Here is a 51947-nt window from a genome sequence, read left to right on the forward strand (position 1 = left end):
TGTCGAAGGGGAGCTCCACGCCCAGCTGGGTGAAGAGGATGTCGTCGTAGGTGAAAAAGGCGTCGCGCAGCGCCAGTTCGGCGGCTTCGAGCGCGGCATCGTCGGCCTCGTCTCCATCGCGTGCGATGTCGAAGTGGTTCTCGAATGCGTTCAGCAGGCGCGTCAGCGCGCGGCGGGCATCTCCAGTCATGACCACCAGTCTACCGTGAGACCGCACACTCTTTCAGGGCAGGTTGAGCTGTGAACGAATAACGGACACCATGAGGTCCGTGCCCTTGATTTCCGCCGTCTGCTCGGCACCCAGGATGCGTGTCTGCCCATCGCTGTCCAGTAGCTGCGAGGCACCCATATTCGGTCCGAGGGGAAGGATGACCCATTCTTTCGTGGGCACGTAATGTGCATCGGGGGTCTCCCCCTCGATCTGTGCGGTGATGTTCGCGATGACGACGCGGGCCTGCTGGCGGGCAGCATCCGCACGCTTGGATTCGCGCACGTCGGTCAGGTCACCGACGGCGTAAACGGTGGAGTGCCCCGCTACCTGCATGGTGGGTTCAACGCGAATCGTCCCATCGGGGTGCAGGAGGGATTCGTACTCGCTGCCGATCAGGAACCCGGTGTTGGCGCGCGCTCCGTAGCACTGGAACCAGAGGTCAGCCTCGATGACATCGCCGTTCTTGGTCTCAACCATGAAGTGTGCGAGATCGCCAACGTTCTGCGGCGGCAGGTATGCCAGCTCCGAGCCGGTCACGACGCGGACGCCGAGGGTGGCTAGCTGCTCGCTGATTTCACTGCGCAGCGCGTCGGTGTAGCCGGGCGTACCCAGGATCTGATTGGTGGCCTCGACGATCGTGATGTCCAGACCCGGAAAGGCGTTGGCTAACTCGCCGGTTAGCTCGATGCCGACGGTGCCGCCGCCGACGATCATGACGGACCTGGCGCACGAAAGATTCTCGTGTAGCTGCTCGAGACGAGCCTTGGCCACGGAGGAACGGTAAGAGGAGTACTTGGCCGGGAAGGGGTAAGTCGACCCCGTGGCGAAGACAACATAGTCTGCTTCGATGGGATCGTGACCAAAGACATGGACCGTGGTGCCATTCACGGCGGAAACGGTTCCGCGCACGACCTCGCCGCGGTTCAGGAGGTTCGTGTAGGGCATGAAGATCGCATGTTCCCACACGGTATCCACAGCGGCGCGCAGGGCAGCCGCGTGATGGACGAACTGGTCCTTTTGTTCAATGAGGACAACGTCTGCGAGGGGGTCGAGTCCCTTGGCGACCGTGACACCCCCATATCCTCCGCCGATGACTGCGACGCGTGCCATGACATTCCTCCTTTTGAACGGACGGCGTCTATTGTGTCACCTCACGCCTACAAATGCGCGCGATAGGGACTTTAGTCCGCTTCGAGTGAATTCTTGTCTGTCGTCAGGCCTAGTCCGCGCGCAATGTTGGGCTGGAAAAAGTTGGGCCCCTTGAGAACCTTGCCATCCTCGCGCAGCTTGACAGATCCGTCAGGCATGAGCTTGGACAGGTTCGATGCCTGCACCTCAGCCAAGACTGAGTCCAGGTCTATGCCAGACTCGATGGCCATGCCGTAGATAACGTAGACCAAGTCAGCAAGGGCGTCCGCCGACTCGATGAGATCACGTTCGCCGTCATCAGCCGCCAGCGCCTGCCTCGTCGCAGTTTCGATAATTTTGCGGGCGCGCGGGCCGTAAACAGCCCCCATGAGTTCGGCGAACTCCTCTGCAATCAGGCTCATACGCATCGTCATGCGTTCATAGTCCAGTGTTGGGTCTGTAACAGGACGGATGGGCACGGAGTAGGTGTGGTGGAACTGCATGACTAGTTCCATTGGGCTGGGTGCAGCCGTAGGGGCCGAGGCTTGGGTGTCTTTATCGCTCATGAGCGGTCCTTTCTCGCGTTATCCCAGGCAGTGGCCAGGATGTTGGAAAATGCTGTGACGGTCTGGTGGCCATCAACGAGGAACTGAGAGTTCAGCACGTAGGTGGGGACGGCTGTTACCCCCATGTGCAGCGCCATCTGATAGTCGGAATAGACCTTCGAAGCCCATTCCTCTTCACCCAGCGCCAGGGCCGCCAAGTGAGCGGACATGCCGATGTCCTGAGCGCAGCCGATGAGCACCTCGGGGTTGGACACGTCCAGACCCATCTCGAAGTGAGCGCGCATGATGGCCTCGGCAACTTTGAGATGGAGCGAATTCGGCCCGGCGACCGTGTACGCGTCAATATCGCCGTCGTGGGCGGCGGCGATCACGCGGTGCGCACGCGACGTGGGCGCGATTATCAAGGAGTCGAAGTTGAAACGAATGCCTTCGCGGGCACCGAGCGCGCACATGCGCTCGTCAGCCTCGCGGATCTCGTCCAGGCTTGCTGCGCCGGATTCGACGAGGGCAACGATGCGCGGCGTTTCAGCGGCGACCTCCAGGTCAGGGTCGAGCAGGTAGGCGTGCAGATAGACCTCGATGTTATCGCCGTGATCACAACTGGCTATGGCCGCGCGCAGGTGTCGCAGTCCCAGGTAACTCCACGGGTCGCACGTGTCGAGCCACATATCAATACGCACGGTTTCTCCTGTTCGGCGATATGGAAAACCCCGGAGCCTTTCGGCCCCGGGGTATGTCGTGCGCGGAGGGGGACTTGAACCCCCACCCTCGTTAAATGAGGACTAGCACCTCAAGCTAGCGCGTCTGCCTATTCCGCCACCCGCGCAGGTGAGCGATGCGAACCGCTGCGATCCGCAAGCGAGTAGAAGCTTAACACACCGCGGGCGGCGTGCGCCAATTGAAACTAGGACTCGACTTTTTCACCCTTCAGACGGGAGTCCAAGGTTGAGAAAACCCTTGCAATTGCGTCAATGTCGCTGTCCGTCATCCCGTCCAGTAGGTACTCGCTGACCGTCTGTTGATGCAACTCTGTGGCAGCAAGCACAGTTTGGATTCCTTGCGTGGTCAGGCATGCATCATAGCCACGTCGATCAACCTTGGACGCAATGCGTTCGACCCAGCCATCGCGAGAAAGGTTGGAGACCAGGTAGGTGACGCGCGACGGGGAGTAGACGACGCGGTCGGCCAGTTCACCCATGCGCAGGCGGTGGGCGGGTGCTTCCCATAGGGCAAGGAGAATATTGTAGTCGGGCATGGAAACGCCGTAGGTGCGCTTTAAGCGCGTTTCAAGGATCCCCTGAAGACGACCTGACGCTTCGAAGAAAACTCGCCACGCGGCAGCACGCGCACTATTGGCTTGAACGATCGGCGTGAGCCGTGCTCGTGATTCCACGTCTGTCTCTCTCATAGTTGTGTCGGATGCTTCTCTCGGGATAATAGGGCATAGTGACTAAGAAAGCACCAACAACGCGGGGGATTCAGTGTCTTTACATATTTCAGCTGTTCTTTTCGATGTTGACGGGACAATTGTCGATTCTGCTCCCGTCGTACTGTGCGCGTTTCGAAGGACGCTGGCAGATTTCGGACTGCCGATCCCTGAGGATCAGCGGCTTCGTACGTATGTGGGTCCTCCCCTGTGGTACGCATTTGGTGACCTGGGATACTCGGGGAAGCTGCGTGCGCAGCTGGTGACACGGTACCGTGAACGCTACATGGATCACTACTTAGATCCGGAGCCATTTGACGGGGTACCCGAGCTGCTGTGGGACCTCCATCGCGCTGGAATCCCGATGGCGACGGCCACGTCGAAACAGGCGCCCATGGCGATCGCGCAGATGGAGCACTTGGGTCTATCGGAGGCCTTTGACGTCATTGCGGGGGCAACGCCGGACCCGGGGTCCACGAAGACGACGGTCATTCACGAGGCCGTGGCTCGGCTGGGCGCCAAGGGTGCCGACGTGTCGTATCCCGTCATCGTCGGCGACTCGATATGGGATGTGCGCGGCGGTCATGAGGCAGGGATTCCGGTGGTCGGGGTCGGGTGGGGTTACGCGACGGAAGACGGACTGGACGATGCCGACGCTGTGTGTGACTCTGTCAATGACCTGCGTGCGCTGCTCGTGCCAGCTGCTCGCTGAGGTACTAGCGGAAGTCACGCGATCGCACCTTGATGGGCAGATGAATGGGTGTGAGGCGAAACGCTCGCACATTGATCGCGCCATCACCCCACTCAAGAGTGCCCCGCACGAGCAGGGCGTCAGACTCCAGGCCAACGCGCCGAAACTTATTCCAGGTGCCTTTACTCACTGAAACATTGACATACCCGCTATCGTCTTCGAGGGACAAGAAGACGGTACCCCTTCCCGTGTGAGGTCGCTGGCGGTGCGTGAGCAGACCGGCAACGTCGACGATTCTCCCGTCGAGGTGGGATCCCAGGTCGGTAGCACGCAGGACGCCCTGCGGCAGACCCGCCCTCAGATAGGAGAAGGGGTGATGCCCGGGGGTCAGCCCCGTGGCCGCAATGTCGGCGCGCATCTGCTCGACGTGGGTCAGGGGTGCCAGTGCGGGGACGCGGGTACCGACCTCGGTGCCAGGCAAGAAAGGCTGCCACTGCCCCTCTCGCGTCGATGGCGCGGCCAGAGCGCCGGCAGACCAGGCTCCCCCACGCCTGCTCACCCCCAGGCACTCGAGAGCACCTGCCATGGCCAGGCGCTCCATGTCCAAGGCAGACAAGTGAGCGCGCTCGGCCAGGTCTGCCTGACTCGTAAAAGGCCCCGCTCCCCTGGCTGCCACGACGCGCTCGGCAGCCCGGCCCAGGCCTCGTACCGACGACAGGCCGATGCGCACCGCCAGCTCCCGGTCAACATCCAAGGGTATGTTCTGCCGGGATGGAAGCGGATCGGAATGCCCCTCCCGGTACTCCTCCGTACCGACCGGCGTGCGTTGCACGCCCGCGTCCACGAACGACTCGTTGACCGAGGGACCCAAGACCGCAACCCCGTGTCTGCGCGCGTCCTGTACCAGCGTCGCCGGCGTATAGAAGCCCATCGGCTGTGCGGCCAGGATCGCGGCGTAAAAGTGTTCGGGCGCGTGGACTTTCAGCCACGCGGACGCGTACACGATGTGCGCGAAGGAGAAGGAGTGCGACTCTGGGAACCCAAAATCCGCGAATCCTTTGAGCTGCTCAAAAATACGTTCACGTGTGGAAGCGTCGATCCCGCGTTCCTCCATCCCAGCCATCAGATCCCCCTTGAGGGCCTCCATACGTTCAGGGCTGCGTTTGGCTCCCATCGCACGCCGCAGCTGATCGGCACGGGAGCCCGACAAGCCCGCAGCATCCGTGGCAATGCGCATGAGTTGTTCCTGAAAAAGAGGCACACCTAGAGTCTGACGCAGAGCAGGTTCGAGCAGTGGATGCAGGTAAGTGACCGGCTCGCGGCTCGCACGCCGACGCAGAAAGGGGTTGACTGCACGGCCCTGGATGGGGCCCGGGCGCACGAGAGCAACCTCGATGACGATGTCGTAGAAGCAGCGAGGTTTCAAACGCGGCAGAGTGTTCATCTGTGCGCGCGACTCCACCTGAAATACACCCACGGTATCTGCCGCACATAGCAAATCGTAGACGCGCGGATCGTCTGGAGGAAGCGTGTGCAAGCCAAGCGGTCGATCTGCGTCCCCTACCAACATGCGCGAGGCCCATCCACGCAAGGGCGGGAGTTCCGCGCTGCGCTCCCCGCCCCTGAGCTCATCGAAAGCGATGCGCAATGCCGTGAGCATCCCAAGAGAGAGCAGGTCGAACTTCACCAGGCCCGCGTCCGCGCAGTCTTCCTTATCCCACTGCAACACGGTACGTCCCTGCATGGCTGCCCAACCCACCGGACAGATACGCGAGACCGGCTGGTCGGTGAGCACCATGCCACCCGAATGGATGCCCATGTGTCGAGGAAGGCGCGACAGTGCCCGTGCTGCTTCGGCAACCAGAGGCGGAACCTCACCCTTACCCCGCGCCCAGGCCTGCGCGCTGCCCGCCGGATAACCCAGAGCCCGCGCCGCATCGCGCATGGCTGATCGCGGCCGATACGTGATGACGTTGGCCACCTGGGCCGCACGATCACGCCCGTAGCGGTCGTAGACATGCTGGATAACCTCCTCGCGTCGGCCCGCCTCAATATCGACATCAATATCGGGTGGCCCTGAGCGCGCCTCCGAGAGAAAACGGTCGAAGAGCAAGTTGTGACGCACCGCGTCTACAGCCGTGATCCCCAAGCAAAAGCACACGGCCGAATTCGCAGCGCTACCTCGTCCCTGACACAGGATGCCGCGCTGGGAGCAAAAGTCGACGATCTCTTTAACGATCAGGAAATAACCCGCAAATTCGAGACGCTCAATGATTCCCAGCTCGCGTTCAATCGTCTCCCACGCCCGCGGATATTGGTCGCGCGTGCCGTAACGCTCGCGGGCACCTCGCCAGGCTAGGTGTGCCAGCCACGTCTGAGGCGTGTACCCCTGCGGCACGCTCGTCCGCGGCAGTCTGGGAGCAACCATCCTCAGGTCGAAGGACACCTGCGCGGCGACCTCGCACGAATGGAGAAGAGCCTCGGGGTGGTCGGCGTGCAGGCGAGCCATCTCACGCGGCGATCGCAGGAAAGAACGATGCGCACCCAGGTGCGCCACAACCTCGTCTAGGCAGGAACGCAAACGGGTCGCTGTCAGGATGTCACCAAGCGCTTGCTTGGAGGGCGAGGACATGCGCGCCCCCGTGGTGGCGAGGAGTCTAGCCCCGACACATCGTGCGAGTTCAGCCAGCGTGTCCCCTCTTTCCGGCGCGTCTCCCGAGGCCGCCTGCCACTCCACGAGGACGTGCTCCATCCCACCAGCAGCTTCCGCGAGAGCGCTTGTGACCCGTCGCGCCCACGCAGGCCCGCCTGCTCGCAGGGCTCGCATGAGGGGGCCTCGCCTTCCACCAGTCAAAATAATCAGGTCACCCCCTGCCTCACTCACATCCTCGAGGGTGATGCGCGGCGCACGCTCCCCCTCCTGCGCGAGGGCCCGCTCGCTCATCATGCCGACGAGGTTCTCATATCCAAGCGGACTCGCAGCCACGATCGGGACTCTGACCCCCGGTTCTTCCGCGCCTGACGCGAGTCCCCATCCGGGGACATGAGCGCCGGGGACAACAGATCGCAGCGCGTAAGGATCGAGAGTGACCTCGGCCCCATAGACGATCGGCAGCCCGCAACGTCGCGCCGCCATCGTCGTCTGAACACTCGAATATACGCCATCAACATCGAGGACGGCGAGGGCATCAAGACCCAGGCGCGATGCTTCGTCCACCATGTCGGCGGGTTCGTCGGTGCCCTCCAGGAAAGTGAAAGCGCTGTGTGCATGCAGCTCCGCGTATCGAGGTTCATCACTCACCCACACATTATATCGAACATATGTTCGAAGGTGGTGGAGGGTACCAACATGATCCGAGTACCCGAACACGCCCTGCCTCGCATCACCCCACCGAACGCGACATCAATTCGGCCCTCCTGGCGCTAGCCAAGGAGACCACGCACATCAGCAACGCTCAGAGGAGCGCTTCCCGTTCCGTTCATAACAGAGGAAATGAGGCGGCGTTTGCGATCCTGCAGCTCCACCACTTTCGCCTCGATCGTATCAGCGGCAACCAGTCGATAGACGTTGACCTTCTTCGTCTGTCCGATACGGTGGGCACGGTCAATTGCCTGTTCCTCAGCCGCAGGATTCCACCACGGGTCCATGATGTACACGTAGTCAGCTTCCGTCAGTGTCAGACCGGAACCCCCCGCCTTCAATGAAATGAGGAAGACCTGGGACACACCAGAGCGGAAACGCTCAACAACCTCCTCACGGTTGCGCGTCGATCCGTCCAACTGCACGACGGACACACCGCGCCGCTCCAAGACGTGTCGGATGCGCGCCAAGAACGACGTGAACTGGCTGAAGATCAGAGCTCGATGCCCCAGCGGCACAATCTCATCAAGACGATCGGCCACGTACTCGACCTTCGCTGATCCCACGTGTGCGTAGGAATCCTCAACCAAAGCCGGGTCGAGTGCCAGCTGACGCAGCCGCGTGATCGAGGCCAACACGCTCATGCGATTCGCGTCCGGTTCAGCCAATAGGTCAAGGATACGAACCCGCTCACGAGCCAGGTACTGGTCATAGATGCGGCGGTGTTCCTTCCCCAGTTCAACGCGCACAACATCGACGATTTTGTCAGGTAAATCAGTGGCTACCTGCTCCTTCGTTCGGCGTAAAATAAAGGGAGCGACGTAGGAAGTCAAGCGCTCGAGCATATCGACATCGCCGCTCTCGATCGGGCGGCGCACCTTCTGGGTGAAGGTATCCCACGCAGGCAAGAGTCCAGGACAGGTCAGAGACAGAATCGACCACAGATCACCCAGAGAATTTTCGATCGGCGTGCCACTGACCGCCAGGCACCAGGGTGTATCCATGCTGCGCAGCGCGCGATAGGTGGCCGTTCGCGGGTTCTTGACCGCCTGGGCTTCATCGATGACGACGCCACAGAGACGCACCTCGCGCCACTGATCGGCCTCCAGGCGCGCCAGCGTATAGGAAGTGACGACAATGTCCGAGGCCTGAGCCTCCTGCACGATCGTCGTCCCCCTGCGCGCGGCTGTCTCACCAACACAACGCACACGCAGGCCGGGCGTAAACTTCGTGGCCTGCTCCGCCCACACGCCTACAACCGAGGTCGGGGCAACCACCAACACCGGACCCTTCTGACCACCCGCAGCGCGCAGCGAAGCGATCGCCGACAAGATCTGCACGGTCTTACCCAGACCCATATCATCGGCAAGAACACCACCCAATCCCGCAGACAAGCGGGACGTTAGCCAGGCGTGCCCCTGGCGCTGATAGGGACGCAACACCTTGGCCAAAGCCGACACGGGTGCGAGACTCCCTTGACGTCCCTCCCCCCGCAACGACGCAACACGCTCCCTCCACGCCTTCGAGAGAGAAACAGAATCCACCTGATTCTCGAATAGGTCAACAATGCCAGCCGCCGCAACCGACAGGCGTAGCCCCTCCCCCTCCCAGCCAGTCAACGCCCGAGCCTCGTCCAACAGTGCATGCAAGGCGCGGATACGAGGACCATCCAGGCGCACCCACACGCCCTCCACCTCGACATACTCATTCCCACGCCCAATGGCCTCCAACGCTTCGCGCACACTCAGATAGTGATCCCCAACGCGCAGGCGTACATTCAAGTCAAACCAATCCGACGTGGCACCGTCCACAGCCAGCTCCACGCCCATCCCATCCTGCGAGACTTCGATCGCCCGCACGTCCGGCGCAACATCCCAAACGAGTCCATCCACGGTCTCACCCTCCACACAGGCCGAGAGGAACTCTGGCACACGCCACGGATCAAGGCGCCCCACAGTCGGCAACGTCGGCCACAGGTCGCTTCCCAGCGCGGCGCCCCATCCGTTGATACGACCCACGAGACCAGCCACCGCCTCGTCTCCCAAGGCCTGCGCAAGAGGAGCGCGCGAGCGAGACTCCCCCTCGTCGTACTCCACCCACCACCGCACGACGACGCCGCCGCCGTCACGCCGCACCGTGCCCACGACCCTCATCTGTGGCCTCGCGTCAGGATCGAAACTCCCATCCGATGAACTCATGACGAAACGCCTACGCAACGATGGTAGCCACGACGCACGAAACTCCGCCACATCCGACGCAGGCACAACGAGAGGCCTATCCAGTGGAAAACCCTCCAGCGCATCCACCCCCTCAATGCGCGCCGCACGCGTCCCCCCATCCAGGAGAAGCAACCCAGCCTCACGATCAATACGCGGGGATGCCAATACCTGATCCCCGTTGCGCGCCACGACGCGAACCTCCAAACCCGCCTCCGAAGCCACCACATCAATATCGGCATCCCACGTCGCATGCGACAGCACGAAGGACTCACGCCCATCCTCCGAAACAAAAAGTTCCACCCCTGCGCGCACAAGGCGCTCCAGCCACGCATACGCATGCTCCTCCAACGAACTAAGCGTCACCTCCGTCCGCGAATGCCACGACCGAGACTCACGCGAAAGCCGATACCCCTCACGCAACAACGACACATGAGTCGGATCAAGCCCATCCGTCACTGACGCCCACTGCGTCGCCGTCAGATCAAGCCACGATGCGCGCTTCGTCGTCCACGCGAACGACGATCCCCGGCGCAACGGAATCAACGCGGCCTCCACCGCCGGATCATGTGCATCGATGACAAGGGCAAGTGGTTCCCCGCTGCGCTCGCGGATACCGCCCAACACCTGTTTCAGGACACGACTCCACTCAGGCACAGACTCCTGGCGCTTGAGAGCCTCAGCGCGCCCGGCAATCAACGCAGCCGCGGCATGCGGACAATCCGTGCGCAGAGCGCACGCGCACTTGAGTGAGGGGCGGATAGCTCCCTGGGAAATCCACGCACGATAGGTCAGCCCTGCCTCCTTCACACGTGCCTCAAGGAGGTTGCCGTCCTGGTTCCAGGACAACTCGCGCACCGCGCCCGCGTGCTCGAGGCGCAACCCGTTTGCCCAGGTCGCAGGACCGACAAGAGCCATGATGTCATCATCGGACATCGACGCAAGGGTCTCGCTCAAGGAGAGAGTTACCATCCTTTCAGTCTACGGCACACTCTCGCACGCGTCGCCGTCAGCTATCCATTCCCTCTACCATCCACTGCCCCTTGCTCCACACCAGCAAGACAACCTGACCGTCTTCGAGTGTGACACGCATGTAGGCACGGGCATGCTCCCCCGCCCACCAGCGTCCGCTCACGGGCCACGGACCAGCAACGGTACGAATCTTCGCGCGCTGGCCGATTCCCGGTAGCCCATCACGTTGAGAATGATCGAAGAGGCGGTCCTGAGTACAGGACACCAGTAGATACGCAGGACACGCCGTCAGCGTCCCTCGATGATCGACGCGCACGTCGCCACCCGCTCCGCGCTCTGGAGCAAGAGAAACTGGCACAGGCTCATCGAAAAGGGTGGCCGGCGAACCAGACACGGCTCCCTCCCACTCCCCCTCTTGAGAGCGACACGACTCCTGATCACCCCAGCGCGCCATGACGATGCGGCTGCGCGGATCATAGCCGCCCTGCACTCGAGGAACCAGAAGCGAGTCCGGCCCCGCCAGCCCCTGAATACGCACGGCGCTACGTAATACATCCCCCTCTCGATGTCCACGCCCCCACAGGGACGATGAAGAGTCCCCAAAACGTGGGTCGCAGGCCGTCAGACAGAACGAGCACACCCGACCGGAGGGTTCCTGGCCACCTGCCAGCCACCCAGCCAGGGTCCATCGGACACGCAACGCGATGTCGGCGGGATTCGATAGGTCGCACCCGCTCCAAGTCCGACTGCGCCCATCTCCTCCCTCGTCCTGCACGTCGATACGCAGCGTGTACGAGACGAGTCCCTCCTGAAAGAGATGATGCGCAAGCTCCGCGGCTGCCTGAGTCACGGGGACCATCATCATATCGATGCTTTCACCCCCGCTCTCAATGTCGCGGCCAACCGATATGTCAGACAGGACTCGCTTTGCGGACGCGACAGACACGTCCTCTCCCGAAGCAAGTACCCACAGGCGCTCGCCGATGTCGCCGAAGCGCTCACACACGGGACCCCGGCCAAGCGCGATCAGATCCGCACAACTCACGATGCCCAACCCAGCCATGAGTTCCACAGCACCGGATGCGCGTTCCCGCATCGACGGCGGCACACAGGCCAACGCACGCGTCACACCGATGCTCGACAGGAAGGAACGCGTGTCGTCGCTGAGCACAATGCGCCCTGCTCTGGCAGCCTCGACGGACGCCAGGGGTCCGTCAGCGACCCCAACGAAGCACTCAACGCCCACTTTCTCTTCAATCGCCTCGACGAGTAGGGAGGCCGCCTGCTCCTCACCCCCCGCCCAGCGTGCTGGACCACGCGCCCGGCACCGGGCCAATCCCGGGCGCAGGCACTCGACCCCCGCAGCGACCGAGTCGAAAGCATCAATAACCGCACTGAAGGCACGAGCCTCCCGGTCGGGGTCACGCGGCAGACACACCAGTTCCGGGCACAGGTAGGTTGCCTCACGCACACTCATTCCCGCACGCACCCCGCAGCGCCGTGCGGCAGCGCTGGCAACATCGACACGATCAGCGTGAACGACAGCCCCACTCCCGCCCGGTGGCAGGTCAACCACCAAACAGTTCACGGGCCAATCGGGCACCCACACCACCATGTAGCGCATCTAAACCACCAGACGCATATGCTCTGCGTCTCTCATGCTGCGCGAGAGACCCGGCCATGCGCGCAGCGTCACGAGGGTACGCCCCAGGGACCGGGCGCGTGCCGTCAGGCCACGTTGCTCGAAGCGGGTCAATCCTGCGACGTCGAGACACACGACGTCGCACGCATCGAGCAGGAGTGCACACAGCTCGCCCATGTTCGCTCCCTGGTCGGGATTTAGAACGAGCACCCGCTCCAAGTCCATCCCCTGACGCGCGGCCCATTCCCACCCGACATGACGCACACCACACAATCCGATCCACCCGTCTGGCGGGCACGCGTCGATGAGGATCCGTATCAGCCGTCCCCTTTCCTGTGGGCCCAGGAGTACCGGTGCGGACACACCCGATGCACGAGGCACCTCGATGTCGACCCGACCACGCAGACCAACAGAATCTTCGGCGCGACTCAGGGCCTCTCGTGCTTTCAGCAAACGCACGCGAGCATCGGACATCTCTCCCCCTGCCACATAGATAGAACATCTGTTCGATAGGGGAAGTCTAGAAGCACGGTCGCACATCTGCGTTCCGAGCGCACGTTGCCCGCCTCATACGCAACAATACGCAACAATAGAGAGGAGAGAAAAGGAGCACTCATGACCATCGATACTCGCCCCCTGGCCCCCACTCCCTTCGAGGGCATCGATCTGCCCAGCTTCACCCTGACCTCGTCCACACTCACCGACGACGCACCCATGCCGGAGTCAGCGACCGCGCGCGCAGGCTCACTCTCCCCCGACCTGACATGGGAAGGCTTCCCCGAGCGGACAGCCAGCTTCATGCTGACCTGCTTCGACCCAGACGCCCCCATCCCCTCGGGCTGGTGGCACTGGACGATCCTGGACATCCCCGCCTCGATGACACACCTGGACGAAGGCGCGGGCGCATCCGATCTCACCCTCGATGGCCCCGCGTTCCACCTGCGCGGCGACGCAGGCGAGGCCTCCTACTTCGGAGCCGCCCCGCCGGTCGGCGACCGCCCTCACCGCTACATCTTCACGGTGCATGCACTCGACGTGGACACCCTGGGACTGGATGACGACGCAACCCCCGCCATGGCCTCGTTCGCCGCGCTCGAGCACACGATCGCACGCGCCACCCTGACCGTCACCCACCAGGCTTGAGAACATGCTGCACATCATCTTCTGGGAGCCCGAAATCCCCGGTAACACGGGGGCCGCGATCCGACTGTCGGCCTGCACCGGGTCCATGCTGCACCTCGTGGAACCCCTGGGCTTCGACATGGATGACGCCAAGCTGCGCCGGGCGGGCCTCGACTATCACGACCTCGCGCACGTCATGGTCCACAAGAACCTCGACGACGCGCTCGCGCAGGTTCCGGGACGCGTGTGGGCACTGACGGGACACACACACTCCATGTATTCAGATGTCGCCTACCAGGACGGCGACGGCCTGCTGTTCGGGCGCGAATCGGTAGGTCTGTCCGAGGAAGCCATGAATCATCCGCGCGTGAACAAGCGCATCCGTATTCACATGCGCGAGGGCATACGCTCTCTCAACCTGGCCAATTCCGCTTCGATCGTCCTGTACGAAGCCTGGCGTCAGCTGGGATTCCCGGGCGGAGTCTAACCTAGTTCCCCAACGCTTTCGGAGACTTGAAAGGAACGAGGCCCGGGTAGAATCGCTCCGCCGGGCCTCGCTCTGTCTCACCATCGCTGAGCCGATGCCCAGGTCAATGAGTCTTCCACGGCGGACTTGGGCGTTCGACCTGCTCGGCGAGCGAGACGATTCTGCGCGGATTCGAGCGCCACATCCACACAATGCCGACAAGAGAGACGACGAGGGGAATGTAGTAGAAATCCACCCCCATGCCGGTCCACGCAGAGCGTGCAGAGTTCAGCTCGTCGAGGCCAAGGGAAGCGACCCACAGAACGATCGGAACGGCGATCGACAACGCGATACTCACCCAGCCAACCATGCGCATACGCCTGCCGTTATGCGTCAAAGCCGTGGCGGCGACAAGGTAGTCAACGCCTGCGAGGAGCGCAACAAGCTGGGGACCCCACGGCTTATCCTGCCCATGAAAAAGATCAATGACTGCCGTCACGAAAATCCAGACGCCAAGCACCCAAAACAGGGCAATGATGATACGTCCCAGACCAAGGGAAGGCGGGCGTTGATCGCGCGCACTGTCACCGCCATTAGTCGCGTCTTGTTCATACACGATTCGATCCTACCGATCACATCATCGCGTCGCACCGCATTCCAGGGAGCAAGCCACACCCACCGAGGCGTGTGGCCCGATACACCAAGTCGAGACAGCGACCTGTGGGACATCACCGCACAAACGTGGGACAATAGGCCTATATGGACCGTGAGGCCCGTCATGAAATCTACAATTCTGAGCGTTAAGCTCGTCAACGAGGAGTTGTCAACCTTGAGCGAATCGATCTACGACATCGTCATTCTGGGTGCGGGTTCCGGCGGTTACGCGACCGCCCTGCGTGCAGCGCAGCTGGGCATGAAGGTCGCCCTCATCGACGGCGATAAGGTCGGCGGCACATGTCTACACCGCGGCTGCATCCCCACGAAGGCGTACTTGCACGCCGCCGAGACTGCCGAGGCCGTACGCGAATCCGCGAAGTTCGGCGTCAACTCCACCTTCAATGGCATCGACATGGCGCAGGTTGGCGCATATCGCGACTCCGTCATCTCGGGCCTCTACAAGGGCTTGCGGGGCCTGCTCAAATCGCGAAAGGTTGAGCTCATCTCCGGTTGGGGGCACCTGGCCGACGCCAACACCATCGAGGTAGGCGGCCAGAGAATCACCGGTCGCAACATCGTGTTAGCCACCGGTTCCTATTCGCGCTCGATTCCTGGCCTCGACATCGGCGGACGCATCATCTCCTCCGACCAGGCACTGCAGATGAACTGGGTTCCCTCCTCCGTCGTCATTCTCGGCGGCGGTGTCATCGGCCTCGAGTTTGCCTCTGTCTGGCGCAGCTTCGGCGCCGAGGTCACCATCATTGAGGCGCTGCCCCACCTGGCCAACAACGAAGACGAAGCCATCTCCAAGCAGCTTGAGCGCGCCTACCGCAAGCGCGGCATCAAGTTCCACACGAACACCCGCTTCGCTTCGGCCACGCAGTCCGTGCAGGGCGTGCACATAACAACCGAAGATGGGAAAGCGTTCGACGCCGACGTCCTGCTGGTCGCTGTCGGCCGTGGCCCCGTCACTGAAGGCCTGGGCTACGAACAGGTCGGAATCACACTGGAGCGCGGTTTCGTCATCACCAACGAGCGCCTACACACCGGTGTTGGCAACATCTATGCGGTCGGCGACATTGTTCCCGGCCTGCAACTCGCCCACCGCGGCTTCATGCAAGGCATCTTCGTCGCCGAAGAGATCGCCGGTCTGAACCCGAGCATGCAGGCTGACATCAACATCCCGCGCGTGACCTTCTGCGAACCCGAGATCGCCTCGGTCGGTATGACAGAGAAACAGGCTCGCGAAAAGTACGGCGATCGGGTGCGCACAGTCGAGTACAACCTCGCCGGCAACGGAAAGTCGTCTATCCTGGCAACGTCGGGTCTCATCAAACTGGTCTCGGTCAAGGATGGTCCGATCGTGGGCTTCCATGGCATCGGGGCACGCATCGGAGAGCAGATTGGTGAAGGCGAGCTCATGGTGAACTGGGAGGCGTACCCCTCGGATGTCGCCTCGCTGATCCACGCGCACCCGAGTCAGAACGAGTCGCTCGGCGAGGCAGCTATGGCGCTGGCTGGCAAGCCCCTTCACGTCCACAACTGATACAGCTTTTATTAGGAGAACACACATGGCAACGTCAGTGACCATGCCCGCTCTGGGTGAATCCGTGACCGAGGGCACCGTGACGACGTGGCTCAAGCAGGTCGGCGATACTGTCGAGCTTGACGAGCCCATCGTTGAGGTGTCCACCGACAAGGTCGACTCCGAGGTCCCCTCCCCCGTCGCGGGCGTCCTCCTCGAAATTCTGGTTCCCGAGGATGAAACCGTCGAGGTCGGCACCGCGATCGCACGCATCGGCGACGCCTCCGAGGCCTCGACCCCCGCAGCCGCTCCGGCTGCCGTTGCGCCGGTCGCCCCCGCGGCCCCCGCTTCCGCCGCACCGGCTACGGGCACCGAGGTCCGCATGCCCGCGCTGGGCGAGTCCGTCACCGAGGGCACCGTGACCACGTGGCTGAAGGCCGTGGGCGACGCCGTCGAGGCCGACGAGCCGCTGCTCGAGGTGTCCACCGACAAGGTCGACTCCGAGGTCCCCTCACCCGTCGCGGGCTTCCTCGCCGAGATTCGCGTGCCCGAGGATGAGACCGTTGAGGTCGGCACGGTCGTCGCGGTCATCTCCGCGTTCGCCCCGGCGGTTGCTCAGGCGGCCCCCGCTGCCCCCGTTGCGCCCGCGGCTCCGGTCGCCCCCGTGGCTCCCGCTGCGCCCGTGGCTCCCGCCGCTCCTGCTGCTCCCGCTGTGCCCGTGGCTCCCGCTGCGCCCGTCGATCCTTTCCCGAACGCCTCCACACTTGCGGCGGCTGCTTCGAGTGCGCCCGTCGTCGCAACCCCCGCGGCCGCGACTGGCAGCGCCTACGTGACCCCGATCGTGCGCAAACTTGCCCGTGACCTCGGCGTTGACCTGGCGACAGTGTCGGGAACCGGTGTCGGCGGACGCGTACGCCGCGAGGACGTCGAGGCAGCCGCCGCAGCTGCTCGTGCCGCGGCTGCTACACCCGCCCCGACCGCGCCTACAACTGCTGCCCCGAGAGTTCAGACAGTCCGTGAACCCTCGCCGCTGCGTGGCACGACCGAAAAGATGTCGCGTCTGCGTCAGACGATCGCCCGCCGCATGGTGGAATCGTTGCAGACGGCCGCCCAACTGACCACCATCATCGAGGTTGACGTCACTAAGGTTGTCGCACTTCGAGCCCGCTCGAAAGACGCGTTCCTGACCACGCACGGCACGAAGCTGACGTTCCTGCCCTTCTTCGTGAAGGCAGCAACGGAAGCTCTGGCCTACCACCCAAAGATCAACGCGACCATCAACGACAAGGAAGTTACGTACTTCGATCACGAGCACGTCGGCATCGCTGTTGACACGCCGCGCGGCCTACTCGTGCCCGTCATAAAGAATGCGGGCGAGAAGGACATCCCGGGTATCGCCACGTCCATCAATGACCTGGCCGCACGCACGCGCGACGCCAAGATCGGTCCCGACGAACTGTCCGGCTCGACCTTTACGGTGACGAACACCGGTTCCGGTGGCGCACTCTTCGACACGCCCGTCCTGAACATGCCGGAAACCGCGATTATGGGCGTCGGCACGATCGTCAAGCGTCCCGTTGTCATGAAGGGTGACGACGGCGCTGATGTCATCGCGATTCGTTCAATGGTCTACCTGTCACTGTCCTATGACCATCGCCTGGTCGACGGCGCGGACGCCTCCCGTTTCCTCATGGATGTCAAGAAGCGTCTCGAGGCTGGCGCGTTCGAGGCCGATCTGGCTCTCTGATTGACTCACACGCATTGTGATGGGGTGGGTCCAGTTGACCCACCCCATCAGTGCATCCAGTGGGTGCAGAAGGGTAACCAATCGTCGCGTGCTCGACAGTCCACCTCTTCGGCGGCTTGCGCGCCTCGCTGCGTCTAGCTCTCCTGGCCCGATTCGGATTCTCCCTGCGCCGAAGGCGTCGCGAGCGAGGCTGCAACGACCTTGCCGGACACGGGATCAACCCTCAAGACAAGCTCACTCGACGTGGGCGCACCGTGGTCGTCGCACACGTCCGCCTTGCAGGTCTGGGAGGTGGAGACCACGAGTGTAGCGTTTACGTCCACGCTGCCAGCTTCGCAGGACACGACCCGCACGTCTTCGACAGCGGAAGACAGGGCGAGAACCTGCACGTCCTCGGCTTGCATCGCTTCGATACGCTTCGTGTCTTGTTCGAGGAGCTCGCCGCCCAGAACGGCTTCGAGTGCTGATGCATCCCCGGTAATGACGGCCTGGTCACGCGTCGCGATGGCATGATTCAGCAGATCTTCCACGTGGGTCGCATTGCATAGATCGACCGTCGGCTCGGGGATTATGTGACTACTCTGCGCACTGGGAGGCACCGCCGGTGCCCGCATGCTTGACCACCTCCAGTAGCCGAGGGTAGATGCGAGGAGGACAAGAACGGCGATGCCCGCCAGGAGTGCTCGGGAGCGCCACGCGCGACGGGGTAACTCCTCGCATGGTCCGTCAGCCGAACACCCATGGAGAGGTCGCTCCGATCCCGATTCGTCGTCATTGATCGTGTCCTCACGCAAAGCAGCCGCGCGCAGATCGGCGATGACCTGTTGCGGATCGGCAGGTTCGCGAGAGATGACATGTTCATTAGGATCGTCAACCGTTGGTGTGCGCGAACCCGTTGGCACCGAGGCCTCGTCGAGCCCCAGCTCAGCCAGGGCTTCGTCCATCTGGAGAAGCGAGGCTATTCGACGCAAGCACTGCAGGTCCCCCGTCATTCCAGTGGTGTCGAGGCTCCACCCGGGAGTTCCTTGCCCCTCTTCGATCTCATCAATGAGATCGATGATGACCGCCCTGCCTTGCGGAGTGATCATGATATTGGCGGGTGTCAGGTCCCCGTGAACAATACCGACGCGGTGTAGTGCGCTCAGGCCCGCTGATATGCCTTCGATGATCTGGCGGCGGGTAGCTTTGGGGCGCAGGTCGGCCGATCCTATTTCAACATCGAGGGGACGCCCGTAGACGAAGTCCTGGACGATTCCCCAACGACCGTCGTCGGAGCGCACGACATCACGTAAGGCAACCACGTGGCGTGAGGTGAGCGATGCCCACGCCTTCCAGCGCTCTAAGGAACGCTCACCATCGCTTGATGATCGCAGTGCAAAAAGTGCTTCCCCGGCGCTCGATTGAGTCCTCCACAGGGGACCTCGCGCACCGATGTGGAACACCTGACCGAGCTGGTATCCGCCGATATTCATGGTCATATTGTCCAAACTCATACAATGTGATGCAACTCATTTCACATAGTGCCCAGTCGGATGCATGGACGTTCTCTGGGTGTATACACGTAGAATAGTGACGCTATGAGTGAAAAGAATCCCCCCGCCAAGAGACGCTTCTATCAGAACGTCCTTGACGCGTATCGACTGACCGCACGCACGTATCCGGCACTGCCCTGGATCCTCCTAGGCACAGCCGCGCTCGTCATCGCCCTGTTTGTCCTGGTGGCATTCCTGACGAACACCTCCTGGATTGGCTGGCTCATCATCGGCATCCTGGGGTCCATCACCGCAGCACTCGCCATCCTGAGTTTCCTGGCTCGCCGTGCACTCTTTGCCCAGGTCGAGGAGACGGCGGGCGCCGTCAAAGTGGCACTCTCACAGATCCAGCGTGGTTGGATTATCCCCGAACAGCCCGTTGCAGTTACGCGCGAACACGACCTCGTGTGGCGCATCGTCGGTCGTCCCGGCATCGTTCTTATCTCTGAGGGTTCGGCTTCCCACGTGCGTCCACTCCTGTCCACTGAGGCTAAGCGCGTCACTAAAATCATGCGTAACGTTCCCGTCCACCAGATTCAGGTGGGTCGCGAGGAGGGGCAGGTTGCTCTGAAGGATCTGCGAAGTGAACTGCGTAAGTTGAAGAATGTTCTCACTGCCGAGGAGGTTCCCCAGGTATCTGCGCGCATCAACGCACTGCGTTCGAACGAGCCACCTATTCCAAAGGGAATCGATCCGCTTCGCGCGCGAGCCTCGAGGAGAGCATTGCGCGGGCACTGAGTCACATAGTCAAGTGGGCGAGCACGATGTGCTCGCCCACTTGTGCATCCAGGATATGAGACCCCCTCGACATGCATAGTATGCATCTGTTTGCATATTCATTATCGACAAGGACCCGCAATACAGATACCGAGGAACATAACCATGCACACGACGAAGATTTTCGCAGCCTTGACAGCCGCTACCGCAGCGATCACGCTGACCGCTTGTACCGACCCAGCGACAAACACGACGAACAGCGCACAGAGTCATTCCACCGATTCGACCTCCACATCCTCCTACGATATTTCTTCGATCCCCACGGTCGACGAAATCGCCGCAATGGTTCCCGAGGACATTAAGAAGCGGGACACATTGCGCAACGGTGCCTCAACAGGATATGCACCGGCCGAATACATGGCCTCCGACGGACAGACTCCAATCGGCTACGACGTGGACATCAACAAAGCGCTCGCCAAGGTCATGGGTCTGAAGGAGGGAACAACGAAGCACTCCGAGTTCCCGACGATCATCCCCGCACTGGGCACCAAGTTTGATGTCGGCATCTCCTCCTTCACCATCACCCCCGAACGCGAGCAGCAAGTCAACATGGTCTCCTACCTCAATGTCGGATCGGCATGGGGTGTTGCACAAGGAAACCCCAAGAATTTCGACACGTCAAATCCCTGCGGCACGACGATCGCCGTCCAGACTGGCACCGCGCAGGAAACATACGCTGAGGAATTGTCGACCCAGTGCGTCGCCGACGGCAAGGAGAAGATCAGCGTCATGCCGCACGAGCTGCAGACAGATATTGCTACGAAGATCATCAGTGGACAGTATGACGCGACCTTGGCCGATTCCACCGTCATCGGCTATACGAGCGCCCAGTCGGAGGGCAAGATCGTCCAACTCGGAGAGACTTTCGAATCTGCGCCCCAGGGTGTCGCGATCAACAAGGACGACGAGGAACTCACCCAGGCAATCCAGGCTGCCATGCAATACCTCATGGATAACGGCTACCTGGCGGACATCTTGGCGTCCTACGGCGCACAGGATGCCGCACTGACCACGGCTGAACTCAACCCAACGGTTAACTAATCACGTGACACTCAACGCATAATATGCACTCATGTGCATATCAGCGCATAATGGAAGCAATGCAGGGGCACAACGTCCCACCCCATCGGAAGGCACATCATGACCATCACGAAGGCACACGTCCTCATCGCTCTCGCAACCGCAGCCGCACTCCCCCTGGCAGCGTGCGCGGACCCGAACACGTCGTCCAACGGATCGACCACCGGGGCCAACGCGACTGACGCAAGCGCGGCCACGACCTCGTACGACGTCTCGTCGATCCCAACGGTCGACGAGATCGCTGCCCTGGTGCCCGATGAGGTCAAGACGCGAGGCACCCTGCGCAACGGAGCCTCGGCGGACTACGCGCCCGCAGAATTCCTCGGAGATGACTCCCAGACTCCCCAGGGCTACGACGTGGACATTAACCGCGCTCTCGCCAAAGTCATGGGCCTGAAGGAGGGGACCACCAGCCACGCTGAATTCCCGACGATCATCCCGGCCTTGGGCACCAAGTTTGACGTGGGCATCTCCTCCTTCACGATCACCTCCGAGCGCGAGGAGCAGGCCAACCTGATCTCCTACGTCGAGGTCGGCTCTGCCTACGGCGTCGCCAAGGGAAACCCCAAGAACTTTGACCCCGCCAACCCATGCGGCACGACCATCGGCGTCCAGACCGGCACCGCGCAGGAAGACTACGCAACCGAATTGTCCGAAAAGTGCGTGGCCAGCGGTTTGGACAAAATCACGATCATGCCGCACGACCTGCAAACAGACATCACCACCAAGGTGATCGGCGGCCAGTACGACGCGACCTTCGCCGACTCCACCGTCATCGGGTACACGGCGACACTATCGAATGGCCAGATCGAGCAGGTCGGCGACGTCGTCGAGTCCGCGCCCCAGGGCGTGGCCGTCAACAAGAACGACGCGCAGCTGAGCGAAGCCGTCCAGAAAGCCATGCAGTACCTAATGGACAATGGCTACCTGGCCGACATCCTCGACACCTACGGCGCGAAGGAAGCCGCCCTGACGACGGCGGAACTCAATCCCGCAACCACCGACTGAGGCACTCATGGCACACATCAAAGACGGCGTCGAACTACTCGACGCTAAACCCGTCCCCCGGCCGGGGAGGTGGGTGAGCGCATTCGTTGTCGCGGTCTTCGCGGCAATGGCCATCCATGCACTGATGACGAATCCCAACTTCCAATGGAACGTTGTCTTCCAGTGGCTATTCTCCGTCTCGATCATGCAGGGCGTCGCCTTCACGATCATCCTGACGGTCCTCGCGATGACGGTCGGCACAGTCCTGGCGATCACGATGGCGATCATGCGCCAGTCGGTTAACCCGGTCCTGCGCTGGGTGGCCATGGCTTACATTTGGTTCTTCCGTGGGACGCCTATCTACACGCAGCTCATTTTCTGGTCGCTGCTGCCCACGCTCTACCCGTCACTGTCCGTTGGGGTGCCGTTCCTCGGCTCGCTGCTGGGTTGGGAGGTCAGCTTCGACACGGCAACCTACTTTACGCCCTTCTGGATGGCCTTCCTAGGTCTGGGACTCAACGAGGGCGCATACCTGGCCGAGATTATGCGAGCGGGTCTGCTGAGCGTTTCGAAGGGACAGTGGGAGGCCGCGACGGCCTTGGGTATGCCGAGGGCGACGATCTTCCGCAGAATCATCCTGCCGCAGGCGATGCGCGTCATCGTCCCACCGATCGGCAACGAGACCATCTCGATGCTCAAGACCACCTCGCTGGTGTCGGCGATTCCCTTCACGCTTGAACTCACCTTCATCGCGCGTCAACGCGGCCAGGCGACTTTTGCGCCGGTCCCGCTCCTCATTGCGGCTGCGATTTGGTATCTGGTCATCACGAGCCTGCTGATGGTGATCCAGTCAATGATCGAGAAGCACTTCGGCAAGGGCTTCGAGCGCCGCGACAACGCCGGCGCGCAGGCGTCCACCGGCGAGGAAAGCTCGGATGAGGACGACAAGAAGACGAGCACGCACAAATTTTTGGATGTGACACCATGACGGACAAGGCTGTGGAGACGACGACCGATGCGACACCGATGGTGTCCGTGCGCGGCGTTCATAAGTTCTTCGGCGACCTGCACGTGCTGCGGGGCATCGACCTGGACATCGCGCCGGGCGAGGTCTGTGTCATTTTGGGTCCCTCGGGGTCGGGTAAATCGACCCTGTTGCGGTGCCTAAATATGCTGGAGGGTATCAGCGCGGGACGCGTATACATCGATGGCGAACTGTTGGGCTATCGAGAGTATGCGAACGGCGTGCTCTTTGAACGCCACGACAAGGAGATCGCCGCGCAGCGTTCCCGCATCGGCATGGTGTTCCAGCGCTTCAACCTGTTCCCGCACATGACAGCTCTGGAGAACGTGATGGAAGCTCCTGTCCAGGTGCTGAAGCGTTCGAAGAAGGAAGCTCGCGTTCAGGCCCTGGAGCTCCTTGATCGAGTGGGGCTGGCGGATCGCGCGGATCACTATCCTGCAGAACTCTCGGGCGGGCAGCAGCAGCGTGTGGCGATTGCCCGCGCGCTGGCGATGGAGCCGGAAATCATGCTCTTTGATGAGCCGACCTCCGCGCTTGACCCAGAGCTGGTGGGCGAGGTCCTGCAGGTCATGCAGGACTTGGCGGCGTCGGGCATGACCATGGCCGTCGTCACACACGAGATCGGTTTTGCCCGCGAGGTTGCCGATCAGGTTCTCTTTATGGACGGCGGAGTGATCGTTGAGGCGGGTTCCCCCGCTGACGTGATTGACAATCCGCAGGAGGATCGTACCAAGGAGTTTTTCTCTAAGGTTCTCTGATTCATCTGACGAACAAGGCCGGGGCTGGTGTTCTCCAGTCCCGGCCTCGTTGTGTGTGTCTTCGGGCAGCGTGGGCGCGACCGTCTCGTGCGGAGCGCACGGGCGGGTGGCTCGCCCGGTCAGGTGAGGGTAACGAGGTCGAGGTAGCTGTCGTCCCAGAGGTCTTCGTCGGCGTCGGGCAGGAGGAGGACGCGCTGCGGGTTGAGCGCGGTGACGGCGCCGGGGTCGTGGGTGACGAGGATGACGGCGCCTTCGTAGTCGCGCAGAGCGGCGAGGATTTCTTCTCGTGAGGCGGGGTCGAGGTTGTTGGTGGGTTCGTCGAGCAACAGGACGTTGGCGCCGGAAACAACGAGGGTGGCCAGGGCGAGGCGCGTCTTTTCGCCGCCGGAGAGGACACAGACGGGCTTGTCGACGTCGTCTCCCTGGAAGAGAAATTGTCCGAGGATGTTGCGCACGTGCGTGTCGTCGAGCGTGGGGGCGGCGTCGGCCATGTTTTCGCGGATGGTTCGCGTGTCGTCGAGTGTTTCATGTTCCTGCGCGTAGTAGCCGATCTTGAGGCCGTGACCGGGGACGACCCGGCCGGAGTCGGGTTTTTCGATGCCGGACAGGAGGCGCAGCAGAGTGGTCTTTCCGGCGCCGTTGAGGCCGAGGACGACGACTTTGGATCCGCGGTCGATAGCCAGGTCGACGCCGGTGAAGACTTCGAGGGAGCCGTAGGACTTGGACAGGCCTTCGGCGGTGAGGGGAACGCGACCGGAGGGAGCGGGGTCGGGGAAGCGCAGGCGCGCGACCTTTTCCTGCTCGATCTCCCCTCCCGCCTGGGCGAAGAGTTCTTCAGCGCGGCGCAGCATCTGCTGGGCGGCGACGGCCTTGGTGGCCTTGGCCCTCATCTTTTCGCCCTGGGCCTTGAGGTGCTCGGCCTTCTTCAGGGCGTTGGCACGTTCCTTGCGGCGGCGGCGCTCGTCTTCCTCGCGCTGCTTGAGGTAGGCGGCCCAGCCGAGATGGTAGATGTCGACGTGGGCGCGGTTGGCGTCCAGGTAAAACACCTGATTGACGGTGTCGCCCAGCAGCTTGACGTCGTGGGAGATGATCATGACGCCGCCGGGGAAGGTCTTGATCCAGTCGCGCAGCCACACGATGGAGTCGTGGTCGAGGTGGTTGGTGGGCTCGTCGAGGAGGAGGACGTCGGCGTTGGAGAAGAGCACGCGGGCGAGTTCGACGCGGCGACGCTGTCCACCCGAGAGAGTGTCCAGGGTCTGGTCGAGCACGCGATCTTCGAGGCCGAGGGAGTGAGCGATTTGGGCTGCCTCAGCGTTGGCGGCCCACCCGCCGGAGTTGGTGAACTGCTGGTCGAGTTTGACGTAGCGTTCCATGGCCCGCTGCTGGCGAGCACCCTCGGTCGTGGACATCTCGTGCTCTGCCTTGCGGATACGCGCGATGATCGAGTCGATGCCGCGCACGGAGATGATGCGATCGCGCGCCTTCATATCAGGGTCGCCGACGTGCGTGTCCTGAGCGAGGTAGCCTATGGTGCCGTTGGACGTGATAGTACCGGTGTATTCGGCCGCTCCCCCGCGGTCGGCTTCGCCGGCGAGCAGGCGCATCGTCGTGGTTTTACCGGCACCGTTACGACCGACGAGGCCGATGCACATTCCTTTGTCAATACGGAAGCTGGCATGGTTAACGAGTTCGCGGGCACCGATTCGCAGCGAGAAATCCTGGACGTTGATCACGCTCCAAGAGTAGAGGGAGGCATCGCTGTGGGCGAATCAACCCGCCCCGTCGCACGCCCCGCGACGCCACATAGCGCGATTTACGGGCACAATGGGTGGTGCACATAACCATTCCGTTTTCCATTGTGAGGACTTTTCACATGTCAGATAGCCCGGTCCCGTCTGGATCGGCGCGCCCCGCGCGCGCCCTCGACATCATTTCTGTCGCTTTCGTTGCACTGCTGCTCATTTCCAATATCGCCGCAACGAAGGCGTTTATAGTGGGTTCATCCACTCACTATTTGATTTTCGATGGGGGCGCTATCCTCTTCCCTTTGACGTACATCATTGGCGATGTGCTGTCGGAGGTCTACGGTTTTGCCCGTGCGCGGCGGGTCATCATCATGGGATTCGTGGCCTCGTTCCTAGCGTCACTGACCTTCTTCATTGTCCAATATCTGCCTCCGGCACCGGACTACGAGAACCAGGAGGCATTCGCTGCAGTCTTAGGCGTTGTATGGCGCGCGGTCGTTGCCTCGCTTGTTGGCTACCTGGCTGGTCAACTTCTGAACTCTTACGTGCTCGTGTGGATTCGTCGTCGCTGGGGTACCAAGCATTTGTGGGCACGTCTGATCGGTTCGACGATCGTCGGTGAGGCCGCGGATACGATCCTGTTCTGCACGATCCTGTTCTACGGGCAAATGACGCTCGGTAACTTCGTTAACTATACGGTCACCGGCTACTTCTATAAGGTGCTCCTCGAAGTCGTCCTGCTACCGCTGACCTATCCTGTGATTGCCACGATCCGCCGCGTGGAAGGCTTGAAGAACGATGAGGTGTTTGATCGATGAATACTAACTGGCTCTCCTCTCCCTCTCCAGAGCAGATCGCACCCTTCGACACCACGGCCTCGTCTGGGGCGTGCTTCCCCGACAGGGGGTTCGAGGTCGGGGTCCGCCTGGGTGCTGAGCGTGGCCTGGGTCGCACCGGCATCATCCACACAGCGCATGGCACGATCCGTACCCCCGCTTTCATTCCCGTGGGCACGAAGGCAAACGTCAAAGCACTTACTCCCGAGATGGTTCGCAGCCTCGGCGCGCAGGCAGTCCTGGCCAACGCCTATCATCTCTACCTTCAGCCGGGCTCAGGCATTGTCGACGAAGCGGGCGGCTTCGCTTCTTTCATGAACTGGTCGGGACCCACATACACGGATTCGGGCGGTTTCCAGGTTTTGTCCCTGGGTGCGGGCTTCAAAAAGGTTCTTTCGCAGGAGTTTTCTGGCCAGGCCGATCCGAGTGACCCGGCCGTCCAGATGCAGGCAATCAAGGCCTCGAACGCTGTCGTAGATGACGACGGCGTGGTCTTCTCCAGCCACATTGATGGCACGAAGCACCGTTTTAACCCCGAGGTGTCGATGGGTATTCAGCACCAGCTGGGCGCCGACATCATGTTCGCTTTTGACGAGCTCACCTCCCTGTTGCACCCTCGTTCCTACCAGGTTGACTCGCTCGAGCGCACTCATGCGTGGGCCGCGCGATGTTTAGCCGAACACAAGCAGCTGACACAAGCACGTTCAGACAAGCCCTATCAGCAACTGTGGGGTGTCATTCAGGGAGCTCAGTGGGAAGACCTACGCCGCCAGGCAGCCCGCACCATGGCTGACATGGAGGTGGACGGGCAGCGCTTCGACGGCTTCGGCGTCGGCGGAGCGCTCGAGAAGGAGAATCTCGGCACGATCGTCTCGTGGGTGTGCGAAGAGCTGGGCGAGAATCGCCCCCGCCATCTGTTGGGTATCTCCGAACCCGAGGATCTTTTCGCTGGCGTCGCGGCTGGCGCAGACACCTTCGACTGCGTGAACCCGTCGCGCGTGGCACGTAATGCGGCGATCTACACCCCCGACGGCCGGTTCAACATCACGAATGCGCGCTTCAAACGCGACTTCAAACCGCTCGTTGAGGGCTGTGAATGCTACACGTGCACGCACTACACGCGTGCCTACGTGCACCACCTCTTCAAGGCGAAGGAAATCCTGTCCTCGACGCTGGCCACGATCCACAACGAGTGGTTCACGCTGCGCCTCGTGGACGCCATCCGTGCTTCCATTGAGGACGGTTGCTTCGAGGAGTTCCGTTCCGACATGCTTGGCCGCTACCAGGCCGGTCGCCGACCCTGACAGCAAGGAGCACCGATGAGCTTCAACGACAATATTCACTTGGATCCTTCGCGTGTGAGAACGTCGGGGATTGGCCGCAAGGCTGCCGGCGCGGGCGGAGGCTCATTCCTGGCTGTCCTACTGATCGTGGGTTTCTCGTATTTTACTGGGATCGACTTAACGAGCCTGATCTCCTCCCCCACGTCCTCCTCAACCACGTCCGGTTCCTCAGTTGATGTTTCGACGTGTCGCACGGGGGCGGATGCGAATGCTCGCGTCGAGTGTCGCATGGTTGCCACAGCACAGTCCTTGGATGAGGTGTGGAAAGTACAGCTGGCGGAACAGAACACTGGCACTGCCTATGAGCCCCCAGATTTCCAAATCTTCTCGGACTCGGTGTCCACGGCGTGCGGATCCGCGACGAGCACTGTCGGTCCTTTCTACTGTCCCGGCGATTCAACCGTGTACCTTGACATCGGTTTCTTTACCGACATGGTCACCCAGTATGGGGCGTCGGATTCCGTGCTCGCTCAGGAGTACGTGGTTGCCCACGAGTGGGGGCATCACATTCAGAACCTTCAGGGCATCTTCCGCACGTACGACACACGCGAGACGGGCGAGCAAGGTGCGGGCGTACGCTCCGAGTTGCAGGCGGACTGCTATGCGGGTGTCTGGATGCACTGGGCGTCTACGACTCCCGATCCGGCGACGGGCACGCCCTATCTTCAGACGCCGACGACCGAACAGATTGACGGTGCGTTGCGCACGGCTGAGGCTATCGGTGATGACCGCCTGCAAACCAAATACCAGGGCACAACCAACCCCGAGTCGTGGACGCACGGCAGCGCGAACCAGCGCGCAACATGGCTACGCAAGGGCCTGGATTCCGGCGATATTGCGACGTGCGACACCTGGAATGTCCCTCGCGTGTGAGTGTCTTGGCGGGACTCGATACACTTATTGAGGCCGATCACGAGAGGACGTCATGACACGCAGCATCGTTGAACAAGCGCACGACTTCTACGACGCGGTGCCCTACGAGGTACCCGTGCCCGAGACTTCCCTGTACGAGCTCCTCGACACGGCCGCGCGCCTGTACCCCGACCGCGTGGCGTTGGACTATTTCGGGGCCACGACCACCTACGCCCAGGTGCGTGATCAGGTCCTGCGCGCCGCACGTGTCCTTCACGAGGCCGGGGTTCGCGCGGGGGACACAGTTGCGATCGCGCTACCGAACTGTCCGCAGGCTTTCGTAGCATTTTATGCATGCATGCGCATCGGTGCGGTAGCAGCCCAACATAACCCGCTGGCTCCCGCCGCTCAGATCGACGGACAGATCATGCGTCACGGTGGCCGGGTCGCCATTGTGTGGGAAAAGTGTGTAGATGCTTTCCCCCTGGATCGCCTCGATACCGTTTTCACGGTGGACATTTCGTACGGCATGCCGACCTCGCAGCGTTTCCTCCTGAAGCTGCCGGTGCCTCGCGCGCGCCAGATGCGCGCTCAGCTGCGCGGCGCTGTGCCCGCGGCCTGCGTGTCGTGGGACCGAGCCACTGCCTCGGCGCGACCCATCGACGACGATCACCCGCTGCCCTCTCCAGGCGATCGCGCCGTAATCTTGCACACGTCAGGAACGAATGGCGTCCCTAAATCCGCGCCGCTGACACACCGCAACATCGGCGCCAACGTCAACCAGTGCATATTCTGGGTGTGGAAGCTGCACGAGGGGGCCGAGACTTTCTTCTCCCTGCTGCCCTACTTCCACGCTTTTGGCCTCACGTTTTTCCTGTGCGCGGCCGTACGCAAAGCGGCTACCCAGGTGCTCCTCCCCAAGTTCGACGCGCAGATGGCACTCGACGCGCACAAGCGTCGCCCCGTCACATTCTTCGTGGGCGTCCCTCCCATGTTTGAGCGTATCCTTGCCCGGGCGATAACAAGCGGTACTGACATCTCAACGATCCGGTACTCGGTCGCGGGTGCTATGCCGTTGTCCACCACGCTGGCCGAGGAATGGGAAGCAACAACCGGCGGCACAATCGTCGAAGGCTACGGCCTGTCCGAGACCGCGCCCGTTCTCACAGGTGCTCCTCTGTCTGACAAGCGCCGTCACGGCGTGTTAGGCGTTCCTTTCCCCTCCACGCAGCTTCGCCTGGTCTCCCTTGAGGACGACACCCGCGATGTCGAGGACGGCACGCCCGGCGAAATCATCGTGCGCGGACCGCAGGTCTTCGAGGGGTACCTGAACGCGCCCGAGGAGAGCGCACGCGTGTTCACCTCAGAAGGATGGTTCAAAACCGGCGACGTCGGAGTCAACCGCGACGGCTTCATCTCCATGGCTGACCGTAAGAAGGAACTGATTCTCTCGGGCGGCTTCAACGTCTACCCTTCGCAGGTCGAAGACGCGATTCGTTCACTGCCGGGCGTCGCGGACGTCGCTGTCGTGGGCGTGCCCGTCGCCGACGCGACCGAAGAGGTGACCGCAGCCATCATTATGGAGGAGGGGGCACAGCGCCTCACCCTCGAGCAGGTTCGTGAGTGGGCTGAGAAATCCATCGCCCACTACGCCCTCCCCCGCCAGATCGTCTTTATCGCTGAGCTACCGCGCAATCAGATGGGTAAGATTCTGCGCCGCAAGGTCGCCCAGATCGTGCGCGAGAGGATCGGACGCTGAGCCAACCTTAACCGCGCCAACGCCTCGAAAGCTCATCGATGGCCGCGCGCTTGTGGCCAATGGCCTCGCCGAGGGGAATCCGTAGACGCAGACGTTCACGCTGCGAAGTGCCGTGCGCCTTCCACGTCGCACGCAGTTGGTTTTCCTTGCTCTGGAACTCGAACACCCGCTCTATGAGCGCCACCACATCCGGCGTCCGGCAAACGGTTGGATCGGGATAGAAGCCAACAAGACGTGCGACACGCGCCAGGCGAATTCGCGCCATGATGTCCTCGGCCAGTAGCGCCAGCGAGCGCTGATCGAGAGCATCAAATGCTAGCGAGGAAAGGAACCTCTTCCCCTGTTCCGTGCGCCGCCAAGAACCGATACGGCAGTCTGACTCCATGCGATCGATGCGTAGTCCCATCGCCCGCGTACGGCGTGACGTGAGCGCAGCCGACAGACTGACGTCGCCACGGGCGTTCTCCTGGATCAGAACTGATGGATGCGGAAAGCACCCGTGCACAAGAGCGGCACTCGACTCTAACGCCCGCGTACGACCGAGGGATGCGCGCAAGAACAACACTGCATCGACACGACGATCATTCGCCACTGTCGCAGGAATGCAAGTCGTGGACTCCTGTACAACCCCCAGAAGCATCAGGTCTGATACCTTGTCCAATCCGTGTTGCTGCGTACACGTCAGGTTCGCCTCGCGCAGTAGCACGCACGGAGGAATGGGGCGCTCGAAGCGGCGCGCAGCAGGGGGCAAGGCCAGTATCGATTGCCAGTCGAGGGGACTCATTGGAGCACCACAAAGCTCACCAGGGTAAAGTCCCCTTCTGACGATGCTCCCTGGGCAATAACTCCCGGTGTAAACAGTGATTCGAGGGATGTTTCTTCTCCCCGACCGATAGCTGCAGCGACCGCCCTGGTGAGCAGCGCCGAGTATTCGCTCATGTCCTCGCCATCGCGTGTGACGCGATTGAATCGCGCGCACAGGGCAGCAAATGGTTCCTGCTTCCCCTCGCACAGCTGCCTGAGCAGGTCCAGCGAGTGTGTCGGGTGGGACAGCATACGTGCGCATCGCGCATCCTGTGGCACGTAGATGAGACAAGGCGACACAGGTGCACCGCTGGCATCTGCGTTGCTATGACGCTGTTCAAGGCAGAAGATCACACCCGGACTCACCTGATCGCGTAGTTCATCCGGGATCGGCACGACCGCGTGCAGTCCTGTCGCCGCGCTTTCCAGTTTGCCCGGATTCGCGCTCATGTAGCGCTCCAACTCGATTCGGTAGTCGTCCAACGCGAAGTCCGTGATAGAGATTCCTCGCCGCATATCCTCCAAGTCGAGGGTTTCGCTGCGCAGCGCCCGCAACTGATCTGAGCGATACTCCAGGTCGTTCATGTCCTCCGACGGGGTGAGTAGGTTTTCTTCGCCGGAGGCACTCGCATCCCCCAACGCCATGCGTGCCTTGACACGCGACTCAAGCTTGATGTAGGACTCGAGGTCCATGTCCGGCCAGAAGATCACCATCTGGATACGCTCATTCGTCGAACCCAGGCGATCGACACGACCGAAACGCTGAACGATGCGAACCGGGTTCCAGTGAACGTCATAATTGACCACGCAATCGCAGTCCTGCAAGTTCTGCCCCTCAGAGATGCAATCCGTAGCAAAGATGATGTCAATGTCACCTTCACGTTCCGCAAGCGCGGTGGTTTCCTTCGAGCGTGGCGAAAAACGTCCGAGGATACCCTCAAAGCCGCCTCGCGTCTGGTACGTGCCGACAACGCGATTACGTGTTCCCGTCACCTGCGCGCACGTGAGGCCATAAGCCTTTCGTAGACTCGGCGCCAACTGGTCATACAGGTAGGTGACGGTGTCAGCGAAGGCGCTGAAGACAAGTACCTTCTTGTTACCCGTATTGATCTGACCCACTCCGGTTTTCTGTGCGATCAAGCACCGTAAAGCGTCAAGCTTGGCATCCCGATCGGGAGTCACTGCGCTGGCATAACCGATTAGTTCATCGAGGATCTCAATGTCGTGGGTGAGATCAACGGCGAGAGCCTCACGATCCACATCACGCAAGTTCACGCGAATCTTGGCTCCGACCTCAAACATCTCGGCATCCCGATCGTCAAGTCCGTCGTCGAGCCCGTCGATTCCGTATCCCACTACGCCGCGGTCGCCGGAGTCATCGGTTTGGCAGGCATCAAGAGCCGCAAGTCGGCCCAGAATGTCAGCGCAGGACTTACGCACGCGGCTCAGCGTCTGGTGGAAGGCATGGACGGAGGACTCCAAACGCTTGAGCAGGTTAACTCCCATGAGCTGTGCGACCGCATTCGTGCGATGCAGCTCACTGCCAAAGTCGTTGCCGAACCCCTCCTGGTAGTCGGCCTCGTAGACAGCTCTCACATCCTCACGCACGTAGGATAGAAGCTGATACTGGGCGAAGGTCAACTCACCGATCATGTCGTAGAGATCCCCAATAGGAGGCAGCGCATGATCGCGATCAATGGGTTCCTGGACATTACGTGGAGCGAGGCGCGCAGGAAATGTCCCCGTCGCTCTGCCGTAGTATTTCGCTACGTGCTTGCGGCTTCGCGCGATTGTCAGCGCATCGAGGAGCCTGAAATAGTCCGCGTTGACGTACTCGGCAAAGCTCTGCGTCGTGTGTCGTCCATGCGCCTGCGAGCTCCACAGATTGAAGCGCTTTTGCGCCAGGCGCATGACGGCATCGATGGAAGCGATGCCGTCGGTCTTCTCGAGGTAGTCGTCGCGTCCCTCCGTGATGAGTTCGATCTGGTTGCGCAGATCTGTGAGACGGTTGTTGATCGGAGTCGCCGATAGCATGAGGACCTTGGTGCGCCCATTGGCCCGGATCACGTCGTTCATGAGGCGCGTGTAGCGATCCGTGCGTTTCGCGTTCGAACTCTTATTGCGGAAATTGTGGCTCTCATCGATGACAAGCAGATCGAAGGTCCCCCACCGCAGGTGTTCGAGGTCGATGTCTCCGCTCTTACCTCCCCGGCGCGTTAGGTCCGTATGGTTGAGCACCGTGTAGGTTAGGCGATCAGCAGCCAAGGGGTTACGTTCGTCGCCTCCATGCGTCCACAGCATCCAATTTTCCCGCAGGCGCTTCGGGCACAGCACCAGCACATTCTTGTTGAGCTGCTGATAGTACTTGATAACGGCGAGCGCCTCGAAGGTCTTCCCAAGGCCGACGCTGTCGGCGATGATACAGCCGTTATACTTCTCCAGCTTACGAATCGCGCCGATAACGGCGTCCTTCTGAAAATCGTAGAGCTTGCCCCAAATCACCGAGTCGAAAAAACCCGTATCTTCACGCGGATTATGGTCCAGAGCATCCTGAAGGAAATGCCGGAAGATGTGGTAGAGAGTCAAGAAATAGATGAATTCAGGGGCATTGTCCGCGTGAAGTGCCTCCACCTGCGAAGCGACCTGTTCAGTCACGTCGCAGGTCATCGCATCGTTCGCCCACACGTCCTCAAAATGTTTCATGAGGAATGCGACCTGTTCACTGGCCTCATCCCCCGCGCCATGGCTGATCATCGTGAGTGTCTCAGGACGGCGCTCAACTCCTAGCCCTTCGAGGGTGAAGCTGGCTCCAAGCCCCGCAAACAAGTGGGGACTCACACGCGAGCCTTCGATGACGTAACTCGGCTGATACTGGAACATGTGCTCACGCCGCACGGAGCGTAACGTTACCTTCTCGCGGAGCCAGCGCGCGCATGCCCGTGCGAGACCGCGCTGGTTCAGCTTGTTGTGCAGCGTGATTTCCAAGTCCGAATCAGCGAGTGCTTTCTCTCTCTCGCCCTGTTTTCGTCGCGCGATGTCGGGTTCCGGGGCGTCCATACCCCCTCTCATTTCTTGAATAAAAGTCGGCTCATTGAACAAAAAACGCACAGAGTCTACGCGTTCAAGTTCCTCGCGCAGCTCACCAAAGGCGAACAGGCTAAAGTGCGCGCTGATGATCGACAGTTTTGCGTCGTCGTCGAGGCTGGCACGCAGAGAATCCCCCAGGCATCTGCCCTCGGTATTATCGAGTATTTCCACGAGCACGACTCCTCTCCTCCATGCCATACCTCACATTAGGTTACCGGAACAGTACAAGGATGGGAACGCACGACGCCGAAGGCCCCCACAGAGGCGAAAAGGAACTATGTGGCGCACTCACGTACGACAACAAACATGTGTCCCCGGAACCGTGTGGCTCCGGGGACAGCATGCACGAATCACGTCTTAGACGTTAAATCCGATCGCGCGAAGCTGCTCACGTCCGTCCGGAGTAATGCGATCAGGACCCCACGGTGGCATCCACACCCAGTTGATCTGGACCTCGTCGGTGACGCCCGAGAGGATCGAGTGAGCCTGGCGCTCAATGACATCCGTCAGCGGGCAAGCTGCCGACGTCAGCGTCATGTCAAGACGAACCTGATTCTCGGCACCAATGACAACTCCGTACACGAGGCCCAGGTCAACGATGTTGATGCCCAGCTCGGGATCAATGACATCCTTCAGGGCCTCCAAGACGTTCTCAGCGGCCAAGGTCCCCAACTCAACGACGTCAGTGCCATCAATCTGTCGGGTGGGCACGCCAGCATCCACGGCCTCGTTCGAGGCAGGGACAGCGAAACGCTGCTCGACCGGCTCGGACTGAGCCATCGGGTTACTCATAGCTATTCCTTTACTACTCGGCGGTTTCGCCCGCTGCGGAAATATCAATACCGGACTTGGCCATCGCGTCACGCAACGCATACCAACCCAGTAGCGCACACTTGACGCGGTTTGCGAACTGGGAGGTCGACTCCAAGGCGGCCGCGTCACCCAGCTCGTCGAGAATGTCATCGTCGACGCCCAGGTTCCGCGAATGCATCATGACCTCCATGTCCCGATAGAGTCGACTGATCTCCTCGGTGCTCTTACCCTGGGTCAAGTCCGTCATCATAGACAGCGACGCCCTCGAAATCGAGCAGCCGTCACCGTCCCACCGCAGGGAGGCGAGATGGTCACCATCCAGCGTGACACCCAAGGTTACCTCGTCGCCGCACGTCGGATTGACCTGGTGCGAGGACGCATCCTGACCGGAAGGGTCACCCTCCCCATGCTTCTCGCGCGCATGGTCCAAGATCACCTGCTGATACAACTGCTCGAGACTGCCCATAGCTACCTTTCCTCAAAAAACCGACAACCGTCAATGATCCTACCGACCGAAGAAGGCCCGCACCTTCGACAGGCCATCCACCAGACGCTCGATCTCCTCCGGTGTGGTGGTCGGAGCCACCGATGCTCGTGCCGAAGACCGGACCTGGAAAAACGAGTGCAGCGGGATCGCACAGTGATGCCCAACGCGCACGGCGACATCCACGGAGTCCATGAACTGGCCAACATCATGCGGATGCACGCCGTCGACGGCGAAAGCCACGACGCCGATGCGGGCCACGTCCGTGTTGGGTCCCAACACCGTGATGCCCTCGATCGAGGAGATGCCCTCCAGCATGAGGCGCGTGAGTGCGTGCTCGTGGGCCTCGACGCGGGTCATGTCGAGTGCCGACATGTACCGCAGCGCCTCGGACCACGCGACGATCTGCGCGACCGGCTGGGAGCCGGCCTCGAAGCGTTCGGGCGGCGCCATGAACGTAGAGGACTCCATGGTGACCCACTCGATCATGGAGCCGCCGGTCAGGACGGGGGGCATCGCCTCCAGGAGCGAGCGCCGCCCCCACAGGGCGCCCGCGCCCGTTGGGCCGAGCATCTTATGGGAAGAGAACACCGCGAAGTCCACGTCGAGGGCGGACAGGTCGAGGGACATGTGAGAGCTCGACTGGCAGGTGTCCAGCAGGATGAGCGCTCCCACCGCGCGAGCGGCGGCCGTGATCTCGGGGACCGGCGAGACGGCGCCGGTCACGTTGGAGACGTGTGTGAAGGCGACGAGCCTCGTGTTCGGGGTGATGACCGATAAGGTGTCAAGGTCGATGCGCCCGTCGGGGGTCAGGTCGAGCCAGGCGAGCTCGGCCCCCGTGCGCTGGCACAGCTGCTGCCACGGAACGATGTTCGCGTGGTGCTCGGCCCGCGTGCACACGATGCGGTCGCCGCGCCCCACGCGCATGGGCGCGGCCTGCGCACCGCCCAAGCCCTGGGACGCGTTGCCCATCGACAGGGCGACCAGGTTGATGGCCTCGGTGGCGTTTTTCGTCCACACGATCTCGTCCGGGCGCGCGCCCACGAACGAGGCCAGGGTGCCCCTCGCGCTTTCGAAGGCGTCGGTCGCCTCATCGCCCAGCAGGTGCGTGCCCCTGTGGACCGCACCGTTGGACCGTCGGTAGAAGTCAGCCTCGACACTGATGACGGCCTCGGGCTTTTGCGAGGTCGCCGACGCGTCGAGGTACGCGATGGGCGCGCCGCCGCGCCCGACGCGGCCCAGAATCGGGAAGTCCGATCGGATCGCGTCGAGCTCAGCGGCGGTGAAATCCGTGGGCACGGGTATCAGAGTCCCAGATACTTGTCGTAGCCGTTTTCCTCGAGCGCGTCGGCCAGCTCGGGGCCGCCCTGGGCGGCGACGTGGCCATCAACGAACACGTGGACGTGGCTCGGCTTGATGTAGCGCAGGATACGGGTGTAGTGCGTGATGAGCATGACGCCGCAGCCCGTCTGGCCGTGGACGCGGTTGACGCCCTCGGAGACGATGCGCAGCGCGTCGACGTCGAGGCCGGAATCCGTCTCATCAAGGACGGCAAAGGAAGGCTTCAGAAGCTCCATCTGGAGGATTTCCAGGCGCTTCTTCTCACCGCCGGAGAAGCCAACGTTGACGTCTCGCTCAGCAAAGTCGGGGTCCATGCGCAGGTTTTCCATGGACGTCTTCATCTCCTTAACCCACGAGCGCAGAGCGGGAGCCTGACCATCGATGGCGGTCTTGGCGGTGCGCAAGAAGTTAGAGACAGACACGCCTGCGACCTCGACGGGGTACTGCATGGCTAGGAAAAGACCGGCCTTGGCGCGCTCGTCGACGCTCATCTCGGTGATGAGCTGGTCGTCGAGCCACGCTTCACCCGACGTGATCTCGTAGGCGGGGTGACCGGCCAGCGCGTAGGCCATGGTGGACTTGCCGGAACCGTTAGGACCCATGATGGCGTGGATTTCGCCAGAGTTGATCGTAAGGTTGACGCCTTTGAGGATCTCCTTGGGACCCTCGGCAGTCTCGACCGAAACGTGCAGATCCTTAATACGCAGAGTGGACATGTGTATTCCTTACAGCTCAGTTGTTACGGGACTTGGCCAGCTCGGCCTCGACGGTTGCCATGAGGTGATCGACCACCTCGGGGACGCCAATCTGGTTGATTAGCTCAGCGAAGAAGCCACGCACAACCAAGCGGCGTGCCTCATACTCGGGGACGCCACGACTCATCAGGTAGAAGAGCTGCTCGTCGTCGAAGCGACCGGTGGCAGACGCGTGGCCCGCACCCTCAATTTCGCCGTTTTCGATCTCAAGGTTAGGCACAGAGTCGGCTTTGGCTCCCTCGGTCAGCACGAGGTTACGATTCAGCTCGTAGGTATCCGTGCCGTCGGCGGCCTCGCGGATCAGGCAATCGCCGATCCACACCGAGTGCGCATCCTTGCCCTGCAGAGCACCCTTGTAGGTCACGCGCGAGAAGCACTTAGGCTGCGAATGGTCAACGAAGACTCGGTGCTCCAGATGCTGTCCGCCGTCCACGAAATAGATGCCCAGCATGGTTAGCTCGGCGCCGGGGCCGCGGAAGTCTGTGTCCGCGCACAGACGCACGAGGTCGCCACCAAACGTTACAACGATGTGCGTGAGCTTCGAGTCGCGGCCCAGCGCGAGACGTTGGTTCGACGCATGCAGGGTCGTATCATCCCATTCTTGAAGCGACACGACAGTCAGATCAGCGCTGTCGCCCGTCTCGACCTCGACGCTCTGGTTGAGCGCAGCATTGGCGGAACCAGTATGGGAGAGAATGACGGTTGCCTTAGCGAAGGCACCCGCACGTATCACGATGTGCTGGGCGCGGGTACCCTCAATATCCGCCACGTTGATACGCACCGGGGCGTCAAGCTCGGCCTCGGCCGGGATCTCGATGACGGTGGCCTGCTCGAAGCCGTTCCACGCCACGACGGCCGTGCGGTCGCCGGGAGCCAGGACGGTACCCAAGCGTTTATCATCGCGCGCGACAGCTTCGACGGTGACCGGGGTAGGAGCTTCGACGGTCACCGGCGCGTCGCCCGCGTCATAGTTGGCGGGATCGAAGATGCGCTCGATACGACGCATCGGCGTAAAGCGCCAATCCTCTTCGCGTCCGTGCGGCACAGCGATGTCAGTCAACTCGAAGGACGTCGGGCGATCGGCGCGCGAGGGGTTCGCTTTCTCGGGTCCGCCCCCATGGGAGTGGGCCTTGTTCATGGTGTCGACAATAGTGTTGGGGGTCGTCATCAGCCGACGGATCCTTCCATCTGCAGTTCAATGAGGCGATTAAGCTCGAGGGCATACTCCATGGGCAGCTCCTTGGCGATGGGTTCGACGAAGCCGCGCACGATCGTCGCCATGGCCTCGTTCTCATCCAGGCCTCGACTCATGAGGTAGAAGAGTTGATCGGCACTCACCTTGGTAACAGTCGCCTCATGCCCCATTTCGACGTCGTCGGTGCGTACGTCCACGTAAGGGTAGGTGTCGGTCCGCGAGATCTTGTCCACCAGCAGAGCATCGCACAGCACGTTCGACTTGGAGTGGCGGGCGCGCGCGTTGATCTGGACGAGGCCACGGTAGGAGGTGCGACCGCCGCCGCGTGAGACGGACTTCGACACGATGGAAGACGAGGTGTAGGGCGCCATATGCACCATCTTGGCTCCCGTGTCCTGCTGCTGGCCGGGACCAGCAAAGCCGATGGACAGGGTCTCGCCGCGGGCGTGTTCGCCCATCAGGAAGCAGGCGGGGTACTTCATGGTGATCGCGGCACCCATGTTGCCGTCGACCCATTCCATGGTTCCGCCTTCTTCGACGATGGCACGCTGAGTCACCAGGTTGAGAACGTTCGTCGACCAGTTCTGAATGGTCGTGTAACGCACACGCGCGTCCTTCTTCACGAAGATCTCGATGACACCGGAGTGCAGCGAGTTCTCGTCGTAAATCGGGGCGGTGCAGCCCTCCACGTAGTGCACGTAGGAGCCCTCGTCAGCGATGATGAGCGTGCGCTCGAACTGCCCCATCGCCGAGGTATTAATACGGAAGTAGGCCTGTAGCGGAATGGTCACGTGCACGCCCTTGGGAACGTACACGAACGAGCCACCGGACCAGGCGGCAGTGTTCAACGCGGAGAACTTATTGTCGCCCGCGGGCACACACTTGCCGAAGTACTCCTCAAAGATCTCGGGGTATTCGCGCAGGCCCGTGTCTGTGTCGGTAAAGATGACGCCCTGACGCTCCAGGTCCTCCTGGATCTGCTGGTAGACAACCTCGGACTCGTACTGCGCGGCAACACCAGAAACCAGGCGGGCCTTCTCAGCCTCGGGAATACCCAGGCGATCGTAGGTGTCGCGGATTTCGTCGGGCAGGTCATCCCAGTCGTTGACCTGGCGATCTGTGGGACGTACGTAGTACTTGAAGGCATCAAAGTCCACGTGGGACAGATCCGGCCCCCACGCTGGCATGGGCTTGCGCTCGAAGAGCTCCAGCGCCTTCAGGCGACGATCCCGCATCCACTGCGGCTCATCCTTAACGTCCGAGATAAAACGGACGATCTCTTCGTTAATCCCGGTGGGAACATCCTTCGAATAGTCGTCAGAATCATGCCAACCGTATTCGTAACCGCCGATTGACTCAATGATCTCATCATCGGTCATACGACGGTCGTCAGCGCCCGAGGCGGGTGCCTGCGTCATAGTTGTATCAACCTCTCGTTCTTACCTGTGTGCTACTTGCGTCGCACATTCCTCGCGCCGGGGCGGATGATCGGCATACCCACCGGAATGTGGGTGGTACACACGTGCCCCCCGCCTGCAAGCGTGGAAAGTCTCTGAACGTGCACGTCGAGCAGTTTGCCAAAGGCTACTGTCTCTGCATCGCACAGCTGGGGGAAGTCTCCCGCAACGTTCTGTATCGGACAGTGCCCTTGGCACAGCTGAACAGCCAACGTGCCTCCACCGATGTCACGAACGGTCGCGGCATAGCCGTCTTGCGTGAGCGCGTCGGCGAGCGCCTGGGCACGGACCCGCGGGTCGGAACCGGCGTCCCGGATGATGGGCGCGTAGCGGCGCTCGATTTCGCGTGAGCGCGCGGCCGCAAAGGACTCGACGGCCGCTTCTCCTCCCACCTGTCCCAGGTACCCGAGAGCCTTGGATGCCAGGTCAGAGTATCCGTCTGCAAGATGGATGTGTGCGCGTTCGGTGGCCACGTAATGCCGCGCGGGACGTCCCCGGCCCCGTTTAGAGGGCATACCAGGCTCGTGCTCAGCGATCTCCATGGATTCCAACAGGAGCGTGATGTGACGACGAACGGCTGCAGTCGTCAGGCCCAGGACCTTGGCGATCGACGAGGCCGTGACCGGTCCTTTTTCGACAATGAGATCGAGCACCTGTTGACGGGTTGTGGCATCTCCTTCTTCGGCCACCTGTCCTCCGCTCCGACGCGCATCCCGCGCGACAATCCGTGCTTTTCTCTGGGAAGAAGTCTACGCTAATTTGAATAGATAGGCGTTACGAAAAGCTCGTCAGAGTGTTACACGACCCACACGTCGAGGGACTTATGACCTATTACCTGACAATCAATGAAGCCACGGCGCACCCGGAGCACGCAGCCCTTCCCAACCACGGCCTCGCGCAGCGTGCGCAGCCATGATACCGATGACGGTCGAGGGATTATGAAGGCGACCGGCGAGCACCCACTCCATCGCGTCAGAGAGCGACACCCATGCGTACTCCATGGTGGCTTCCTCGTCCTCACGCTCAAAGGTCGTACCCGTGGGCGCGAGGTCTCGAGCCAGGAAGACGCGAATAGGCTCCGTCGAGCCACCCGGAGAAGTAAAAAAGTCGACGAGCACGTCCCAGCACCCAGCCTTCAGATCAGTCTCCTCCGCGAGTTCTCGCTCAGCCGCGACCAGGGGGTCCTCTCCCGGAATGTCCAACAGCCCAGCGGGAATCTCCCACAGCGACGCACGTACCGGGTGACGATACTGGCGCTCAAGCAGAACTTCCTCACAACCGACCTCCCCTCGCATAGCAACCACCGCCACAGCCCCAGGGTGGCGCGTGTACTGGCGAACAACCGGCTGCTCCCCCTCGACCACCACGACACGATCCTCCACCATGTCGACGATGCGACCGCTCCACTCGATAGAGCTGTCAACAACCGTGTGAAGCGTGTGGCGGTCCTCGATACCGCTCGCTTGTCCACTCGACAGGATATGCATCCCCATCCTCATTCCTTCTTATCTGCGCGCGACGAGTAACGACCCACGTGACGCTTCAGCGCAGCCTCAATCAACCCAGCAAACAAGGGATGAGGCCGCGTGGGACGGCTCTTGAATTCTGGATGCGCCTGCGTGCCAACATAGTAAGGGTGAAGCGCGCCGTCCAGCTCAACGAATTCCACGAGCGACCCGTCCGGAGAGGTACCACAGATCATGAGTCCCGCTTCTTCGAGACGCTCACGATACACATTGTTGACTTCGTAACGATGACGATGGCGCTCACTGACCGTGGTTGTCCCGTACGCACGAGCAACGACCGAGCCGTCACGCAGCGTCGCAGGATACGCTCCCAAGCGCATCGTCCCACCCAAATCACCCTCGCCGTCAACGAACTCACGCTGGTTCGCCATCGTATGGATGACAGGTTCAGAGGTTTCCGGATCCATTTCGGTCGATGAAGCATCGGGTAATCCAGCGAGGTTGCGCGCCGCCTCAATCACCATGCACTGCAAACCCAGGCACAGACCAAGAGTCGGCACGCGGTGCTCCCGCGCCCACCGCAGCGCACCCAGCTTGCCCTCGATGCCACGAATCCCGAACCCACCGGGAACAACGATTGCATCGACGCCCGACAGCTCACGCGCCGCCCCTGCAGGCGTCTCACACGTATCTGCAGCGACCCAACGAATATCGACGCGCGCATTGTTTGCAAAGCCGCCATGTTTGATGGCTTCCGACACCGACAGGTAGGCATCATGTAAGTCGATGTACTTACCGACAAGTGCGACCTCAACGCGATGCTTAGGTGAATGGACGCGCTCCAGGAGTCCCTTCCATTCCTTCCAATCAACATCGCGGAAGGAAAGACCAAGACGCTGAACAAGGTAGGCGTCAAGCCCCTCACGATGCAGCGTCGGCGGAACTTCATAGATTGAGGAAACGTCCGCGCACTCGATGACAGCATCCCGCTCGACGTCACACATGAGGGCGACCTTCGCTTTAATCCCCTCAGGCAGCGCACGATCAGTGCGAAGAACCAGCGCATCCGGCGCAATTCCGATCGAACGCAGCGCGCTCACCGAGTGCTGCGTTGGCTTTGTCTTGAGTTCACCGGCGGCAGGCAGGAAAGGAATAAGAGAGACATGCACGAAAGCAACATTGCTGCGCCCCAGATCGTGTCGGACCTGGCGAGCGGCCTCCAGGAAAGGTTGCGATTCAATGTCGCCGACGGTCCCGCCGATTTCCGTAATGATCACGTCCGGACGTCGCCCAGACTGATCGGGCTCAGCCTGACGACGCATAACACGCTTGATTTCATCGGTGATGTGAGGAATCACCTGCACCGTATCCCCGAGATACTCTCCCCGGCGTTCCTTAGCGATCACCGTCGAATAAACTTGGCCCGTCGTCGCATTAGCCGCACCCGACAGATTCACATCGAGAAAGCGCTCGTAGTGTCCGATATCCAAATCGGTTTCCGCGCCATCCTCTGTGACAAAAACCTCACCGTGCTGGAAGGGGTTCATCGTACCCGGGTCCACGTTGATGTACGGATCCAGCTTCTGCATGACAACATGAAGGCCTCTCGAGCGTAGCAGCCGTCCCAGGCTGGAAGCCGTTAAACCCTTCCCCAGTGACGATACAACACCGCCGGTCACGAAAATATGCTTGGTCATAGAATGATCTGCGCGCACCGCGCGCATCGACGTGTTCACCATGGAACTTCAGCTTAACACTGCACACAGACCTCGGCCCCGCCGATCAGGGACGATGCGACGAGGCCGACGAAGAAAAACGCGCAACCGCGGCTTTTACTTAAGCGTCGGAAGAACGGATTGTGCACCATTTCCCACGCCGTAGGCGTGAGCACCAGCGCTCTTCTGAGACAGGGCGAGCGCCGTGCTGACGCACGCGAGCGTCGTACCGACCGAATCGACAGTCGTCACCTGCGTTGCAGAGCTACGAACCTTCGAAATCATAGCGTCGCGTGACGACGCATCGCCCACGAGAACACCGGAAGTAGACCCCACCGCCAAGGCAAGACCGCTCCACGCGTCGGGACTCGGACTCACAGACGTATCCGTGGTGCCCGTCTGAGCGCGCGGACCGACCGCAACAAGTGTGGTCGCCGTGCCGGCAGGATCCTCATCAATCGTCATCAAAGGCGTCGACTTATCGGTGAGAATCTGACGCAACAGGTCCGTTTCCGAACCAGTTGATGTCAGGACCTGGACGATGGAGTAGCCCACCACACCGTCGGCACTAGCCGTCTTCGCGGCACCCGACTCGAGGTGGGACGCGAGCGTCGTCGATAGTGTCGTGCGGTACTGGCTCATCGACGTCGACTGCCAGTTCTCGCTCAGCGTCACCCGCCCAACGATCGATGCGCCCGCGTCAGTCAGCGTTGAGCGAATCGCAGCCACGTCGTCATCCGATGCACCGGGCATGACGACGAGAGCAATCTGAGAGCCGGTGAGCGACCCTGACAGAGTCGACGCAGCCAGAGCCTTCAAACCAGCGGCTTCGGCGTCGGCCTGAGCAACCAGCTGCGGGTCCGAGGACACCTGCGACGACGACGGATTGACTCCAGCGTTAATCGTCCGCTGAAGCGGTCCTGCTCCCAGGACAACACCAACGGCCAAGGCAATAAAGATCCCGATGATCGAGACAACGTGGTAGCGGAAGTTAATCATTGGGCTCCTCCAACAGCGTGCGTGAGCGACGAGAATAAAGACGTCACGGGGTACAGCAGGTCATTGCCCCACGGAGTCGACCACAGGGCCACCCCCATCAGGGCAAGCGCGACGAGCGCGAGCAAAACGAGCGTCCACCCGCGCGGGCGAGGGCGGAACGTAGCGGCCACAGCGTCTGCGCCAATAAGACGCGAACCGCAAGCCAGACGCGAGAAAAAAGAAGGAGCGACCAGCGCGCGACCGGCATCAACAAGCTCCGCCTCACCGTAGGACACGCCCACAGTGATAACGGCAGAAGCCGACGAATGGGCCGCCACAACCATCGCGGCATCGAGCGACGTCCCAGCCATCGACACGGTCTCGTAGACGATGCCCATGCGGTCGAGACGCTCCGCTCCAGGTGCAAGCCCATCACTGCCAACACGGACGATAAAAGAACGCGCCTGCCGGATCGCTTTCTCACTCATGAGGTCAGCGTCACCCACGACGGCATCAAGACTGAGGCGCGCTTTGAGCGCGATGTCCGCACCCGCGTCAACTGCGACAACGAAAGGCGCAGCCTCGGAGCGCCAACGAGCAAGAGCGTGCAGGGCCGCAGCAGCATCGGATGAACCTGTCACGAGCAGGACCGGGCGAGAACCGAGACCCGGAAGGGAAGGCACCCCCTCGCCGCGTAGAACCGTCGCCCCATCCTGAGCCAGATAGTCTTCGATTGCGCCCTCGAAACCGGCAAACAACGGAGTCGAATCCGCGATTGCAATATCCAGGTCCGCGGCCGAGACCCGCGTTCCTGTAGCGAGCACGGTACCGTCCAGGAGAACCTTGCCCCCCGTGACTGTAACTTCCTGCCCTTCACGCAGGGACATGATGTCCTGTCCGAGATCATCCACGAGGGGAATGTCGGCATCGAGAATGAGCTTGGGACCCATCGCGGCCACGCGGCCCGTCAACGAGGGCTGCGCATTAAGAACTGCGGCGGGTCGCGCCGCAACGAGCGCAGCAGCGCTCTCTTTGTCGAGGTCTGCGACGTTAATAACGGCGATTTCACCGTGCTCCAAGCGTGTTGCCAGATGCGTGGGGCGGTCGTCGATGCGGATCCGCCCCGTCCGGGCTTGTGCGGTCTTTGAATGTGTGTCACTCATCCCTGCGATTGTGACACGGCGGAGGCCAAGACCTGCGAAGCGTGGCGGCGCGCCGCCTGCGAGTGCGGATCCCCACCCATCATTCGGGTGAGTTCCGCCTCGCGCTGCGCCCCCGTCACCTCTCTGACGCTCGTTGTGCCGTCGTGTTTCTCGATGACGAGGTGTTGGTCCCCGAAGGCGGCGACCTGCGCCAGGTGGGTGACGACGATGACCTGCCGGCTGGCAGCGAGCCTCTTGAGCCTCGCCCCCACCTCGGTCGCCGTCTGACCGCCAATTCCGGCGTCGATCTCGTCGAAAATAAAGGTGGAGGAGGCCTCGGTGCGCCCCAGCATGAGCTCGAGGGCGAGCATGACGCGGGACAACTCGCCGCCGGAGGCTCCCTGACCAAGCGGGCGCGCGGGGGCGTGCGGATGAGGCTGGAGCCGGAAAACGACCGTTTCGCATCCGTGAGAGCTTGGCTTCGTTGCCTCCAGGTCGATGTGAAGAGTCGCGTCGGGCATCGACAGGGCGTGCAGCTCGTCGTTGACTCCGGCCGCGAGCTTGCGGGCCAGGCGGGCACGGGCCTTCGTCAGGCGCGCGCCGACGTCAAGAACGCGGCTCTGCGCCTGCGCGAGCTCGCGCTCGACCACCGCTGGATCCGAGGCCGGGGCCGACAGCTCCTCCACGCGCCCGCGCGCCTTGTGGGCCCACGCCAGCAGGGACTCGATGTCGCCAGCGCGCCCGCGGAGCGCGTCCTTGATCGCCGCGCGACGGGCGTGGATCTGGGCCAGACGCTCGGGATCGGCGTCGAGGCGTGAGAGGTAGGCGGACACGTCGTCGGCCAGCGCGTCCAGCTCGAGGGCCTGGCTGCGAGCGCGAGCGGCAAACTCCGCCACGGCCTCGTCGAAACGAGAAGCGTCGTCCAGCTGCGCGTAGGCGCCGCGCGCGGACTCGACGGCCCCCGCGTAGTCGCCACGATCGTCGCCCGTGAGGTAACCGAGAGAGACCCCCATGAGCGCACGCAGATCCTCAACGTTCGTCAAGCGAGACGCCTCGCGGATCAGCTCTTCTTCCTCGCCGGGCTGCGGGTTCAACGCGTCGATCTGGGCGAGGGCACCGCGCAGGTCCTCGAGCTCCTCCGCGCGATCGTTCGCATCCCCACGCAGCGCGTCGAGTCGGTGCTTCGTGTCGACCGCCTCGCGAAAGGCCGCGCGATACTCCTCCAGCAGCGCGGCGTGAGCGGCCCCGCCGAACTGGTCGAGTGCGCTGCGTTGGGCGGCCTCGCCGGTCAGGCGAATCTGATCCGACTGCCCGTGGATCGTGACCATCGACCCGACGATCTCGGACAACACTGACGCGGGAACGGGCCGCGACCCCAGGTGCGCGCGCGACCTGCCGGCAGCGCGGACGGAGCGGCCAACGATGAGTTCGCCCCCCTCGACGACGCCCCCGGCCTCCTCAACGCGAGAAGCGACGTCATCGCCGACAGAAAAGATACCGTCCACCGACAATCGATCGGCGCCGCTTCGCACGAGCGCCGCGTCCGCCCTGGCCCCCAGCAGGAGCTGCAGGCTCGACAGAACCATCGTCTTGCCTGCACCCGTTTCACCCGTCACCACGACCAGGCCGCCGCCAAAATCGACGTGCGCCGACGCGATCACGCCCAGGTTGGCAATATCGAGAGACTCAATCACCGTGGGCCGTCCCTCCACCCGCGCACAGGAAGATTAAATTTGCGTACGAGACGCGCCGAAAACGGCGTATCGTCCACGCGCACCAGTTGCACCGGTGCCGATCCCACGCGCGCACGAACCACTGCCCCTGCGGGAACCGTCATCCGGCGCAAACCATCGCACCACATCTCAGGGGCCGTCCACATATCATCCAACACGATGATCTCCACGCAGGCGGAGGGACCCACCACGAGCGGGCGAGTAAACAGGCCATGCGCGGCCAGCGGAGCGACGACAATCGCCTCCGTATCCGGCCAGACGACGGGACCGCCCGCTGAAAACGAATACGCAGTTGATCCCGTCGGCGTCGACAAGATCATGCCATCTGCCCCATATGTCGAGACCTCCTGACCGTCGACCACGAGCGCAAAATGCACCGGGTGCGCGACATCCGTATGCATAATGACGGCCTCGTTCAGGGCCCAATCAGAAGCCTTCGACCCGTCGGAACGCTCCATCGTCACGTCCAGGGTCATGCGGCGCTCAACAGTGACATCTCCCTCAGCGATCTTGCGTGCGAGGTCGCCGACGCCGGTCGTCCCAAGCTCGGTTAGAAACCCCATATGCCCCGCGTTGATACCAAGCAGAGGAACCCCCAGCGCACGCGCGCTTGAGGCCGCCACGAGGAAAGTGCCGTCGCCGCCGATCGATACAACCATGTCAATGTCGCGGCTCGACGCGTCCTCGACGACAGCGATTCCTCGTTCTGCCAACGCCTGTGTAAGCGCCACCGCACTGGTGACGGCGTTCACTCGATGACGGTGACGCACCATGAGCACACGGGTCATAACGATCCTCCAGCGGGTCCTTGGGCGACTGCTCGGCGAATGTAGTCCGTCAGTTCGCGCGGATCAATAGGATCGGGGTACGCGCGACGCATGTAAAGAAAATACTCAACGTTACCGGCCGGACCCGGCAGCGGGGACGCCTCGATCGCAGCAATGTCAAGTCCCAGATCGATCGCGCATCTGGCAACATTGCCGACCGTTTCGACGTGGTGCTCGGGATTACGAACCACTCCCCCGTGTCCGAGGCGCTCCTTGCCGATCTCAAATTGAGGCTTGACCATGAGCAGGAAGTCGGCGTCGGGAGCAGCCGCTGCAACCAGCGCGGGCAGGACGAGAGTCAGCGAAATAAAGGACATATCGCCCACGACGAGGCCGGGGGCGGGCGCCACCGAGGCGGGATCCAGCGTGCGCACGTTGGTCCGATCGTGGACCTCTACACGCGGATCTGACTGAAGCTTCCATGCGAGCTGACCGTAGCCAACGTCGACAGCGACGACGGAGGCTGCACCCCTCCTCAGTAGGACATCTGTGAAGCCACCCGTCGATGCACCAGCATCCAGGACTCGGCGCCCCTCAATGAGGGGAGCCTTGTCACCGAGCGCGTCAAGGGCGCCAGCAAGCTTGTACGCGCCACGCGACACGTACTCAGGATCATCGCAGGGGGCAACAACAATCGCCTGCGCAGGGTCCATTTGTCGCGCAGCCTTCAGGACAACCTGTCCGTCAAGTTTGACGCGGCCCTCCTCAATCATCTGCACAGCGTCCGAGCGCGACTTCGCCAGGCCTCGACGCACGAGTTCGGAGTCGATCCTTCTCAGCTTCACGTGTCTGCCCTCCCGTCCTCTCGCGATCCGACACCCACACGCGGAACTGGCGCACCCGGGGGCACGTCGGCCGACAGTGCCCGCCGCAGGTCGGCTTCGATCGCCGTGAGCGTCGAGATTTGCATCTGCGCGCCAAGCTCATCGAAACCGACCAGGCGGGCCGCCGTCTGTTCACTCAGGGCCATCAGGCCTCGTCATCCATGTCGGCCGTCGACTCCAGGAGCGCCTCGAGTTCCTCCTCACCGGGCAGGAAGGCGGGGGTGTCCTCGCCGGGCTCGGGCAGCGCGTCAGCGTCGGCTCCCTCGACGAACTCGTCATCCGCGTCGGCAACCGGTTCCGGGGCGGTCACGATGCCGGACGGGTCGTCGTTCTCAACGACCGTAATTTCGGGGCACGTCACCGGGTTTCCGGAGCCGTCGGCCCATTCCCACGCCGCCGCGGCGAGCGCGCGGTAGGAGTCGATAGAGATCGTGACCGCGTCAGTCAGCTCGATGTCGTCAAGGGTCAGCACACCCGCGCGCGTCACCTTGGCCACCTGGGACAGGCCGCAGGTCCACGTTCCATCGCGGTGGTGCTTGGGCGCCGGGTGCGACTCAAGCAGACCACGCATGTCGATCGCGAGGTAAGCGGGACGCTGGCCGCGCGGGGCGCGCAGGACTTCGCGGGCACGGTGAACGCCGGTCAAGACGTGCATGGCGGGCACGCCGGCGGCGACGGCACCCATGATGTCGGTCTCGAGGCGATCGCCCACAGCCACGGGGTTCGTTGCGCCGACGAGCTCGCTCGCGCGGCGGTAGATTCCGGGCTCTGGTTTGCCTCCCGCGGTGGGACGCTTGCGGGTGGCGTGCTGGATCGCGCGCACGAGCGAGCCGTTGCCCAGGGCCTGGCCGCGCTCAACGGGCAGGGTCGCGTCGAGGTTGGAGGCGTAGAAGGCTGCACCGCGTTCGATGGCGAACGCTCCCTCGGACAGGAGGGTCCAGTTGACCTCCTTATCGAGGCCCTGGACGACGGCGGCGGGCTCATCGTCGGCGCTGTCGACCAGCTCGAAGCCCCGCTCCTCGAGGGCGAGGCGCAGGCCCGGGCCGCCGAGCACGAAGACCTTGGCGCCCTCTTCGAGTTCTTCCGCCATGATCGCGGCGATGTCCATCGCCGAGGTCATGACCATGTCCGGGGTCGCCTCGAAGTCCATGCCGTTGAGCTTGTCTGCGACCTGCTGCGGCGTGCGCATCGCGTTGTTCGTCACGAACGCGGAGGCCATGCCCATCGTTCGAGCCTCGATGACGGAGGAGGCCGCATGTTCGATGCGCTCATCGCCGGACCAGGCGGTGCCATCCAGATCGAGCAGGGCACAGTCGAACTCCTCAGCCAACGCGGTTTCCGAGCCGCGCAGCGGCGAGCGCTTGTTGTCGACGTCAGCATCCTGGTACAGGGCAACGTCGATGATGTCGGTATCTTCCACTTCTTCGGGCATCGAGGCGATGACCTCCTCGGCTTCCTCGGTGCGACCGAGCTCGGTCAGGCGCTCAGCCTTGACCGCCATGAGACGGCGGCGCAGCTCGTCCTCAGCGGAGGCAGGAAGCGCGGCCAAAGCGTCATCAACGATCACGAGGCCGACGTCGGACTGGCCGAGGTCAGCGCGGGCGCCAGAGGAAACGAGCACGAGCTCGACCTGCTCGGCGAGATCCAGAGACGAGGAGTCGGTCGCATCGATGATCTCCACGGCCTTCTCGGGGTGGCCGAGCCCGCGCTCAGCGTCCGCTTCCACGGCACGCAGCGACTCGTCACCGCGCATGCGGCGAACGGCGCGAACCTCACGCAGGGCTTCCTCGTAGCGGCCCGACGCGTAGGCGGTCAAGGCCGCGGCCTCACGGACCACGTCGACGCGTCCGGCGCGGCTAACCGCAGCCTGCGCATGCTGGTAGGCGGCCTCGGGGTCGAGGTCGATAAGCTGACCGGCCATGACGAGGTGGCGTGCGACGATGTCGCGGTTGGGGCCCGACAGGGTGGTCAGGGCGCGCGCGGCGTCAGCGTCGAGTTCCTGGGCGCTCACGCCAGCAGGAATAGTCGGCTCGTTGCCGTTGGGGGACACGTATTCCTCAGTCGAGGAGTAGTTCTGGTAGTTCGCGTCCTTGCGGCGATCGTTGCCGCGAGGACCGCGACTGTCGCGACGATCGTCGCGGAAGCCGCCACGGCGGTCGTCACGACGCTGATACCCACCACGCCCACGATCCTCGCGACGGAACCCTCCGCGCTCACCGCGGTCGTCGAAGCCACCTCTGCGGTCATCGCGACGCTGGTAGCCGCCGCGGTCATAACCGCCATGTCGATCATCGCGACCGCCAAACTCACGACGATCACCATCACGACGCTGGAAACCGCGGTCCCCCTCACGACGCTGATAGCCACCACGTCGATCATCACGACGCTGGTAACCCCCACGCTCACCGCGAGCATCGTCGCGGCCGCCGAAGTCACGACGTTCCCCATCACGACGCTGGTAGTCGCGGTCTGCTCCGCGGTCATAACCACCGCGACGATCATCACGACCACCAAACTCACGACGATCACCATCACGACGCTGGAAACCGCGGTCCCCCTCACGACGCTGATAGCCACCACGTCGATCATCACGACGCTGGTAACCCCCACGCTCACCGCGAGCATCGTCGCGGCCGCCGAAGTCACGACGTTCCCCATCACGACGCTGGTAGTCGCGGTCTGCTCCGCGGTCATAACCACCGCGACGATCATCACGACGCTGGTAACCCCCACGCTCACCGCGCTCACGCCACTGAGGCTGACGCTTCGAGTAGTCACCACGGCCGAATCCGCCGCGTCTTTGAGTCTCTTCTGCCATGGTGCTAAACCTCTATTCCTGCGCTCGCTCGCGCTCTTGTCTGTGGTGCGCACGAAGCGCGTTCAACTACCCAATGTTAGACGAC

General features: G+C 62.2%; 45 protein-coding genes and 1 tRNA gene. 14 read left to right on the forward strand and 32 right to left on the reverse strand.

Annotated features, from left to right (window positions below; genetic code table 11):
- The 6 genes from RYL44_RS03325 to RYL44_RS03350 form a co-directional block, all read right to left on the reverse strand.
- The coding region (locus tag RYL44_RS03325; protein ID WP_314975091.1) for a DNA primase at positions 1 to 190 on the reverse strand (190 nt) is incomplete at its 3' end.
- A 33-nt stretch (positions 191 to 223) separates the two neighbouring features.
- Positions 224 to 1321: an NAD(P)/FAD-dependent oxidoreductase gene (locus RYL44_RS03330; protein WP_073983265.1), complete on the reverse strand. Its 1098-nt coding sequence runs from the start codon at positions 1319 to 1321 to the stop codon at positions 224 to 226.
- A 71-nt stretch (positions 1322 to 1392) separates the two neighbouring features.
- A complete protein-coding gene (locus RYL44_RS03335) occupies positions 1393 to 1905 on the reverse strand; it encodes a nucleoside triphosphate pyrophosphohydrolase family protein (RefSeq protein ID WP_314975092.1) in 513 nt (170 codons plus the stop codon).
- Complete coding sequence (locus RYL44_RS03340) at positions 1902 to 2585, reverse strand: DsbA family oxidoreductase (RefSeq protein ID WP_234968715.1); 684 nt, start codon at positions 2583 to 2585, stop codon at positions 1902 to 1904. The genes RYL44_RS03335 and RYL44_RS03340 overlap by 4 nt, the downstream gene beginning before the upstream one ends.
- A 59-nt stretch (positions 2586 to 2644) precedes the next feature.
- Positions 2645 to 2731, reverse strand: a tRNA-Leu gene (locus tag RYL44_RS03345).
- 78 nt (positions 2732 to 2809) lie between these two features.
- The gene (locus tag RYL44_RS03350; protein ID WP_073983263.1) at positions 2810 to 3298 is read right to left on the reverse strand and encodes a MarR family winged helix-turn-helix transcriptional regulator; all 489 of its coding nucleotides are present in this window, start codon (positions 3296 to 3298) and stop codon (positions 2810 to 2812) included.
- An 88-nt stretch (positions 3299 to 3386) separates the two neighbouring features.
- Between RYL44_RS03350 and RYL44_RS03355 the strand changes: the two genes are divergently transcribed.
- Positions 3387 to 4043, forward strand: coding sequence for an HAD family hydrolase (locus RYL44_RS03355; protein WP_084795700.1), 657 nt, complete (start codon positions 3387 to 3389; stop codon positions 4041 to 4043).
- A 4-nt stretch (positions 4044 to 4047) separates the two neighbouring features.
- On the opposite strand, the gene RYL44_RS03360 is transcribed toward RYL44_RS03355, so the two are convergent.
- The 4 genes from RYL44_RS03360 to RYL44_RS03375 all read right to left on the reverse strand — a co-directional run bounded on the left by RYL44_RS03360 (position 4048) and on the right by RYL44_RS03375 (position 12687).
- Entirely contained in the window at positions 4048 to 7323 is a 3276-nt protein-coding gene (locus tag RYL44_RS03360; RefSeq protein ID WP_314975093.1) for an error-prone DNA polymerase, read from the reverse strand.
- A gap of 122 nt (positions 7324 to 7445) precedes the next feature.
- A complete protein-coding gene (locus RYL44_RS03365) occupies positions 7446 to 10571 on the reverse strand; it encodes a DEAD/DEAH box helicase (protein WP_314975094.1) in 3126 nt (1041 codons plus the stop codon).
- A gap of 37 nt (positions 10572 to 10608) precedes the next feature.
- Complete coding sequence (locus RYL44_RS03370) at positions 10609 to 12159, reverse strand: DNA polymerase Y family protein (protein ID WP_314770143.1); 1551 nt, start codon at positions 12157 to 12159, stop codon at positions 10609 to 10611.
- 36 nt (positions 12160 to 12195) lie between these two features.
- A complete protein-coding gene (locus RYL44_RS03375; protein WP_276738608.1) occupies positions 12196 to 12687 on the reverse strand; it encodes a hypothetical protein in 492 nt (163 codons plus the stop codon).
- A gap of 141 nt (positions 12688 to 12828) precedes the next feature.
- On the opposite strand from RYL44_RS03375, the gene RYL44_RS03380 reads away from it, so the two are divergent.
- Together RYL44_RS03380 and RYL44_RS03385 are read left to right on the forward strand one after the other, a co-directional pair.
- Positions 12829 to 13356, forward strand: a complete 528-nt coding sequence (locus tag RYL44_RS03380; RefSeq protein ID WP_073983259.1) for a YbhB/YbcL family Raf kinase inhibitor-like protein — start codon at positions 12829 to 12831, stop codon at positions 13354 to 13356.
- A 4-nt stretch (positions 13357 to 13360) separates the two neighbouring features.
- Complete coding sequence (locus RYL44_RS03385; RefSeq protein WP_073983258.1) at positions 13361 to 13822, forward strand: tRNA (cytidine(34)-2'-O)-methyltransferase; 462 nt, start codon at positions 13361 to 13363, stop codon at positions 13820 to 13822.
- A gap of 103 nt (positions 13823 to 13925) precedes the next feature.
- Here RYL44_RS03385 and RYL44_RS03390 read toward each other — a convergent pair whose 3' ends face one another.
- Positions 13926 to 14417 carry a hypothetical protein gene (locus RYL44_RS03390; RefSeq protein WP_073983257.1) on the reverse strand — a complete coding sequence of 164 codons (492 nt, stop codon included), beginning with the start codon at positions 14415 to 14417 and terminating at the stop codon, positions 13926 to 13928.
- A gap of 213 nt (positions 14418 to 14630) precedes the next feature.
- On the opposite strand from RYL44_RS03390, the gene lpdA reads away from it, so the two are divergent.
- Both lpdA and sucB read left to right on the forward strand, forming a co-directional pair.
- On the forward strand, positions 14631 to 16004 hold the full coding sequence (gene lpdA / locus RYL44_RS03395) for a dihydrolipoyl dehydrogenase (protein WP_314975112.1): 1374 nt from the start codon (positions 14631 to 14633) through the stop codon (positions 16002 to 16004).
- A gap of 25 nt (positions 16005 to 16029) precedes the next feature.
- On the forward strand, positions 16030 to 17730 hold the full coding sequence (gene sucB, locus RYL44_RS03400; RefSeq protein ID WP_314975095.1) for a 2-oxoglutarate dehydrogenase, E2 component, dihydrolipoamide succinyltransferase: 1701 nt from the start codon (positions 16030 to 16032) through the stop codon (positions 17728 to 17730).
- Between the two features lie 134 nt (positions 17731 to 17864).
- Here sucB and RYL44_RS03405 read toward each other — a convergent pair whose 3' ends face one another.
- Positions 17865 to 19202, reverse strand: a complete 1338-nt coding sequence (locus RYL44_RS03405) for a protein kinase domain-containing protein (protein WP_314975096.1) — start codon at positions 19200 to 19202, stop codon at positions 17865 to 17867.
- A gap of 105 nt (positions 19203 to 19307) precedes the next feature.
- Here RYL44_RS03405 and RYL44_RS03410 point away from each other — a divergent pair, with 105 nt between their 5' ends.
- The 5 genes from RYL44_RS03410 (at position 19308) to RYL44_RS03430 (ending at position 23888) form a co-directional block, all read left to right on the forward strand.
- The gene (locus tag RYL44_RS03410; protein WP_314975097.1) at positions 19308 to 20000 is read left to right on the forward strand and encodes a DUF4191 domain-containing protein; all 693 of its coding nucleotides are present in this window, start codon (positions 19308 to 19310) and stop codon (positions 19998 to 20000) included.
- 144 nt (positions 20001 to 20144) lie between these two features.
- Positions 20145 to 21080 carry an ABC transporter substrate-binding protein gene (locus RYL44_RS03415; RefSeq protein WP_276738621.1) on the forward strand — a complete coding sequence of 312 codons (936 nt, stop codon included), beginning with the start codon at positions 20145 to 20147 and terminating at the stop codon, positions 21078 to 21080.
- A gap of 99 nt (positions 21081 to 21179) precedes the next feature.
- Positions 21180 to 22127 carry an ABC transporter substrate-binding protein gene (locus RYL44_RS03420; protein ID WP_073983254.1) on the forward strand — a complete coding sequence of 316 codons (948 nt, stop codon included), beginning with the start codon at positions 21180 to 21182 and terminating at the stop codon, positions 22125 to 22127.
- A 7-nt stretch (positions 22128 to 22134) separates the two neighbouring features.
- On the forward strand, positions 22135 to 23094 hold the full coding sequence (locus RYL44_RS03425) for an amino acid ABC transporter permease (protein ID WP_314975098.1): 960 nt from the start codon (positions 22135 to 22137) through the stop codon (positions 23092 to 23094).
- A complete protein-coding gene (locus RYL44_RS03430) occupies positions 23091 to 23888 on the forward strand; it encodes an amino acid ABC transporter ATP-binding protein (protein WP_314975099.1) in 798 nt (265 codons plus the stop codon). Before RYL44_RS03425 ends, RYL44_RS03430 begins: the two co-directional genes overlap by 4 nt.
- Before the next feature lie 119 nt (positions 23889 to 24007).
- Here the strand turns inward: RYL44_RS03430 and RYL44_RS03435 are convergent, their stop codons facing one another.
- Positions 24008 to 25621 carry an ABC-F family ATP-binding cassette domain-containing protein gene (locus RYL44_RS03435; protein WP_314803479.1) on the reverse strand — a complete coding sequence of 538 codons (1614 nt, stop codon included), beginning with the start codon at positions 25619 to 25621 and terminating at the stop codon, positions 24008 to 24010.
- A gap of 140 nt (positions 25622 to 25761) precedes the next feature.
- Here RYL44_RS03435 and RYL44_RS03440 point away from each other — a divergent pair, with 140 nt between their 5' ends.
- From RYL44_RS03440 to RYL44_RS03455, 4 genes are read left to right on the forward strand one after another with little or no spacing between them, the layout of a single operon-like run.
- Positions 25762 to 26451, forward strand: a complete 690-nt coding sequence (locus tag RYL44_RS03440) for a queuosine precursor transporter (protein ID WP_314975100.1) — start codon at positions 25762 to 25764, stop codon at positions 26449 to 26451.
- Positions 26448 to 27773 carry a tRNA guanosine(34) transglycosylase Tgt gene (gene tgt / locus RYL44_RS03445; RefSeq protein WP_073983249.1) on the forward strand — a complete coding sequence of 442 codons (1326 nt, stop codon included), beginning with the start codon at positions 26448 to 26450 and terminating at the stop codon, positions 27771 to 27773. The genes RYL44_RS03440 and tgt overlap by 4 nt, the downstream gene beginning before the upstream one ends.
- 15 nt (positions 27774 to 27788) lie before the next feature.
- Positions 27789 to 28685, forward strand: coding sequence for a KPN_02809 family neutral zinc metallopeptidase (gene ypfJ, locus RYL44_RS03450; RefSeq protein WP_314975101.1), 897 nt, complete (start codon positions 27789 to 27791; stop codon positions 28683 to 28685).
- 52 nt (positions 28686 to 28737) lie between these two features.
- Positions 28738 to 30423 (forward strand): AMP-binding protein, encoded by a 1686-nt coding sequence (locus RYL44_RS03455; protein ID WP_314975102.1) that lies wholly within the window; start codon positions 28738 to 28740, stop codon positions 30421 to 30423.
- Positions 30424 to 30430: 7 nt separating this feature from the next.
- On the opposite strand, the gene RYL44_RS03460 is transcribed toward RYL44_RS03455, so the two are convergent.
- From RYL44_RS03460 to RYL44_RS03550, 19 genes are all read right to left on the reverse strand, one after another.
- Positions 30431 to 31207, reverse strand: a complete 777-nt coding sequence (locus RYL44_RS03460) for a DUF4391 domain-containing protein (RefSeq protein WP_314975103.1) — start codon at positions 31205 to 31207, stop codon at positions 30431 to 30433.
- Entirely contained in the window at positions 31204 to 34485 is a 3282-nt protein-coding gene (locus RYL44_RS03465) for a helicase-related protein (protein ID WP_314975104.1), read from the reverse strand. Before RYL44_RS03465 ends, RYL44_RS03460 begins: the two co-directional genes overlap by 4 nt.
- Positions 34486 to 34671: 186 nt before the next feature.
- A complete protein-coding gene (locus tag RYL44_RS03470) occupies positions 34672 to 35106 on the reverse strand; it encodes a metal-sulfur cluster assembly factor (protein ID WP_073983245.1) in 435 nt (144 codons plus the stop codon).
- 13 nt (positions 35107 to 35119) lie between these two features.
- On the reverse strand, positions 35120 to 35593 hold the full coding sequence (sufU, locus tag RYL44_RS03475; protein ID WP_073983244.1) for a Fe-S cluster assembly sulfur transfer protein SufU: 474 nt from the start codon (positions 35591 to 35593) through the stop codon (positions 35120 to 35122).
- A 39-nt stretch (positions 35594 to 35632) separates the two neighbouring features.
- Positions 35633 to 36910: a SufS family cysteine desulfurase gene (locus RYL44_RS03480; RefSeq protein ID WP_314975105.1), complete on the reverse strand. Its 1278-nt coding sequence runs from the start codon at positions 36908 to 36910 to the stop codon at positions 35633 to 35635.
- A gap of 5 nt (positions 36911 to 36915) precedes the next feature.
- The gene (gene sufC, locus RYL44_RS03485; RefSeq protein ID WP_314975106.1) at positions 36916 to 37668 is read right to left on the reverse strand and encodes a Fe-S cluster assembly ATPase SufC; all 753 of its coding nucleotides are present in this window, start codon (positions 37666 to 37668) and stop codon (positions 36916 to 36918) included.
- A gap of 16 nt (positions 37669 to 37684) precedes the next feature.
- The gene (gene sufD, locus RYL44_RS03490; RefSeq protein ID WP_314805682.1) at positions 37685 to 38875 is read right to left on the reverse strand and encodes a Fe-S cluster assembly protein SufD; all 1191 of its coding nucleotides are present in this window, start codon (positions 38873 to 38875) and stop codon (positions 37685 to 37687) included.
- Positions 38875 to 40320 carry a Fe-S cluster assembly protein SufB gene (sufB, locus tag RYL44_RS03495; protein WP_276738648.1) on the reverse strand — a complete coding sequence of 482 codons (1446 nt, stop codon included), beginning with the start codon at positions 40318 to 40320 and terminating at the stop codon, positions 38875 to 38877. Before sufB ends, sufD begins: the two co-directional genes overlap by 1 nt.
- A 32-nt stretch (positions 40321 to 40352) precedes the next feature.
- On the reverse strand, positions 40353 to 41048 hold the full coding sequence (locus RYL44_RS03500; RefSeq protein ID WP_073983239.1) for a helix-turn-helix transcriptional regulator: 696 nt from the start codon (positions 41046 to 41048) through the stop codon (positions 40353 to 40355).
- 153 nt (positions 41049 to 41201) lie between these two features.
- Positions 41202 to 41846 (reverse strand): NUDIX domain-containing protein, encoded by a 645-nt coding sequence (locus RYL44_RS03505; protein ID WP_073983548.1) that lies wholly within the window; start codon positions 41844 to 41846, stop codon positions 41202 to 41204.
- 8 nt (positions 41847 to 41854) lie between these two features.
- Positions 41855 to 43564, reverse strand: coding sequence for a CTP synthase (locus RYL44_RS03510; RefSeq protein ID WP_390883777.1), 1710 nt, complete (start codon positions 43562 to 43564; stop codon positions 41855 to 41857).
- A gap of 93 nt (positions 43565 to 43657) precedes the next feature.
- Entirely contained in the window at positions 43658 to 44539 is an 882-nt protein-coding gene (locus RYL44_RS03515) for a copper transporter (protein WP_314975107.1), read from the reverse strand.
- Positions 44536 to 45681 carry a putative cytokinetic ring protein SteA gene (steA, locus tag RYL44_RS03520; RefSeq protein ID WP_276738654.1) on the reverse strand — a complete coding sequence of 382 codons (1146 nt, stop codon included), beginning with the start codon at positions 45679 to 45681 and terminating at the stop codon, positions 44536 to 44538. Before steA ends, RYL44_RS03515 begins: the two co-directional genes overlap by 4 nt.
- Positions 45678 to 47354 carry a DNA repair protein RecN gene (gene recN / locus RYL44_RS03525; protein ID WP_314975108.1) on the reverse strand — a complete coding sequence of 559 codons (1677 nt, stop codon included), beginning with the start codon at positions 47352 to 47354 and terminating at the stop codon, positions 45678 to 45680. Before recN ends, steA begins: the two co-directional genes overlap by 4 nt.
- Positions 47351 to 48181 (reverse strand): NAD(+)/NADH kinase, encoded by an 831-nt coding sequence (locus RYL44_RS03530; RefSeq protein WP_073983236.1) that lies wholly within the window; start codon positions 48179 to 48181, stop codon positions 47351 to 47353. Before RYL44_RS03530 ends, recN begins: the two co-directional genes overlap by 4 nt.
- Positions 48178 to 49005, reverse strand: a complete 828-nt coding sequence (locus RYL44_RS03535; protein WP_314975109.1) for a TlyA family RNA methyltransferase — start codon at positions 49003 to 49005, stop codon at positions 48178 to 48180. Before RYL44_RS03535 ends, RYL44_RS03530 begins: the two co-directional genes overlap by 4 nt.
- On the reverse strand, positions 49002 to 49190 hold the full coding sequence (locus RYL44_RS03540; protein ID WP_276738658.1) for a dUTP diphosphatase: 189 nt from the start codon (positions 49188 to 49190) through the stop codon (positions 49002 to 49004). Before RYL44_RS03540 ends, RYL44_RS03535 begins: the two co-directional genes overlap by 4 nt.
- Positions 49190 to 51094, reverse strand: a complete 1905-nt coding sequence (locus RYL44_RS03545) for an HAD-IIA family hydrolase (RefSeq protein WP_314975110.1) — start codon at positions 51092 to 51094, stop codon at positions 49190 to 49192. Before RYL44_RS03545 ends, RYL44_RS03540 begins: the two co-directional genes overlap by 1 nt.
- Positions 51052 to 51792, reverse strand: a complete 741-nt coding sequence (locus RYL44_RS03550; RefSeq protein ID WP_314975111.1) for a hypothetical protein — start codon at positions 51790 to 51792, stop codon at positions 51052 to 51054. The genes RYL44_RS03545 and RYL44_RS03550 overlap by 43 nt, the downstream gene beginning before the upstream one ends.
- Positions 51793 to 51947 lie beyond the last annotated feature (155 nt).

The organism is Actinomyces bouchesdurhonensis, assembly GCF_963540955.1.
Classification (GTDB): Bacteria; Actinomycetota; Actinomycetes; order Actinomycetales; family Actinomycetaceae; genus Pauljensenia; species Pauljensenia bouchesdurhonensis.

Excerpts from the sequence above, each read along its gene's own strand:
- RYL44_RS03330 (WP_073983265.1), bottom strand. The coding sequence starts at position 1,321 with ATGGCACGCGTCGCAGTCATCGGCGGAGGATATGGGGGTGTCACGGTC.
- RYL44_RS03335 (WP_314975092.1), bottom strand. The coding sequence starts at position 1,905 with ATGAGCGATAAAGACACCCAAGCCTCGGCCCCTACGGCTGCACCCAGC.
- RYL44_RS03365 (WP_314975094.1), bottom strand. The coding sequence starts at position 10,571 with ATGGTAACTCTCTCCTTGAGCGAGACCCTTGCGTCGATGTCCGATGAT.
- RYL44_RS03375 (WP_276738608.1), bottom strand. The coding sequence starts at position 12,687 with ATGTCCGATGCTCGCGTGCGTTTGCTGAAAGCACGAGAGGCCCTGAGT.
- RYL44_RS03380 (WP_073983259.1), top strand. The coding sequence starts at position 12,829 with ATGACCATCGATACTCGCCCCCTGGCCCCCACTCCCTTCGAGGGCATC.
- RYL44_RS03385 (WP_073983258.1), top strand. The coding sequence starts at position 13,361 with ATGCTGCACATCATCTTCTGGGAGCCCGAAATCCCCGGTAACACGGGG.
- sucB (WP_314975095.1), top strand. The coding sequence starts at position 16,030 with ATGGCAACGTCAGTGACCATGCCCGCTCTGGGTGAATCCGTGACCGAG.
- RYL44_RS03405 (WP_314975096.1), bottom strand. The coding sequence starts at position 19,202 with ATGAATATCGGCGGATACCAGCTCGGTCAGGTGTTCCACATCGGTGCG.
- RYL44_RS03410 (WP_314975097.1), top strand. The coding sequence starts at position 19,308 with ATGAGTGAAAAGAATCCCCCCGCCAAGAGACGCTTCTATCAGAACGTC.
- RYL44_RS03415 (WP_276738621.1), top strand. The coding sequence starts at position 20,145 with ATGCACACGACGAAGATTTTCGCAGCCTTGACAGCCGCTACCGCAGCG.
- RYL44_RS03420 (WP_073983254.1), top strand. The coding sequence starts at position 21,180 with ATGACCATCACGAAGGCACACGTCCTCATCGCTCTCGCAACCGCAGCC.
- RYL44_RS03425 (WP_314975098.1), top strand. The coding sequence starts at position 22,135 with ATGGCACACATCAAAGACGGCGTCGAACTACTCGACGCTAAACCCGTC.
- RYL44_RS03430 (WP_314975099.1), top strand. The coding sequence starts at position 23,091 with ATGACGGACAAGGCTGTGGAGACGACGACCGATGCGACACCGATGGTG.
- RYL44_RS03440 (WP_314975100.1), top strand. The coding sequence starts at position 25,762 with ATGTCAGATAGCCCGGTCCCGTCTGGATCGGCGCGCCCCGCGCGCGCC.
- tgt (WP_073983249.1), top strand. The coding sequence starts at position 26,448 with ATGAATACTAACTGGCTCTCCTCTCCCTCTCCAGAGCAGATCGCACCC.
- ypfJ (WP_314975101.1), top strand. The coding sequence starts at position 27,789 with ATGAGCTTCAACGACAATATTCACTTGGATCCTTCGCGTGTGAGAACG.
- RYL44_RS03455 (WP_314975102.1), top strand. The coding sequence starts at position 28,738 with ATGACACGCAGCATCGTTGAACAAGCGCACGACTTCTACGACGCGGTG.
- RYL44_RS03460 (WP_314975103.1), bottom strand. The coding sequence starts at position 31,207 with ATGAGTCCCCTCGACTGGCAATCGATACTGGCCTTGCCCCCTGCTGCG.
- RYL44_RS03470 (WP_073983245.1), bottom strand. The coding sequence starts at position 35,106 with ATGAGTAACCCGATGGCTCAGTCCGAGCCGGTCGAGCAGCGTTTCGCT.
- sufU (WP_073983244.1), bottom strand. The coding sequence starts at position 35,593 with ATGGGCAGTCTCGAGCAGTTGTATCAGCAGGTGATCTTGGACCATGCG.
- sufC (WP_314975106.1), bottom strand. The coding sequence starts at position 37,668 with ATGTCCACTCTGCGTATTAAGGATCTGCACGTTTCGGTCGAGACTGCC.
- sufD (WP_314805682.1), bottom strand. The coding sequence starts at position 38,875 with ATGACGACCCCCAACACTATTGTCGACACCATGAACAAGGCCCACTCC.
- sufB (WP_276738648.1), bottom strand. The coding sequence starts at position 40,320 with ATGACGCAGGCACCCGCCTCGGGCGCTGACGACCGTCGTATGACCGAT.
- RYL44_RS03505 (WP_073983548.1), bottom strand. The coding sequence starts at position 41,846 with ATGCATATCCTGTCGAGTGGACAAGCGAGCGGTATCGAGGACCGCCAC.
- RYL44_RS03510 (WP_390883777.1), bottom strand. The coding sequence starts at position 43,564 with ATGGTGAACACGTCGATGCGCGCGGTGCGCGCAGATCATTCTATGACC.
- RYL44_RS03515 (WP_314975107.1), bottom strand. The coding sequence starts at position 44,539 with ATGATTAACTTCCGCTACCACGTTGTCTCGATCATCGGGATCTTTATT.
- steA (WP_276738654.1), bottom strand. The coding sequence starts at position 45,681 with ATGAGTGACACACATTCAAAGACCGCACAAGCCCGGACGGGGCGGATC.
- RYL44_RS03530 (WP_073983236.1), bottom strand. The coding sequence starts at position 48,181 with ATGACCCGTGTGCTCATGGTGCGTCACCGTCATCGAGTGAACGCCGTC.
- RYL44_RS03540 (WP_276738658.1), bottom strand. The coding sequence starts at position 49,190 with ATGGCCCTGAGTGAACAGACGGCGGCCCGCCTGGTCGGTTTCGATGAG.